The organism is Ectorhizobium quercum, assembly GCF_026552795.1.
Classification (GTDB): Bacteria; Pseudomonadota; Alphaproteobacteria; order Rhizobiales; family Rhizobiaceae; genus Ectorhizobium; species Ectorhizobium quercum.
The window spans coordinates 680,365-737,081 of record NZ_JANFPI010000002.1 but is presented as its reverse complement, the minus strand read 5'-3'; the positions used below and the strand labels follow the sequence as shown (position 1 = coordinate 737,081).

Annotated in this window: 54 protein-coding genes (2 of these 54 only partly in view); 19 read left to right on the top strand and 35 right to left on the bottom strand. The window is 65.0% G+C overall.

Annotation, left to right across the window (positions count from 1 at the left end; all coding sequences use genetic code 11):
• On the bottom strand, positions 1-85 hold the 5' end (the start) of the coding sequence (locus NOF55_RS08095) for a hypothetical protein (RefSeq protein ID WP_306410836.1). 362 nt of this gene lie to the left of the window's left edge; 85 of the gene's 447 nt are visible here — the first part of the coding sequence; it begins with the start codon at positions 83-85; the stop codon falls past the left edge of the window.
• 77 nt (positions 86-162) lie between these two features.
• Entirely contained in the window at positions 163-1,092 is a 930-nt protein-coding gene (locus NOF55_RS08090) for a prohibitin family protein (protein ID WP_306410835.1), read from the bottom strand.
• Positions 1,093-1,195: 103 nt separating this feature from the next.
• On the opposite strand from NOF55_RS08090, the gene NOF55_RS08085 reads away from it, so the two are divergent.
• Positions 1,196-2,428, top strand: a complete 1,233-nt coding sequence (locus NOF55_RS08085; protein WP_306410834.1) for a hypothetical protein — start codon at positions 1,196-1,198, stop codon at positions 2,426-2,428.
• Between the two features lie 69 nt (positions 2,429-2,497).
• On the opposite strand, the gene poxB is transcribed toward NOF55_RS08085, so the two are convergent.
• From poxB to NOF55_RS08045, 8 genes are all read right to left on the bottom strand, one after another.
• Complete coding sequence (poxB, locus tag NOF55_RS08080; RefSeq protein WP_306410833.1) at positions 2,498-4,225, bottom strand: ubiquinone-dependent pyruvate dehydrogenase; 1,728 nt, start codon at positions 4,223-4,225, stop codon at positions 2,498-2,500.
• A 23-nt stretch (positions 4,226-4,248) separates the two neighbouring features.
• Positions 4,249-4,506: a DUF1413 domain-containing protein gene (locus NOF55_RS08075; RefSeq protein ID WP_306410832.1), complete on the bottom strand. Its 258-nt coding sequence runs from the start codon at positions 4,504-4,506 to the stop codon at positions 4,249-4,251.
• On the bottom strand, positions 4,506-5,489 hold the full coding sequence (locus NOF55_RS08070; protein WP_306410831.1) for a zinc-dependent alcohol dehydrogenase family protein: 984 nt from the start codon (positions 5,487-5,489) through the stop codon (positions 4,506-4,508). Before NOF55_RS08070 ends, NOF55_RS08075 begins: the two co-directional genes overlap by 1 nt.
• A 20-nt stretch (positions 5,490-5,509) precedes the next feature.
• Entirely contained in the window at positions 5,510-6,289 is a 780-nt protein-coding gene (locus tag NOF55_RS08065) for an acetoin reductase (RefSeq protein WP_306410830.1), read from the bottom strand.
• Between the two features lie 94 nt (positions 6,290-6,383).
• Positions 6,384-7,775, bottom strand: a complete 1,392-nt coding sequence (locus NOF55_RS08060; RefSeq protein ID WP_306410829.1) for an NAD-dependent succinate-semialdehyde dehydrogenase — start codon at positions 7,773-7,775, stop codon at positions 6,384-6,386.
• A 67-nt stretch (positions 7,776-7,842) separates the two neighbouring features.
• Positions 7,843-9,258 (bottom strand): NAD(P)(+) transhydrogenase (Re/Si-specific) subunit beta, encoded by a 1,416-nt coding sequence (locus tag NOF55_RS08055; RefSeq protein WP_306410828.1) that lies wholly within the window; start codon positions 9,256-9,258, stop codon positions 7,843-7,845.
• A 1-nt stretch (position 9,259) separates the two neighbouring features.
• A complete protein-coding gene (locus NOF55_RS08050; RefSeq protein WP_306410827.1) occupies positions 9,260-9,568 on the bottom strand; it encodes an NAD(P) transhydrogenase subunit alpha part 2 in 309 nt (102 codons plus the stop codon).
• A gap of 12 nt (positions 9,569-9,580) precedes the next feature.
• On the bottom strand, positions 9,581-10,732 hold the full coding sequence (locus NOF55_RS08045; protein WP_306410826.1) for an NAD(P) transhydrogenase subunit alpha: 1,152 nt from the start codon (positions 10,730-10,732) through the stop codon (positions 9,581-9,583).
• Between the two features lie 363 nt (positions 10,733-11,095).
• Here NOF55_RS08045 and NOF55_RS08040 point away from each other — a divergent pair, with 363 nt between their 5' ends.
• Positions 11,096-12,016, top strand: a complete 921-nt coding sequence (locus tag NOF55_RS08040; protein ID WP_306410825.1) for a LysR family transcriptional regulator — start codon at positions 11,096-11,098, stop codon at positions 12,014-12,016.
• Positions 12,017-12,186: 170 nt separating this feature from the next.
• Positions 12,187-13,032 (top strand): aldo/keto reductase, encoded by an 846-nt coding sequence (locus NOF55_RS08035; protein WP_306410824.1) that lies wholly within the window; start codon positions 12,187-12,189, stop codon positions 13,030-13,032.
• Between the two features lie 132 nt (positions 13,033-13,164).
• Here the strand turns inward: NOF55_RS08035 and NOF55_RS08030 are convergent, their stop codons facing one another.
• Both NOF55_RS08030 and NOF55_RS08025 read right to left on the bottom strand, forming a co-directional pair.
• Positions 13,165-14,394, bottom strand: coding sequence for an NAD(P)/FAD-dependent oxidoreductase (locus tag NOF55_RS08030; RefSeq protein ID WP_306410823.1), 1,230 nt, complete (start codon positions 14,392-14,394; stop codon positions 13,165-13,167).
• A 138-nt stretch (positions 14,395-14,532) separates the two neighbouring features.
• On the bottom strand, positions 14,533-15,465 hold the full coding sequence (locus NOF55_RS08025) for a LysR family transcriptional regulator (RefSeq protein ID WP_306410822.1): 933 nt from the start codon (positions 15,463-15,465) through the stop codon (positions 14,533-14,535).
• Positions 15,466-15,562: 97 nt separating this feature from the next.
• Here NOF55_RS08025 and NOF55_RS08020 point away from each other — a divergent pair, with 97 nt between their 5' ends.
• From NOF55_RS08020 to NOF55_RS08010, 3 genes are read left to right on the top strand one after another with little or no spacing between them, the layout of a single operon-like run.
• Positions 15,563-16,285, top strand: coding sequence for an SDR family oxidoreductase (locus NOF55_RS08020; RefSeq protein WP_306410821.1), 723 nt, complete (start codon positions 15,563-15,565; stop codon positions 16,283-16,285).
• A 51-nt stretch (positions 16,286-16,336) separates the two neighbouring features.
• Positions 16,337-16,864 carry a nuclear transport factor 2 family protein gene (locus tag NOF55_RS08015; protein ID WP_306410820.1) on the top strand — a complete coding sequence of 176 codons (528 nt, stop codon included), beginning with the start codon at positions 16,337-16,339 and terminating at the stop codon, positions 16,862-16,864.
• Positions 16,865-16,911: 47 nt separating this feature from the next.
• The gene (locus tag NOF55_RS08010; RefSeq protein ID WP_306410819.1) at positions 16,912-17,223 is read left to right on the top strand and encodes an Atu4866 domain-containing protein; all 312 of its coding nucleotides are present in this window, start codon (positions 16,912-16,914) and stop codon (positions 17,221-17,223) included.
• 110 nt (positions 17,224-17,333) lie between these two features.
• On the opposite strand, the gene NOF55_RS08005 is transcribed toward NOF55_RS08010, so the two are convergent.
• The 3 genes from NOF55_RS08005 to NOF55_RS07995 form a co-directional block, all read right to left on the bottom strand.
• A complete protein-coding gene (locus NOF55_RS08005; protein ID WP_306410818.1) occupies positions 17,334-20,537 on the bottom strand; it encodes an efflux RND transporter permease subunit in 3,204 nt (1,067 codons plus the stop codon).
• Between the two features lie 126 nt (positions 20,538-20,663).
• Positions 20,664-21,845, bottom strand: a complete 1,182-nt coding sequence (locus NOF55_RS08000) for an efflux RND transporter periplasmic adaptor subunit (RefSeq protein ID WP_306410817.1) — start codon at positions 21,843-21,845, stop codon at positions 20,664-20,666.
• 64 nt (positions 21,846-21,909) lie between these two features.
• Positions 21,910-22,707 (bottom strand): alpha/beta hydrolase fold domain-containing protein, encoded by a 798-nt coding sequence (locus NOF55_RS07995; protein ID WP_306410816.1) that lies wholly within the window; start codon positions 22,705-22,707, stop codon positions 21,910-21,912.
• Between the two features lie 146 nt (positions 22,708-22,853).
• Between NOF55_RS07995 and NOF55_RS07990 the strand changes: the two genes are divergently transcribed.
• Positions 22,854-23,798, top strand: a complete 945-nt coding sequence (locus tag NOF55_RS07990) for a LysR family transcriptional regulator (protein ID WP_306410815.1) — start codon at positions 22,854-22,856, stop codon at positions 23,796-23,798.
• A 22-nt stretch (positions 23,799-23,820) separates the two neighbouring features.
• Here NOF55_RS07990 and greA read toward each other — a convergent pair whose 3' ends face one another.
• The 3 genes from greA to NOF55_RS07975 form a co-directional block, all read right to left on the bottom strand.
• Positions 23,821-24,303: a transcription elongation factor GreA gene (gene greA / locus NOF55_RS07985; RefSeq protein ID WP_306410814.1), complete on the bottom strand. Its 483-nt coding sequence runs from the start codon at positions 24,301-24,303 to the stop codon at positions 23,821-23,823.
• Between the two features lie 143 nt (positions 24,304-24,446).
• Positions 24,447-25,595, bottom strand: a complete 1,149-nt coding sequence (corA, locus tag NOF55_RS07980) for a magnesium/cobalt transporter CorA (RefSeq protein ID WP_306410813.1) — start codon at positions 25,593-25,595, stop codon at positions 24,447-24,449.
• Between the two features lie 203 nt (positions 25,596-25,798).
• Entirely contained in the window at positions 25,799-26,347 is a 549-nt protein-coding gene (locus NOF55_RS07975; protein ID WP_306410812.1) for a GNAT family N-acetyltransferase, read from the bottom strand.
• A 127-nt stretch (positions 26,348-26,474) separates the two neighbouring features.
• Here NOF55_RS07975 and NOF55_RS07970 point away from each other — a divergent pair, with 127 nt between their 5' ends.
• From NOF55_RS07970 to NOF55_RS07930, 9 genes are all read left to right on the top strand, one after another.
• The gene (locus tag NOF55_RS07970; RefSeq protein ID WP_306410811.1) at positions 26,475-27,422 is read left to right on the top strand and encodes a LysR family transcriptional regulator; all 948 of its coding nucleotides are present in this window, start codon (positions 26,475-26,477) and stop codon (positions 27,420-27,422) included.
• 46 nt (positions 27,423-27,468) lie between these two features.
• Positions 27,469-29,103 carry an ABC transporter ATP-binding protein gene (locus NOF55_RS07965; RefSeq protein ID WP_306410810.1) on the top strand — a complete coding sequence of 545 codons (1,635 nt, stop codon included), beginning with the start codon at positions 27,469-27,471 and terminating at the stop codon, positions 29,101-29,103.
• A 326-nt stretch (positions 29,104-29,429) separates the two neighbouring features.
• Positions 29,430-29,948, top strand: coding sequence for a MarR family winged helix-turn-helix transcriptional regulator (locus NOF55_RS07960; RefSeq protein WP_306410809.1), 519 nt, complete (start codon positions 29,430-29,432; stop codon positions 29,946-29,948).
• On the top strand, positions 29,945-30,643 hold the full coding sequence (locus NOF55_RS07955; RefSeq protein ID WP_306410808.1) for an SDR family NAD(P)-dependent oxidoreductase: 699 nt from the start codon (positions 29,945-29,947) through the stop codon (positions 30,641-30,643). Before NOF55_RS07960 ends, NOF55_RS07955 begins: the two co-directional genes overlap by 4 nt.
• A gap of 1 nt (position 30,644) precedes the next feature.
• Entirely contained in the window at positions 30,645-31,976 is a 1,332-nt protein-coding gene (locus NOF55_RS07950) for an NAD(P)/FAD-dependent oxidoreductase (RefSeq protein ID WP_306410807.1), read from the top strand.
• A 71-nt stretch (positions 31,977-32,047) separates the two neighbouring features.
• Complete coding sequence (locus NOF55_RS07945) at positions 32,048-33,727, top strand: peptide ABC transporter substrate-binding protein (protein ID WP_306410806.1); 1,680 nt, start codon at positions 32,048-32,050, stop codon at positions 33,725-33,727.
• A gap of 286 nt (positions 33,728-34,013) precedes the next feature.
• Positions 34,014-34,964, top strand: a complete 951-nt coding sequence (locus NOF55_RS07940) for an ABC transporter permease (protein WP_306410805.1) — start codon at positions 34,014-34,016, stop codon at positions 34,962-34,964.
• A gap of 23 nt (positions 34,965-34,987) precedes the next feature.
• The gene (locus NOF55_RS07935; RefSeq protein ID WP_306410804.1) at positions 34,988-35,872 is read left to right on the top strand and encodes an ABC transporter permease; all 885 of its coding nucleotides are present in this window, start codon (positions 34,988-34,990) and stop codon (positions 35,870-35,872) included.
• A gap of 10 nt (positions 35,873-35,882) precedes the next feature.
• Positions 35,883-37,208, top strand: coding sequence for an NAD(P)/FAD-dependent oxidoreductase (locus tag NOF55_RS07930; protein WP_306410803.1), 1,326 nt, complete (start codon positions 35,883-35,885; stop codon positions 37,206-37,208).
• Positions 37,209-37,215: 7 nt separating this feature from the next.
• On the opposite strand, the gene NOF55_RS07925 is transcribed toward NOF55_RS07930, so the two are convergent.
• The 11 genes from NOF55_RS07925 to NOF55_RS07875 form a co-directional block, all read right to left on the bottom strand.
• Complete coding sequence (locus NOF55_RS07925; protein ID WP_306410802.1) at positions 37,216-37,602, bottom strand: tautomerase family protein; 387 nt, start codon at positions 37,600-37,602, stop codon at positions 37,216-37,218.
• 185 nt (positions 37,603-37,787) lie between these two features.
• A complete protein-coding gene (locus NOF55_RS07920) occupies positions 37,788-38,705 on the bottom strand; it encodes a class I SAM-dependent methyltransferase (RefSeq protein ID WP_306410801.1) in 918 nt (305 codons plus the stop codon).
• A 249-nt stretch (positions 38,706-38,954) separates the two neighbouring features.
• Positions 38,955-39,611, bottom strand: a complete 657-nt coding sequence (locus tag NOF55_RS07915) for a response regulator (RefSeq protein WP_306410800.1) — start codon at positions 39,609-39,611, stop codon at positions 38,955-38,957.
• The gene (locus NOF55_RS07910; RefSeq protein ID WP_306410799.1) at positions 39,608-40,996 is read right to left on the bottom strand and encodes a sensor histidine kinase; all 1,389 of its coding nucleotides are present in this window, start codon (positions 40,994-40,996) and stop codon (positions 39,608-39,610) included. Before NOF55_RS07910 ends, NOF55_RS07915 begins: the two co-directional genes overlap by 4 nt.
• Before the next feature lie 147 nt (positions 40,997-41,143).
• The gene (locus NOF55_RS07905; RefSeq protein ID WP_306410798.1) at positions 41,144-41,584 is read right to left on the bottom strand and encodes a MaoC family dehydratase; all 441 of its coding nucleotides are present in this window, start codon (positions 41,582-41,584) and stop codon (positions 41,144-41,146) included.
• 17 nt (positions 41,585-41,601) lie between these two features.
• A complete protein-coding gene (locus NOF55_RS07900) occupies positions 41,602-42,828 on the bottom strand; it encodes a CaiB/BaiF CoA transferase family protein (protein ID WP_306410797.1) in 1,227 nt (408 codons plus the stop codon).
• Between the two features lie 67 nt (positions 42,829-42,895).
• A complete protein-coding gene (locus NOF55_RS07895) occupies positions 42,896-44,032 on the bottom strand; it encodes an acyl-CoA dehydrogenase family protein (RefSeq protein ID WP_306410796.1) in 1,137 nt (378 codons plus the stop codon).
• Between the two features lie 100 nt (positions 44,033-44,132).
• Positions 44,133-45,110 (bottom strand): TRAP transporter substrate-binding protein, encoded by a 978-nt coding sequence (locus NOF55_RS07890; protein ID WP_306410795.1) that lies wholly within the window; start codon positions 45,108-45,110, stop codon positions 44,133-44,135.
• Between the two features lie 22 nt (positions 45,111-45,132).
• Positions 45,133-46,410 (bottom strand): TRAP transporter large permease, encoded by a 1,278-nt coding sequence (locus tag NOF55_RS07885; RefSeq protein WP_306410794.1) that lies wholly within the window; start codon positions 46,408-46,410, stop codon positions 45,133-45,135.
• Positions 46,411-46,413: 3 nt separating this feature from the next.
• Positions 46,414-46,938: a TRAP transporter small permease gene (locus NOF55_RS07880; RefSeq protein WP_306410793.1), complete on the bottom strand. Its 525-nt coding sequence runs from the start codon at positions 46,936-46,938 to the stop codon at positions 46,414-46,416.
• Between the two features lie 32 nt (positions 46,939-46,970).
• On the bottom strand, positions 46,971-47,867 hold the full coding sequence (locus NOF55_RS07875; protein ID WP_306410792.1) for a dihydrodipicolinate synthase family protein: 897 nt from the start codon (positions 47,865-47,867) through the stop codon (positions 46,971-46,973).
• Positions 47,868-48,167: 300 nt separating this feature from the next.
• Here NOF55_RS07875 and NOF55_RS07870 point away from each other — a divergent pair, with 300 nt between their 5' ends.
• Positions 48,168-49,238, top strand: a complete 1,071-nt coding sequence (locus NOF55_RS07870) for a LacI family DNA-binding transcriptional regulator (protein WP_306410791.1) — start codon at positions 48,168-48,170, stop codon at positions 49,236-49,238.
• Here NOF55_RS07870 and NOF55_RS07865 read toward each other — a convergent pair.
• From NOF55_RS07865 to NOF55_RS07840, 6 genes are all read right to left on the bottom strand, one after another.
• Entirely contained in the window at positions 49,222-49,995 is a 774-nt protein-coding gene (locus NOF55_RS07865; RefSeq protein ID WP_306410790.1) for an enoyl-CoA hydratase/isomerase family protein, read from the bottom strand. The genes NOF55_RS07870 and NOF55_RS07865 overlap by 17 nt on opposite strands.
• Complete coding sequence (locus NOF55_RS07860; protein WP_306410789.1) at positions 49,992-51,206, bottom strand: glycoside hydrolase family protein; 1,215 nt, start codon at positions 51,204-51,206, stop codon at positions 49,992-49,994. Before NOF55_RS07860 ends, NOF55_RS07865 begins: the two co-directional genes overlap by 4 nt.
• A gap of 188 nt (positions 51,207-51,394) precedes the next feature.
• Entirely contained in the window at positions 51,395-51,973 is a 579-nt protein-coding gene (locus NOF55_RS07855; protein ID WP_306410788.1) for a MarR family winged helix-turn-helix transcriptional regulator, read from the bottom strand.
• 45 nt (positions 51,974-52,018) lie between these two features.
• A complete protein-coding gene (locus NOF55_RS07850) occupies positions 52,019-52,771 on the bottom strand; it encodes an ABC transporter permease (protein WP_306410787.1) in 753 nt (250 codons plus the stop codon).
• Between the two features lie 3 nt (positions 52,772-52,774).
• Positions 52,775-53,608 carry an ABC transporter ATP-binding protein gene (locus NOF55_RS07845; RefSeq protein WP_306410786.1) on the bottom strand — a complete coding sequence of 278 codons (834 nt, stop codon included), beginning with the start codon at positions 53,606-53,608 and terminating at the stop codon, positions 52,775-52,777.
• Entirely contained in the window at positions 53,605-54,573 is a 969-nt protein-coding gene (locus NOF55_RS07840; protein ID WP_306410785.1) for an ABC transporter substrate-binding protein, read from the bottom strand. Before NOF55_RS07840 ends, NOF55_RS07845 begins: the two co-directional genes overlap by 4 nt.
• Before the next feature lie 378 nt (positions 54,574-54,951).
• On the opposite strand from NOF55_RS07840, the gene NOF55_RS07835 reads away from it, so the two are divergent.
• A complete protein-coding gene (locus tag NOF55_RS07835) occupies positions 54,952-56,082 on the top strand; it encodes an FAD-dependent monooxygenase (protein WP_306410784.1) in 1,131 nt (376 codons plus the stop codon).
• A 23-nt stretch (positions 56,083-56,105) separates the two neighbouring features.
• Positions 56,106-56,717 carry the 5' portion of a polysaccharide deacetylase family protein gene (locus tag NOF55_RS07830; protein WP_306410783.1) on the top strand. The gene runs 312 nt beyond the window's last position, so only the first 612 of its 924 coding nucleotides appear in the window; it begins with the start codon at positions 56,106-56,108; its stop codon lies beyond the right edge, outside the window.

Here is a 56,717-nt window from a genome sequence, read left to right as displayed (position 1 = left end):
GCGGCAGCGAAAGCAGGATGCGTCCCAACTGCAGCGCAATGGTCGTTGCCTTGGGCGCTTCCCGAGGTGCGTTTTCTGTCGGCATGCGCATTCTTTCGGCTGTCGGGTTCGGTTCCTGTCACGCGGCGGGGTGCTGTGCGAAACACCCCGCCGCGATGCTGTTTATTCGATGTCGTCGGAATAGCGGTTGATGGGCGCGCGATCGCGCAGGTCGAGCATGGGCACTGCGCCATTCGGCAGCATGGTCGTCGGCAGTTTGCCGTCCCATTTTTCCGCCTGGGTCAGCGAAACGAGGCCGGGATTGTCCTTGAGCGCATCGCCGCGTGCCTTGATGGCCAGCGCCTCGGCATCGCCGCGAAGCCGGATCGCTTCCGCATCGGCCTGCGCCTGCAAGCGCACGGCGTCGGCTTGCGCCTGCGCGTCGGCACGCCGGGCATCCGCGTCGGCGTTGGCGCGGGTGACGGTGATTTCCGCCTGGACCTTTTCCCGCTCGGCGTTCTGACGCAGTTTCTGGACCTCGACTTCCGCCAGCATGCGCTGTTCGATGCTGGCCTCGTAAGCATCCGAGAAGTCGATATTCTCGATCTGGACGCTATCGACGATGACGGGTCCCTTCACGCTTTCCTGGATTGCCTGCGCGATCTCCAGGTTCAGCCGCCCGCGTTCCTGAATGGCGGTGACGGCGTTGAACCGCCCGAAGACGGTCTTGGTCTCCTCGAAAACCTTGCGCTCGACGAGGCGGCTCAGCAGGCCCTCTTCCGATCCGTATTGCTCGTATACGGAGGCCACCTGATCGACCGGGATGCGATAGTTGACAGACAGCTTGACGACGGCCGGCTGCTGGTCGCGGCTGTAGGCTTCCATATGTTCATAGACCGCGGCTTTGGACTGCACCGAAACGCGAACGATCGAATCGATCAACGGCAGTTTGAATCCGAGGCCCGGTTCCGCCGTTCCGGCTATCGCCCCATATCGCAGAACGACGCCGCGTTCGCCCTGATCGATCGTATACCAGGATCCGAACACGACGCTCAGAATGGCGAGCCCGACGATACCGGCAAGGATGGATGGAATGACAGATGCGATTTTCATTCATGATGCCCTGATTGTTTTCAACGGAAGATGGAATAAAACGGGTTCTGCGAAAAAGCAAAAGCAATGGGCCGTGTCAGGGCCGTTGCGAAACGGTAAACTGGTGAATTACATGATATCTGGACGATCACTCGCACTCCTGCTGGTCCTCGTTTCGGGGTTGGCGAGCCCTGCGTCTGCGGCGACGGAAACCGGCCTTTCGAAAGAAATCGGCCAGAGCGGCATTGTGGCAACGCGCGATCGGCTGCGCGCAGCCGCGACATTGTCCGACGGCGAGACATTCGCCCTTGGCGGGCTGGAAATGCTGGCCGCGGTCGAGGAAGCCTTGCAGGCACGCTGGCGTATCGGCCTGTCCGAGGATCTCGCATGGCTGCCTCTGATGCGCCTGCCGATCCCTGAGAATCCGGTGCCGGAACCGTTCGATCCGGCCGTCGTCGCGGAATCCTTCCGCAAGGCGATTGCCGGGGCCGCATCCGCCGAGGCGAGTCTCGCGCAAATTCCCGACGACAGCAGCTTCAAACTCGAAATCGACACCGCGGATCTGTGGTTCGACGTCAATGCGAATGGTGCGCGCGATCCCGGCGAGAATTTTGCTCAGGTCATGGGGCTCGCCTGGCCTGCCGATATCGGCGGGATGATCGACCCTGAAGAGGAGCCTCCCGTTCCTTCCATCATCATCCGCTTCGATCTGGCCGACGCGCATTGGCTGAAGGCCTATTCCAATCTCATCGCCGGCATCGGCGAAACCATTCTTGCCTACGATCCGACCGAGGCGATCGGCAACGTGGTCCAGTCCCGGTTGAAATTCGCGGAGCTTGGCACGATCCGGCCGGCTGGCATGTTCGATTTCGTCGGCATCGCCGATATGGTGGCAATCCTCAAGAACGCGCTGGCGCAGCAGCCGGATGCAGCGGCCCTTGCCCGGGCGCATCGTCATTTCCTGGCGATGGTGGCGGAAAACCGCACCTTCTGGCGCCTTGCCGAAGCGGAAACCGATAACGATGCCGAGTGGATCCCGAATGACCGCCAGACCTCCGCGCTCGGGCTGGAATTTCCCCAGCAGACGGCTGAGGTGTGGCAGGGCGTGCTTGCCGATGCGGAAGCCGTGCTCGAAGGCAGGCTGCTGGCGCCCTACTGGCAGCTCAACGATTTTGCCGGAATCAATGTCAGGCGCATGTTCCTCGAGCCGCGCGCGATCGATCTCCTGAACTGGGTACAGGGACAGGACGCCCTGCACTACGCGGAGAACGGAAAGGTGATGAGGCCCACGTCCTGGCGTGCCTTCGAGAGCCTGGTCATGGGCGACGCGCTCATGTACGCCATTATCCTCAACTGATGAAGATCGGGGCCCGTCGGCCGGAATGTTTCGGGCTGGTCGTCGCGCGCGGGCGGTGCGACGACCTGATCAACCGCGCAGGTTCGTCCGTGCCAGCTCGATCACCTCGTCGCCCCGGCCGCTGATGATCGCCTTCAGGAGGAACAGGCTGAAGCCCTTGGCCTGTTCGAGCTGGATCTTCGGCGGCATGACGAGTTCCTGCTTGGCGGTGACGACATCGAGCAGAACCGGCCCGTCATGGGCGAGCGCCGCCCTGACGCCCTCCTCGAGTGCGGCCGGGTCCTCGACCCGGATGCCGCGAATGCCGATCGCCTCGGCCATCGCCGCGAAATCCGGATTGTCGAGATCGGTGCCGGTGTCGAGATAGCCGGCCGTCTTCATCTCCATAGCGACGAAGCCGAGCGAGCCGTTGTTGAAGATGACGATCTTCACCGGCAGGTCGAGCTGCTTCAGCGACAACACGTCCCCCATCAGCATGGCGAAGCCGCCGTCGCCCGACAACGAGATCACCTGCCGTCCGGGAAAGGCGGCCTGCGCGCCGATGGCCTGCGGCATGGCGTTCGCCATCGAGCCGTGGTTGAACGAGCCGATCAGGCGGCGCTTGCCGTTGGTCTTCAGATAGCGCGCCGCCCAGACGGTAGGCGTGCCGACATCGGCGGTGAAGACGGCGTCGTCATCGGCCAGTTCGCTGAGAAGACGGGCAAGATGCTGCGCGTGAATGCGCGTATCGCCGGCCTTGGGCTGGGCGAGATCATCCAGCCCGGCGCGGGCATCCGCATAATCGGCCCTGGCGCCGTCGAGAAACGTCCGGTCGGAGCGCCTGCCGAGCCGTGGCAGGACGGCGGCGATGGTCGACTTGACGTCCCCGATGAGCCCGATATCGACCGGCAGGCGCCTGCCGATGGCCTCCGGGCGAATGTCGATCTGCACGATACGGGCCTTTTCGGGGTAGAAATTGCGATAGGGAAAGTCGGTGCCCAGCATGACCAGCGTGTCGCAGTTCAGCATCGCATGGTAGCCCGAGGAGAAGCCGATCAGCCCGGTCATGCCGACATCGAAGGGATTGTCCCATTCGATGTGTTCCTTGCCGCGCAGGGCATGTACCACCGGCGCGCCCAGCGTGTCGGCCAGGGCCACCACCTCGTCATGGGCGTCGGCGCAGCCGCTGCCGCACAGAAGTGTCACGGCGCCGGAGGCGTTGAGCAGCGCGGCCAGCCGGTCGATGTCCCCGGCTGCCGGGGTGACGGTCGGCGGCTTTGGAATGGAGAGGTCGACCCGCGCGCCGTCCGGCACGGATTTCAGCGCGACATCGCCCGGAAGCACGATGACGGAGACGCCCTGCTTGCCGATGGCGGTGCGGATGGCGGTTTCCAGCACGCGGGGGAATTGCTCTGGACTGGAGACGAGTTCGACATAGTGACTGCACTCGCGGAACAGTTCCTGCGGGTGCGTCTCCTGAAAGTAATTCAGGCCGATCTCCGAGGAGGGGATATGGGCGGCGATGGCCAGCACGGGCACGTGGTTGCGGTGGCAATCGTAGAGCCCGTTGATGAGATGGAGATTGCCCGGCCCGCAGCTTCCGGCGCAAACGGCCAGCTTTCCGGTGACGGCCGCCTCGCCGCCGGCGGCGAAGGCGGCGACCTCCTCGTGGCGGGTATGCATCCAGCGGATGCTGTCGAGCCGGCGCAGGCTGTCGTTGAGGCCATTCAGGCTATCGCCCGTCACGCCCCAGATGCGCTCGACGCCGACTTCGGCAAGCGTCGCGGCGAGAAAATCGGCAATCGTTCTGGTTGGCATGGTCGTTGTCCTTTCTTCGCCCTTCACCGGGCTTTGAGATAGACGCGTCCGCCGGCCTTCTTTTTTCCCGTGTCCGTCACTTGCGCAAAATATCCCTTGCGCACGAGGGTCATGAATTCGCGGCCGAGCTTTACCTTGTCACCGACGTAAAGTTCGTTCCAGTCCGGCCCATAGATTTCGGGAAAGTGAAACTCCCCGGGCGCAAGGGCCGAGATCGCCTTTTCCAGGGCCTTCAGTCGTTCTGGCTGCATGGGAACGTCTCCTTGCCATTTGTCGTCCATCAGGGAACGAGCACGGCGGCGCCCTCGAAGCGGCCGGCGCGCAGGTCGTCGAGTGCCCGGTTGGCCTCGCGCAGCGGATAGGGCGTCGTCTGGGTGACGATGCCGATCTTCGGCGCCAGGCCGAGGAAGTCGATGCCGTCCTGCCGCGTGAGGTTGGCGACGGAGACGATCTGGCGCTCCTCCCAGAGCGACGCATAGGGAAAGCTCGGTATATCGCTCATGTGGATGCCGGCGCAGACGACCCGTCCGCCTTTGCGGACGGCTTTCAGCGCTGCCGGGACGAGGCTGCCCACCGGCGCGAAGATGATGGCCGCGTCGAGCGGCTCCGGCGGGGCGTCTTCGGACGCACCGGCCCAGACGGCGCCCAGCTGCCGGGCGAAATCCTGCGTGGCGGTGTCGCCGGCGCGGGTGAAGGCGTAGACGGAACGCCCCTGCCAGCGCGCGACCTGCGCGATGATATGGGCGGCGGCGCCGAAGCCGTAGAGCCCGAGCCGTTTCGCCTCGCCCGCCATGACAAGCGAGCGCCAGCCGATGAGGCCGGCGCACAGCAGCGGCGCCAGGGCGATGTCGTCGCCATCCTCGCCGAGCGGAAAGGCGAAGCGGGCGTCGGCGATCACGGCGGTCGCATAGCCGCCGTCGCGGCTGTAGCCGGTGAACTGCGGCGCGTCGCAAAGGTTTTCGTGGTCGCTGCGGCAATAGGGGCAGACGCCGCAGGTGTGGCCGAGCCAGGGAACGCCGACGCGCTCGCCGAGCCGCAAACCGTCGACGCCTTCGCCCAGCGCATCGACACGGCCGACGATCTCATGGCCGGGGATGATCGGAACCCGGGGATCGGGGAGTTCGCCGTCGACCACATGCAGGTCGGTGCGGCAGACGCCGCAGGCGGAAATCTTCACGCGGATTTCGCCGGGACCGGGCTTCCGGTCGGGAAGCTCGGTCCAGACGAGCGGAGTGCCGATCGCATTGAGAACCATTGCGTGCATCGGAACCTCCGTATCGGCTGTCAGCGGTAGACGATGCCGCCGTCGGTCAGGATGGCCTGGCCGGTGATGTAGTCGGAATCGTCGCTGGCGAGGAAGGCGACGAGGGCCGCCACGTCCTCCGGCGTCTGGGCGCGTCCGAGCGCGATGCCCTCGACATATTTCTTGTAGGTCTCGCCCTTCGGAGCACCGGTGATTTCGGCGAAGCGCTCGTCGATCTCAACCCACATGTCGGTGCCGACGATGCCGGGGCAATAGGCGTTCACGGTAATGCCGTGGCTGGCGTATTCCTTGGCGGCGGCCTGCGTCAGCGCACGCACGGCGAACTTGGTGGCCGAATAGACGCCGAGCAGGGCGAAGCCGTCATGGCCGGCAATCGAGGAGGCATTGATGATCTTGCCCTTCTGCTTGCGGTCCTGAAATTTCTTCGCCGCCGCCTGGATGCCCCAGACCACGCCGTCGACATTGATGCGGAAGATGCGTTCCAGATCCTCCGGCACGACGTCCGCCAGCGGCTTGACCTGGGCGATGCCGGCATTATTGACGATGACGTCGAAACCGCCGAGTTCCCTCTCGGTGTGGTCGATGGCCGCATAGACATCGTCGCGCTTGCTGACGTCGGCCACGAAGGTCGTCGCCTTGCTTCCCAGCGCCTCGACCTCCTTGCGGACGTCCCCCAACTTGTCGGCCTTGACGTCGACGAGCGCGAGTTTCGCCCCGTCCTTCGCCAGCCTGAGCGCAATGCCCCTGCCGATGCCCTGACCGGCACCCGTCACCAATATCGCTTTTCCGTTCACTGACATGATCGTACTCCTTGAAAGTCTGTTTTCGTCCGACCGAAGCCGGACCGATACGGGGTCCTTCGGCGGTTTCCCGCCGAAGGATGTCAGGACGGGCTCAGAAATGCGCGTCGATGTCGACGACGTCGATGAGCTTGTGGTTGACGAACTCCTTGAGGCCGAGCCCGATCAGTTCACGGCCGTAGCCAGAACGGCGGATGCCGCCGAAGGGAAGGTCCGCCTCGACCTTTGTCGGGTGGTTGACGAAGACCATGCCGGTGGAGATCTTCTTCGCGACTTCCGCGCCGTGGGCGGTGTCGGAGGTGAAGACCGATCCGCCGAGCCCGAAGGGCGAATCGTTGGCGATGCGCACCGCGTCGTCCTCGTCCTTCGCCCTGAACAGCATGGAGACCGGGCCGAAGAATTCCCAGTAGCGGGCGGGATTGTCCTCGGCCACGTCCGTGAGGATCGTCGGCTGCACGAAGGCGCCCTGGTTCGGCACCTTCGGTCCGACTTCCTCGGCCTTCGCACCGAGTTTCACAGCCTCGCGGATCTGCTCCTTCACGTCGTCGGCGGCCTGCTGCGACGAAAGGGGCGCGAGCGTCGTCTTCGGATCGAAGGGATCGCCGGCGACAAGGCCCGCAACGCCCTTCCTGTAGCTTTCGAGGAACCGGTCGTAGACTTCATCGACGATGATCATGCGCTTGGATGAGCAGCAGACCTGGCCACCATTCCAATGTCGGCCGAAGACGGCCCATTTCGTCGTCTTTTCGAGGTCGGCGTCGGCGAGGATCACGAAGGCGTCGGCACCGCCGAGTTCCATCGTCGACTTCTTGAGCGCCTTGCCGGCCTGTGCGGCGACGATGGCGCCCGCAGCTTCGGAACCGGTCAGCGCGACGCCGTGGACGCGATCATCGTTGATGATCAGCTCGACCTGCGAGCGCGTGGCGTAAAGGTTCCTGAAGGCGCCTTCCGGCAGCCCGGCTTCCTTCATCAGCTTTTCGAAGGCCGCGGCGCTCTGCGGCACGTTGGAAGCGTGCTTGAGCAGCAGCGTGTTGCCGGCCGAAAGCTGCGGCGCGAGGATGCGGGCGATCTGGTAGTAGGGGAAGTTCCACGGCTCGATGGCCAGCAGCACGCCGAGCGGTTCATGGACGAGGATGGCCTCGCCCTCGGCCGGATCTAGGACCGGCAGTTTTTCGGGCTTGAGCAATTCCTCGGCGTTGCGCACGTAATATTCGAAGATCTTTGCCGAAAGCTCGACCTCGGCCTTCGCCTCGGCGAAGATCTTGCCCATTTCCAGCGTCAGCAGCTTGGCATAGGCATCGCTGTCGCGGCGCAGGATATCGGCCGCCTTCTGGAGGATGCCGGCGCGCATCGCGAAGGAGGTTTCCTTCCATGCCACAAAGGCGTTGTGCGCCTTGTCGATTGCGTCACGCACCTCCGCGTCCGTGGCGTCCGGGAAGGTCTTGATGGTTTCGCCCGTGTAGGGATTGATGGTTGCGTAAGCCATTTTATTCTCTTTTCGTCGGTTGTGTGTCTTAAATCTATATGGGTCAGTTTCAGCGAATTTCCCGTCTTCAGGCCCCAAGATCTTTCACGGCCTGAACCATCCGGGTCAGCACGGCCTGGGCGTCGCCATAGACCATGTTGCAGTTCTCCTCGTAGAAGAGGAGGTTCTCGACTCCTGAATACCCCTTTCCCTGTCCACGTTTTATGACATAGACCTGATGCGCCTGGTCGGCGTTGAGGATCGGCATGCCGTAGATGGGGGAGGTCTTGTCGGTGCGCGCCGCCGGGTTGACGACGTCGTTCGCCCCGATCACGAGTGCGACATCGGTATTGGCGAAGTCTGCGTTGATATCCTCCATGTCGTAGATGATGTCGTAGGGAACGCCTGCCTCTGCGAGCAGCACGTTCATGTGGCCCGGCATGCGGCCCGCGACCGGATGGATCGCGAACTTGACGTCGACGCCGGCCGCCTGGAGCAGCTTGACGAACTCGTAGAGCTTCTGCTGCGCCTGGGCGACGGCGAGGCCGTAGCCGGGAATGATGATGACGCTCGAGGCATAGCGCATGGCGATGCCCGCATCGCTCGCATCGGCGGCCTTCATCTGCCCCTGCACCTCGCCGGCACCGCCGGCGGCGGCATCACCGAAGTTCGAGAACAGCACGTTCGCCAGCGAGCGGTTCATCGCCTTCGCCATCAGGACCGTCAGCAGCGTGCCGGCCGAGCCGACCACCATGCCGGCGATCATCAGGGCCGGGTTCTGGAGCGCATAGCCTTCGAGGCCGACGGCAAGGCCGGTGAAGGCGTTGTAGAGCGAGATCACCACCGGCATGTCGGCGCCGCCGATCGGCAGCGTCATCATGATGCCGAAAGCGAGCGCGCCGAGGAAGAACAGCACGGCCAGGACCGGCAGAAGCGGGCCGTCGAAGAAGACGATGACGGCGATGCCGAGCACGACCGTCGCCGCGAAGACGAGGCCGTTGACGATCCGCTGTCCGCCAAAGCGCCACGGCTTGTCGATCTTGCCGTCGAGCTTCGCCCAGGCGATGATCGAACCGGTGAGCGAGATCGAGCCGATCAGGGCGCCGGCCACGGTCACGGCGAGGATCAGGGCGCCCGGTGCGCCGCGCGCCGACAGTTCCACCGCCGCGACGGCCGCCGCCGCGCCGCCGCCCATGCCGTTATAGAGTGCGACCATTTGCGGCATCGCGGTCATTTCCACCTTGCGGCCGCGCAGCCAGGCCCAGCCGCCGCCGATGACCAGCGCCACCGCGGCGAGCGTCAGGTTGGTGGTGAGATAGGGGCGGGCGGTTTCGGGCAGGTCGAAGATGGTCAGGAAGCTGGCCGCAACCGCGACCACCATGCCGATGCCGGCCAGGACGATGCCGATGAGCGCGGTTGCCGGCGAGGACATGCGTTTCAGGCCGAGGATGAAGAGGGCGGCGGCGAGAAGGCCGCTGAGCCCCATGATGTGTTGCGCGAACATGTCAGTCCTTCTTTCCGCCGCTGGACTTGAACATGGCGAGCATGCGGTCCGTGACCACATATCCGCCGGCGGCATTGGCGGCCCCGAGCGCGACGCCGAGGAAGCCGACGACCTGCGCGAAGAGTGAAGTGGCGTTGATGAGCGCGTGCAGCGCGCCGACCACGACGATGCCGTGGATGAAGTTCGACCCCGACATGAGAGGCGTATGGAGGATCGAGGGGACCCGGCTGATCACTTCGTAGCCGGTGAAGGCCGCGAGCATGAAGATATAGAGGGCGACGAGCCAGGTCATGGATGTGTCGATTGCCATGTGCGGTTCTCCTTATGCGTCCTTGGCCGAGGGGGCCTTTGCGGCCTCGATGCTCTCGCGGACGGTTTTGTTCCTGATCTCTCCGGCATGGGTGAGCGTGGCGCCGGCGATCACCTCGTCCTCGAAATCGAGGGCGAGCGCGCCGTCCTTGACGATCAGCCCGATGAGGTTGAGCAGGTTCTTGGCATAGAGTTCGCTCGCATGCTGGGCGAGCGCGGACGGCACGTTCAGCGGGCCGACGATGGTGGCCGGCCCGACCGTCACCGTCTCGCCGGGCTTCGTGCCCTCGCAGTTGCCGCCGCTCTCGGCGCCGAGGTCGATGATCACGGAGCCGGGTTTCATCGCGGCGATCTGCGCCGCGCCGATCAGCTTCGGCGCCGGGCGTCCCGGCACGGAGGCGGTGGTGACGATCATGTCGGCCTCGGCGATGTGCTGGCTCAGCGCCTGTTCGACGCGCGCCTTTTCCTCGGCCGTCAGTTCGCGAGCATAGCCGCCTTCGCCGCGGGCATCGACGCCGGTATCGACGAACTTGGCGCCGAGCGACTGGGCCTGTTCCCGGGTCTCCGGCCGCACGTCGTAGCCCTCGGTGATGGCGCCGAGGCGGTGGGCGGTGGCGAGCGCCGAGAGGCCGGCGACGCCGAGGCCCATGACCAGAACCTTCGCGGCCCTGAGCGAGCCGACGGCGGTGGTCATCATCGGCAGGATGCGCGGCATGTGGACGGCGCCGAGCAGCGGCGCGTAGTAGCCGGCAAGTGCTGCCTGGCTCGACAGCGCGTCCATCGACTGGGCGCGGCTGATGCGCGGGATCAGCTCCATCGCAAGCGTCGTCACCTTGCGCTCCTGAAGCGCTGCGACCAGTTCGGGGTTATTGGCGCCGTAGACGAAGGAGATCAGCACCGCGCCGGGCTTCATCGCCTTGGCCACGGCAACCGGCGGCGGCTGGACGGCGAGCACGATGTCGGCATCGGCCACCAGCTTCGTCGCTTTCGGCTCGAAGCGCGTGTCGGCATAGGTCGTGTCGGCGAAGGTCGAGGCGAGGCCCGCTCCGGACTCCATTGCAAGCACGGCGCCGAGCCGCGTCAGCCGGGAGGCCACCGCCGGAACGATCGCCACGCGCTTTTCGCCCTGACTGCTTTCCTTGAGGATGGCTATGGTGATGCTCATGGGCTTGACTACCTTTCATGACTGCCACTGCCGGCGGACCGCCGTCGCGGACCTGTCGGCCTCGTGGCGTTGAGCTTCGATCGGAGTGGCCACCGCGGGCGGCGGGGATGGCCAGGCGGCGTCATGGCGCCGGCCGATTCGGGAACAGAGAGCGGGAAAGCAATGTCGGGACGCTGCGACAGCATCTCGCCAGCCGCCCTGGGCGCCGGAACGGGACCGGCCTGCGGCAAGGCGATGTGGCGGACGATCCTGAAGTGTGCGTAGATGCTCATCGAGGAAATCCCTTCGGACTTAACCTACGCCGCCGCCTTCTATGGTAGAAATGAATTGATCGACTACTCTTCATTCTGATATGGACTTGAAATGGAATTCCGACCACTCCGCGCCTTCGTCGAAGTCGTGCGCCAGGGGGGCTTCTCCCGGGCAGCGAAGACCGTGTTCGCGACCCAGTCCACGGTCAGCAAGGCGGTGAAGCAGCTCGAGGACGAGATCGGCGTGCCGCTTCTCGACCGCATCGGGCATCGCAGCGTTCTCACCGCTGCCGGCGAGATCGTCTACCGGCGTGGCGTGAAGCTGCTTGCCGACCGGGACGATCTTCTGGCCGAACTCGACGAAATCCGCGGCCTGAAGCGCGGCGTCCTGCGCCTCGGCCTTCCGCCCGTCGGCAGTAGCACCCTGTTCGCGCCGCTTTTCGCCGTCTACCGCCAGCGTTACCCCGGCATCGAGGTCCGGCTCGACGAGCATGGCAGCGAAGAGCTGGAGGAAATGCTGCGCAACGGCGATCTCGACTTTGCCGGCGCGCTTTTGTCGCAGTCACGGGAGTTCGACTGGGAGCCCGTCCGCCGCGAGCCGCTGGTCGCGCTTCTGCCGCGCAACAATCCGCTTTGTGCAAGGCCTTCGGTGTCGCTGACGGATGTCCGGGACATTCCCTTCATCATCTTCGACAGCGGCTTCTCGCTGCACCGGATCATCCTCGACGCCAGCCGGCGGGCGGGGTTCGAGCCGACTATTGCCGCGCGCAGCAGCCAGATCGATTTCATGATCGAACTCGTCGGCGCGGGGCTCGGCACCGCCTTTCTGCCGCGCATGATCGCGGCGCAACGGCGCCATCCCGCGGTGCGCCACGTCCTGCTCGACGAGCCGGATACGGAATGGATCATGGCGATGGCCTGGAGGCGGGGCGCCTATCTTTCGGGCGCCGCCAGGGCATGGCTCGATCTGGTGCGGGAGATTCATGTCGACGATCAGGGACGACAGGATCGCAGCATTCCTTCTATCACTTGATCGAAGTCATATAATTCATTTCCATCATGCTATCGCCGTGGCGTAGGTTGAGCCCTATTTCTAGGACATCGTCGTGTGGCGCGCGATCAGATCGGCGCGCGGGGAGATTCGCCCTGTTGCCGGTGGAGACGGCCAAGCGCGCCGTCCGCAAAAGGAGGCAGGAAACCATCATGACATCCGTTACAGTTCCTTCGCTCACGCTGAACGATGGCGTCGCCATTCCCGCGATCGGTTTCGGCACATACAAGCTCAACGGTGCCGAGGGCGTCGAAGCCATCGCCGCGGCGATCAGGAATGGCTACCGCCTGCTCGATTCCGCCTTCAACTACGAGAATGAAGGCTGTCTCGGCGCTGGCATCCGGGCGGCGGGCGTGCCGCGGGAGACGCTGCGCGTCACCTCCAAGCTGCCGGGCCGGCACCACCGTTTCGCGGAGGCCATCGCCACGATCGAGGAATCGCTCTACCGGGCGCAGCTGGATTACTACGATATCTACCTCATCCACTGGCCCAATCCGGCTCAGGGTCTCTATGTCGAAGCCTGGCAGGCGCTGATCGAGGCGCGAAAGCGCGGTCTGGTCCGCTCCATCGGCGTGTGCAATTTCCTGCCGGCCCATCTCGAAAGGATCATGCGCGAGACCGGAACGGTGCCGGCGATCAATCAGGTGGAACTGCATCCCTATTTCCCGCAGGCGGAGCAATACGCCTTCGACAAGGCCCACGGCATCGTCACCGAATCCTGGAGCCCCCTCGGACGCGCCAACCAGCTTCTTCAGGAACCCGTCATCAAGGCCATAGCGGACCGCCTCGGTCGTTCGCTCGCTCAGGTGATCCTGCGCTGGCATGTCCAGGTCGGCGCGGTTCCGCTGCCGAAGGCGGCCGGCAGCGCGCGGCAGATCGAGAACCTGTCGATCTTCGATTTCGAGCTTTCGCCGGCCGACATGGCCTCGATCGCCACGCTCGCCCGCCCGGACGGACGCACCTTCGATCAGGATCCGGCCCGCTACGAAGAATTCTGATCCGGCCGGAAGCCGGGTTGCGGATCGGGATCGCCGGCCCTCATGCGGGGCGGTCGCTTGACGGTCCTGGGTTTCGCGCCGAGATCATTCTCCATGCCCTGCGGATCATCTCTTCGTGGACCATCTTCTCCGTCATCGGTAGCGGAAAAGTGCGGCGTCGGGGTCGGGCTTGCCCGTGACCCAGGCGGTGATGATCTGGGCGGCGATCATCGAGAAGGTGATGCCGTTGCCGCCGAAGCCCATGACCGCGAAGGTGCGTTCGCATCCCGGCACGCGGTCGATGATCGGCAGTCCGTCGTCGGTGACGCTGAACGGCGCCGACCACGTATAGGCGGGCCGGCCGATGCGGATGCCGGTGAGGGCGTGCAGCTTTTCCGAGATGATCGCGACCTTTCGCTTCAGTTTCGCCGGGTCGGAATTGGTGCCGGCGGCCTCCTCGTCCTCGCCGCCCGCGACGATGCGGCCCGCCTCGTCGGTGCGGAAATAGAGATAGGGGTCCGAGGCTTCCCAGACGATGGTCTCTTTCAGCCAGCCGGGAAGACCCGGAAGCGGCCTGGAGGCCAGCGCCCATGTCGAGGTGACGTGATGCGATTTCGTCTTCATCTGCGGCAGGTATTCGTAGCCGGTGCAGAAGACTGCGTGTTCCGCGACCAGAACCTCGCCCGCCCGCGTAGCCAGCGCCACGCCGCCGGGAAGCTCGGCCATGTCGCTGACTTCGACCGGCGAGACGAGCCGCGCCTTGCGCGACAGGGCCGCCTGCAGAAGGCCCGCCGCCAGTTGCGCCGGATTGGCGGAGGCGGAATCCTGCGACAGGATCGCCGCCGGGCGGTCGAGGCCGAAGCGCTCGACCAGCGCGGCACGCCTGAGATATTCGGCGCGGATGCCGATTTCTTCGCGCGCTTCGGCCTCGGCGGCCAGAGCCCGAGGGCCCATGTCGTCGCCGGCAAGGTAGATCGCGGGTTTCGGGCGCATCTGGCAGTCGAGCTTCAGTTTCCGCGTCAGATCGATGAGATCGTTCACCGCCCGCGCCGAGCGCAGCCATGCTGCATCGGCCTTCGCCTTGCCGATCTTGCGGCGCAGCCGGGTCAGTTGCATGTCGATCTCGTGCTGGATCATGGCGGTGGAAGCAGGGGTGGAACCGCGCACCGCCGGCCGGCGGTCGAGGATCAGCACCGATTTTCCCGCCCGCGTCAGCGCCTCGGCCACCAGTGCGCCGCTGATCCCGGCCCCGACGACGATCACGTCGAAACGGTCCCGCGTCAGCGTCGGGTCGGCCTTCACCGTGGAATGCGGAGTTTTCACCCAGAAGGGCGTGCCGGTGCGCAGGTCGTCCTTGCGGGTGGCGGCGTCGTGGTCGGGCATCGTTCCTGCCTTCTGTCGAGAGTCGAAATCCGGCGCAGGCCGCGCGGTATGGTTGCGACCAGCCGGCACTCAAACGCCAGCCTTCTCCCTTTGGTTCCATGCCGGAAGCCCATCGTCCGCCGTCATCCCGAGCGGCCGTCAGAAGGGACTGGACTTCCGAGCCGTTCGGGATGACGGCGGAAGGGATCGGAAATCTCGCACGTGATCGATCAGGGCCCGCATCTTGGGCGCCATGTTGCGGCGTTGGGGGAAATAGAGGAAGAAGCCGGGGAAGGGCGGCAGGAAGCCTTGCAGAAGCGGCACGAGTTCGCCGGTTTCCACGAACGGCCGGAAGGTTTCCTCCGGTGCGAAGGTGATGCCGCCGCCGGCAAGTGCGGTGCGCAGCATCAGGCGCAGGTCGTTGGTGGTGATCTGCGGCTCGACCGCCACATCGAAGGGGACGCCGTTCTCCTCGAACTCCCAGCGGTAGGGCGCGACGTTCGGCGCGGGGCGCCAGCCGATGCAGCGATGACGGACGAGATCGCGCGGATGCGCCGGCGCGCCGTGGGCCGCGAGATAGGCGGGGGCCGCGACGACCGTTTCGCGCTGGTCGCCGGTCAGGGGGATCGCGATCATGTCCTGTTCGATCACCTCGCCCAGCCGCACGCCCGCGTCGTAGCCGGCGGCGACGATGTCGAACTCTTCGTCCGTGACCGTGACATCGATGGTGATGCCGGGGTGAGCCGCCGCGAAGGATGCGATGAGCGGGCCCGACAGAAACCGCTCCGCGATCGAGGTGGCGGCGATCCGCAGGAGCCCGCGCGGCGCATTCTCGGCGGCCACGCCCTCAAGCGCCGTGCCGATATCCGCAAGCGGCCGGGAGAGGGCCTCGTGCAGACGCTCGCCCGCTTCCGTGAGACGCACCGAGCGCGTCGTGCGCATGACCAGCGCCGTGCCGAAGGCATCTTCAAGCCGCCGGATTCCCTGGCTGACGGCCGAGCGGGTCACGCCGAGGCGGTCGGCGGCGGCGCGGAAATTGTGTTCTTCCGCAACGGCCAGGAAAAGCGGCAGCAGGTTCAGGTCCATCTTCATTGTTCAGCCGAGCTAACCATCCAGTCAAGCAGATGACGGATACCAGCAACAGTCGCGAGCGTCCATCTTCTCCCTGAAATCGAACAGGGAGTCTGACATGGACAAGATCATTCTGATCACCGGCGCCTCCAGCGGCATCGGCGAGGGCATCGCCAGGGAACTTGGCGCCGCCGGCGCGAAGGTGCTTTTGGGCGCGCGCCGGCTGGACCGCATCGAAACCATCGCCGCCGAGATCCGGGAGGCGGGCGGAACCGCCGAGGCCCGGCCGCTGGACGTGACCGACCGCCGGTCGATGGCCGCCTTTGCGCAGGCCGCGGTGGAGATATGGGGACGCATCGACGTTCTGGTCAACAATGCCGGTGTGATGCCGCTCTCGCCGCTCTCCGCCGGCAAGCAGGACGAGTGGGAGCGCATGGTGGACGTGAACATCAAGGGCGTGCTCTGGGGCATCGGCGCCGTGCTGCCGGCGATGGAGGCGCAGGGCAGCGGCCAGATCATCAATATCGGCTCCATCGGCGCGCTGTCGGTGGTGCCGACGGCGGCCGTCTACTGTGCGACGAAATTCGCGGTGCGGGCCATCTCGGACGGGCTGCGGCAGGAAAGCACGAAGATCCGTGTCACCTGCGTCAATCCCGGCGTCGTGGAAAGCGAACTCGCCTCGACCATCACCCATGAAGAGACGATGGCGGTGATGGATGCCTATCGCGCCGTTGCGCTCCAGCCTGCCGATATCGCCCGCGCGGTCCGGCATGTGATCGAGGCGCCGCCGGGCGTCGACACCAGCGAAATCACCATCCGGCCGACCGCATCGGGCAATTGATGCGGCGCGCGCCGATCCTGTCAGTAACCTTGAAAGAATGGAGCGAACCCAATGACCTTTGCCTTACCGACCGGAAACAGTGCGGCCGCCGGCCGCAATCTGCTGCTCGCACTCGTCTTCGTTGCGGCGATCACGCCGGCGCAGGCCGAGACCGCCCCCGGGGGCGGTGTCGAGGCCCGCAACGAAGCCATCGTGCGCGAAGCCTTCGAGGGATGGGCGACCCGCGGCGGCAATGTCTTCGATCTCCTGTCGCCCGATGTACGCTGGACGATCCACGGTTCGGGCCCGGTGGCCGATACCTATCACGGCGTCGAGGATTTCGTACAACGGGGATCGCGTCCCCTCGTCAGCCGTCTTGCGACGCCGCTGACGCCGGAATTGCACCATGTCTGGGCCGTGGGAGACAGGGTCATCATCCGCTTCGACGCCTCGGCCACCACGACCTCGGGCGCACCCTACAACAACCGGTTCGTCTGGATCTTCCGGATGGAGGACGGTTCCGTGGTCGAGGCCGAGGCCTTCCTCGATCTCGTCGCCTATCAGGAGGTCGTCGACAACAACGAGCCGCGCCAGCAATGACGAACCCGGCCCGAGGTGAGCATATACACGAAACGAGGAACTCGACCATGCAGCATACCCTTGCCGCGGTGATCACGGCCGCGCTTCTGGCCCAGCCGGTGCAGGCCGGGGAAGCCGGTTTGCAGGCCGATCACCCCTATGCCGGCCTCTGGGTCACGCAGGATGGCCGCATCCGTCACGAACTCCTGCCCAACGGCCGTTATGTCGAGGCGCGCGGGACGCGCGAGCGCGCCTACGAGGGACGCTACGAAGTGACCGGCACGCATATCGAATACTGGGACGATACCGGCTTCACCGCCGATGGCGACTTCATCGACGGTGTCCTGCATCACGCCGGCATGATCCTCTATCGCCGGTAGCGAAGGCGATCCCCGGCGGGTTCGATGCTCGACGCCGCAGGTGGGGCCTGCGGCGTCGAAGGGGCTGGATGCCATTCCATCCGGTGCGTCCGCCGCCTCCGTCCTTGCGATCAGCGCTCCTGGACGGCGGGGGCGGGGGAGGGGGCCGGCGCTGTCTCTTCGGCGTGGCCGTGGCGGGCGAGCGGACGGTTGCCGGCGATCCGCCTGACCAGCACATAGAAGACCGGCGTCATGAAGATGCCGAAGAACGTCACCCCGATCATGCCGGAAAACACCGCGACACCCATCGCCGCACGCATTTCCGCGCCTGCGCCGGTGGAGACGATCAGCGGCACGACGCCCATGATGAAGGCCATCGACGTCATCAGGATCGGGCGAAGGCGCAGCCGGCTGGCCTCGATGGCCGCCTGAACCGGGCTGCGTCCCTCGAATTCCAGCTCGCGGGCGAATTCCACGATCAGGATGGCGTTCTTCGCCGAAAGCCCGACGAGAACGACGAGGCCGATCTGGGTGAAGATGTTGTTGTCGCCGCCCGTCAGCCACACGCCGAAGAGCGCGGCTAGCACGCTCATCGGCACGATCAGGATGATCGCCACCGGAAGCGCGAGGCTTTCATACTGTGCGGCCAGCACGAGGAAGACGAGAAGCAGGGCCAGCGGAAAGACGATGAGGCTGGAATCGCCGGCGATGATCTGCTGGTAGGTCAGGTCCGTCCATTCGAAATCGATGCCGGCGGGCAGCGTCTCGGCCGCGATGCGCTCGACGGCGGCCTGCGCCTGGCCGGAGGAGAAGCCGGGTGCTGGCGTGCCGTTGATATCGGCGGAGAGGAAGCCGTTGTAGCGCGTCGTGCGTTCAGGGCCGGTCGTGGCGTCGACCTTGAGAAGCGCGGACAGCGGAACCATCTCGCCATTTGTCGAACGCACCTTGAGCTGGCCGATGTCCTCCGGCTTGGCGCGGTAGGCGGCGTCGGCCTGGGCGCGGACGCTGTAGGTCCGCCCGAAGGCGTTGAAGTCGTTGACGTAGAGCGAGCCGAGATAGATCTGCAACGTTTCGAACACATCCGTCACCGCCACGCCGAGCTGTTCGGCGCGGGTGCGGTCGAGGTCGGCGTAAAGCTGCGGCACGTTGATCTGGTAGGACGAGAAGATGCCGGCCAGTTCCGGCGTTTCGTAGGCCCGGGCGATGAAAGCCTTCGTCGTTTCGTCCAGCATCTCGTCGCCGAAACCGGCGCGATCCTCGATCTGGAGCTTGAAGCCGCCCGTGGAGCCGAGGCCGTTGACCGGCGGCGGCGGGAACATGGCGATGAAGGCGTCCTGTATCTCTGCATAGCGCTGGTTGAGCTGCATGGCGATGGCACCGCTGGACAGGTCCGGCGTCTTGCGGTCCTCGAAGTCGTCGAGAACGGCGAAGATGACGCCGGCATTGGAGCCGATGGTGAAGCCGTTGATGTTGAGGCCGGGGAAGGCCAGCGCGTGCTTGACGCCCGGCTGCGTCAGGGTGATCTCGCTCATCCGCTTGATCACGTCTTCCGTGCGGTCGAGCGTCGCGCCGTCCGGAAGCTGGGCGAAGCCGATCAGGTATTGCTTGTCCTGCGCGGGCACGAAACCGCCCGGCACGGCGTTGAAAGCCGCATAGGTCGCGCCGATGAGGACGAGATAGACGCCCATGACCACGCTCTTGCGCGAGACGAGCCTGCCGACGCCGCGGCCGTAGGCGCCCGAAACGGAGCCGAAGCCGCGGTTGAACAGCCGGAAGAAGCCGCCGAGCACCCTGTCCATGCCGCGCGTAAGCCAGTCCTTCGGCGCGTGGTGGTCCTTGAGCAGAAGGGCCGCGAGCGCCGGAGAGAGCGTCAGCGAATTGATGGCCGAAATCACCGTGGAGATGGCGATGGTCAGGGCGAACTGCCGGTAGAACTGGCCGGACAGGCCGGTGATGAAGGCGAGCGGCACGAAGACCGCGACGAGCACCAGCGCGATGGCGATGATCGGGCCCGACACTTCCCGCATGGCGCGGTAGGTCGCCTCGCGCGGCGAAAGCCCGTTCTCGATATTGCGCTCGACGTTCTCGACCACGACGATGGCGTCGTCCACCACGATGCCGATGGCCAGCACGAGGCCGAACAGGGTGAGTGCGTTGATCGAGAAGCCGAAGGCATACATGACGGCGAAGGTGCCGATGACCGAAACGGGAACGGCGATCAGCGGAATGATCGAGGCCCGCCAGGTCTGGAGGAAGAGAATGACGACGAGCACCACCAGCGCGACGGCTTCCAGCAGCGTGTCGATCACCTTGTCGATGGAGGCGCGCACGAAATTCGTCGTGTCGTAGACGATGTCGTAGCGCACGCCTTCCGGCATGGCCACCTGGAGATCGGCCATCGCCGCCTGCACGGAATCCGAAATGGCGATGGCGTTCGAGCCGGGCGCCTGGAACACCGGGATGGCGACGGCCGGATCGCCGTCGAGCAGAGAGCGCAGCGTATAGTCGGCCGCACCAAGCTCGATGCGCGCCACGTCCCTAAGCCGGGTGATCGCGCCGTCCGCCCCGGTCCTGACGATGATCTCGCCGAACTCCTCCGGCGTTTCCAGCCGCCCTTGAGCATTGACGTTGAGTTGCAGGTCGACGCCCGGCACGGACGGCGACGCGCCGATGATGCCGGCGGCGGCCTGAACGTTCTGCTGGCGGATGGCGCTGGTGATGTCGCCGGCGGCAAGCCCGTGCTCGGCGGCCTTCTGCGGATCGATCCACACGCGCATGGAATAGTCGCCGGCGCCGAACACCTGCACCTGGCCGACACCCTCGATGCGGGCGAGCCGGTCCTTGACGTTGAGCGTGGCGTAGTTGCGCAGATAGGTCAGGTCGTAGCGGCCGCCTTCGGAAACGAGATGCACGACCATCATCAGGTCGGGCGAACTCTTGACGGTGGTCAGGCCCAGCGCCCGCACTTCCGCGGGCAGGCGCGGTTCGGCCTGCGCCACGCGGTTCTGCACGAGCTGCTGCGCCTTGTCCGGGTCGGTGCCGAGCCTGAAGGTGACGGTCAGCGTCAGCACCCCGTCCGAGGTCGCCTGGCTCGACATGTAAAGCATGCCCTCGACGCCGTTGATCTGTTCCTCCAGCGGGGTTGCGACGGTTTCGGCGATCACCGATGGGTTCGCGCCGGGATAGGAGGCGCGCACGACGATGGAGGGAGGCACGACGTCTGGGTATTCGGCGATCGGCAGGGCGCGCAGGCCGATCAGCCCGGCGACCATGATGAGGACCGACAGCACGGCGGCAAAGACCGGCCTGTCGATGAAGAAGCGGGAGATGTTCATTTGCGAAGCCCTCCGGGCTTTGAACGATGGACGAGGCCGGACGCGTCCGGCCGAGGGAGCCGGACCGGGTGTCATGACCGGCAATGGCTGGGAACGGGGCCGGCGGGATGTCCCGCCGGCAGGCCCTTACTGGCGGGCGACTTCGCCGTCTTCGGTGGGGGTGACGGCCGCGCCGGGGCGTATGCGCTGCAAACCGTTGACGACGATGCGTTCGCCGGCGTTCAGGCCTTTTTCCACGATGCGCTTGCCTTCGACCTTCGCGCCGAGTTCGATCTGGCGATAGGAGGCGACATTGTCCGTGCCGACCACCAGAACGAATTTCTTGTCCTGATCGGTGCCGATGGCGCGTTCGCTGACGGCCAGCCGGTCTTCCGCCTTCGGTTCGCCCAGGCGGATGCGCACGAACTGGCCGGGAATGAGCCGCCCTTCCGGATTGGCGAAGACGGCGCGCAGGCGGACCGTGCCGCTGGTCCTGTCCACCTCGTTGTCCACGAACTGGAGGCTGCCGCGCACCGGAACCTTGCCGTCGCCGAGCACGGTGATCTCGACCGGCACCTGCTCGATGGCCGGCATGCCTTCTTTCGCGGGCAGGGCCTCCAGCATGCGGGCGGCCATGTCTTCCGATACGTTGAAGCTCGCATAGACCGGATCGACGGAAACCAGCGTCATCAGCACGGGAGAGGCCGCGCCGGCGGCGATCAGGTTGCCGGGCGTGATTTCGAGTTTGCCGGCCCGGCCCGCGATCGGCGCGCGGATTTCGGTATAGCCGAGATCGAGTTTTGCAATGCGCAGCGTCGCCTCGGCGGAGCGCAATGCGGCATCGGCCTGCGCCCTTGCGCTTTCGCGCTGGGAAAACTCGCTGCGCGAAATCGTGTTGCCGGTCGAAAGCACCTTGCCGCGTTCAAGCTCGATATCCGCGAGATCGAGACGCGCCCGCGCCGCCGTCACCTGTGCATCGGCCTGCGCCACCGCCGCCTCGAAGGGGGCGGGGTCGACGGAAATCAGCGGATCGCCGGTCTTCACCAGACCGCCTTCGCGGAAATGGACGGAGCGGATCTCGCCGGCGACGCGCGAGCGGATCTCCACCCGGTCGACAGCCTCCAGACGGCCGGAAAACTCCTGCCAGGTGGTGATGTTTTCCGGCCGCAGCGTCGCGACGGTGACGGGAACGGCGGGCGGTGCCGCCGCTTCCTCCGTCGCGGCGCGCGCGTCGGAGGGGAGGTCGAAGTGGACGGCCACGCCAACGGAGGACAAAAGGATGGCGGTGCCGGTGCCCCACAGGGCCCAGCGGTTTCTTCTGGCGGTCATGTTTTTCTCTCCTTGGGCTCCTCGCGGGAAAAGGAGCCGTCAGTTGGTTCTAAACGTCATGCGGTCAATGCTTCAAAGTATCGACGAAGGACGAGAATGCGTCTGCCACGGCGTCGAGCCACGGCCCTTCTTCATTTCTGTAAAGGCCCGTCCAGCCGGAGCCGGCGGGCAGCACCTGCCGCCGCACGGCGACACCGGCGGCGGCGAGGCGGTCGGCATAACCCAGCGTCTCGTCGCGCAGCGGATCGTCATCCGCCGTCATGACCAGCGCCGGGGCCACCCTTGCCAGCCGCGTGCATTGGCACGGGGCCGCATAGGGGTGGAACAGGCCGCAGGCGGCGCGCAGGTAGCGGCTCCACCCGTCCGACCAGCGGCGCAGCATGCCGATCTCGTCGGCCCGGCGGATCGACCCGGAGACCATCAGCGGATCGAGCATCGGCGACAGCAAAATCTGCCCGCGCAGCTCGCCCGGCATCTGGTCGCGCGCCTTGAGCGCCACGCCCGCCGCGATGTTGCCGCCGGCCTCCTCGCCGGCGATCAGCAGCGGCGATTTCGTGCCGCCGAACGTCTTGCGGCAGGCGTTGAGGCTCGCCAGAAGCCCGAAGGTCCGTTCCAGCGCCTCCGGAAAGATGTTCGACGAAGCGCCGGTGCAATCGGCCTCCATCACGAAGGCGCCGCATTCGGCAAGCCGCCGCGCCACGGGCGTTTCCGTCTCTGGCCGCTCGGCGCGCTGGAAAGCGCCGCCGCCGAGATAGAGCACCACCGGTGCCGTCCTGGCGTGGGCGCCGCCATCGTAGATCCGTACGAAAGCCGGCTCCGTCGCCGCCGGTCCGATCCGCATCTCCTGCCACTCAGCTTTCATGGAACGCTCGCCCGTTGCCGGAACCCACTTGCCGCCCCGTTGCTTTCCATATTATTGTTCCGTCGAGATATGAGAAGCATGAAAATTTGGGCAACACTATTCCAAAATCAGGAACAATGTTGCGGTGCACAAGGAGCGGCACGTTCATGGATCAGCTTTCGGCAATGCGGGTTTTCGTGCGTGTGGTGGAACTGGGCAATTTCACCCGGGCGGCGGCGGCGCTGAACATGCCGAAGACGACCGTGACCAATATGGTCCGGTCGCTGGAGACGCATCTGAGAACCCGGCTGCTCAACCGCACGACCCGCCGCGTGATGGTGACGACGGACGGGGCGCTCTACTACGAGCGCGCCACGCAGATCCTCGCCGAACTGGACGAACTCGACGGCAGCCTCTCGCTCGCACAGGCGCAGCCCAGCGGCCGGCTGCGGGTGGAAATGGCAGGCGCCTTCGCCGACACGATCGTGCTGCCCGGCATTTGCGACTTCCATGCCCGTTACCCGCAGATCCAGCTCGATATCGGCATCGGCGACCGACTGGTGGATTACATCGCCGAGAACGTCGACTGCGCGCTGCGCGGCGGCACGCCCGCGGACCAGTCGCTGGTGGCCCGCAAGGTCGGCGAATTGAAGCTTCGCTGCTATGCGGCGCCGTTCTATCTGGAGAATTTCGGCACGCCAACGCATCCGCAGGAGCTTGCGACGACACATCATTGCGTCGGCTATCTCAATGCGCCGACAGGCCGCGTCTGGCAGATGGACTTCCGGCGCGGCGACGAGTTTCACGAGATCGACCCGCGCTATGTGATCTCGGTCAACGATCACCGAACCTATGTGAATGCCGGCCTGGCCGGCATCGGCGTCATCCAGTCGGTGCCCTTCTTCATTGGCGAGGCGCTGGCGAAGGGCGAACTCGTGCCGGTGCTGACGGATTGGGAATGCGAGAGCATACCGCTCTATATCGTCTATCCGGGCACGCGGCACGTTTCCAACAAGGTCCGCGTCTTCGTCGACTGGATCGCGAAACGGCTCCAGCAGATCGATGCGCCTGCCGGCGCTGTCGCGACGGGCCAGCCCCTTTGCCTGTCCTGAAGACAGGCCGGGTCCTCGCGCTCTATGCGATGGCGGTGATTTCCAGTTCCCGGTCGCCGAGGCTGACGACATCGCCGACCGCCTTGCCCATGAGAGCCCTCGCCACCGGCGAAACGTAGGAGATCGTGCCGGCTTTCGGGTCGGCTTCGTCCTCTCCCACGATGCGGTAGGTCTGCACCGGCCCGTCGTCGCGGCTGAAGCTGACCGTGCTGCCGAAGGCGACAACGTCGCGGGACGCCGGAGCGGGCATGAGCTGAGCCGTGCGCACCCGTTCCGCAAAATAGCGCAGGTCGCGCAAGGGGGCTGCCGTCTGCCGCCGGCGCTCGTTTATGTCCTCGATCGTGGCAGCGGCCTCGCAGGCCTCGCGCGCCTGCTTCAACTGCCATTGCAGCGCCTTCAATCCCTCTTCCGTCACGAGGTTCGGATGCGGCGAAACCGGTCGGTCGGGCAGCAGCGTTTCTGATGCCGTTTCGGCACTTTCTTCCTTGGTGAAGGCGACGCTCATCCCGAACTCCCTTTCTTCGTCTCGCGGGCTGGCCGCAGGGATCTGTCGAACAGCCCGATTTTTCGGGTGTCGTCAACCTGTGGCGGCGATGGCGCGCGGCTCATCCCGGCCGGCGGAACACACAGCCTGATTGACTACGGACCCTAACGCCTGCCGTCCTTGCCGATCCATCCCCGTCGCCAGAACGACCATACCAGTCCGCCCGCAATCGTCATCATGAAGAGCAGGACGGCCGGGTAGCCGTAACGCCAGCCCAGTTCCGGCATGTTCCACGGGCTGACTTCCGGATCGAAGTTCATGCCGTAGACGCCGACGATGAAGGACAGCGGGATGAAGATCGTGGAGATGATCGTCAGCACCTTCATCACCTCGTTCATCCGGTTGCTGACGCTGGACAGATGGATGTCGATCAGGCCGGAGGCGATTTCGCGATAGGTTTCGATCATGTCGATGAGCTGGATCGTGTGGTCATAGCAGTCCCGCAGATAGACCCGGGTCTGGGCGCGGAAGAACGGCGATTCGTCGCGCACCAGCGCATTCAGCATCTCGCGCTGGGGCCAGACGGCACGCCGCGCCGTCAGGAGATTGCGTTTCAGGTCGTGAATGCGGCCGATCTGGCTGATTTCGGGCTGTTCGACGACCTGGTTCTCGAGGTCCTCGACCTGTTCGCCATAGACTTCCAGCAGGGGAAAGAAGACGTCTGTCGCGGCGTCGATCAGCGCATAGGCGAGATAATCCGCCCCGCGGGCGCGAAACTGGCCGTCGGCCGCGCGCAGTCGCCGCCGGACGGGATCGAAGGCATCTCCGGGCTGTTCCTGGAAGGTGACGACGAAATCGCGGCCGAGGCATATGGCCACCTGCTCCGTTTCCAGTTTTGCGCCGGCTGTGTCGCCATTGCCGTCGACCGGGTGGCCGACAGGCATCCGCGCTATGATGAGAAGATGTTCCTCGTAGATATCGACCTTCGGCCGCTGGTGAGCGTCGACAATATCTTCCAGCGCCAGCGGATGCAGCCCGAAGGCCCGGCCGATCTTCTGGACCGTGCCTGTGTCGCTGACGCCATCCACGTTGATCCAGCGGACCGTCTGGCCATCCGCCAGGGCAGGCACGTCATCGGCGGAGGCGACGTCCGTTTCCGTCAGGCCGCCGGGGCCGAAGGCGATGCACTGGATTTTCGGATGAGGCGCGTCAGGGTTCTCAATCAGCGTGCCGGGCGGTGCGCCCGGCGGCGTCAACCGCCGTCGCCGTCGCAGGGCCTGCAAGCGGCGCGTCGGCCGGTTCTGGTCTTTCATTCGTCTCGCACCTCTCGGATTCGCAGGGCATGGCCGGAAGATTATATACATGCTCGCGCCGGTTCGCTCCCGCTAAAGAGCAGGGTCGGCGTGGCGATACGACCTTCCCGCCGTCTCGCCCGTAACACGGTCCGGTTTGCCGGGCGGCAGGCAGGGCTGCGGGCCGCCCGGGCAGGGGGGGTGGAACGGGAAGTGGCCGGATTTCACGGCGTTACGGCCGGGCCGAGAGGCTTGCTCATGATCACGCTGCGATAGTTGGTGTGGCTCCATCGCACATGCTCGATCAACCTGTAGCCGCACCGCCCGTACCATTGAACGAGATGCGTGGCGGGCTCAGCCGTGTCGAGCGCGATCTCCCGGGCTCCGGTTTGGCGCGCGCGTCCTTCCACGAAATCCAGCAGACGCCTGCCCAGACCCTGCGCTTGCAGGCCCGGATCGACGGCGAACTGGCCGAGGCTTGCGATTTCCGGTCGATCCAGCCAGGGAGAGCCGGCCGTGCGTGCCGCTTCCTTGAAAACGATCGTGCCGACGAGACGTCCCTCCGCCACGGCCACATAGCATTCGCCCTGATCGATCCGCTCCAGCGTTACGGTCTCGGACTGGTGCGTCGCCATGTAGCGCAGGCCCATCGCCGCCAGCCGCGCATAGGCCCGGTGAAGGAGGTCCGTCAGTTCCGTAATGGAGTCCGATGCTGCCAGACGTCTCAACTCGACGGTCTTGCCTGTGGAAATCGAGGGCGCGGGACTGGTCATCTGGTCGTCGTTCCTTGTCGCTGGGCCGGGTCGGCGCTGGGGCGTGAATGGGCCGGAGCGTAAGACAAAACCGCCATCGGGCAGAAGAAAAACTTTTCAATACGCCGCATTGGTATAATATTTCGGTATGCGGCATCCGACCCTTCGCCAGCTTCGCACCTTTCTTGCTATCGTCGAGACGGCCAGCGTTTCACTGGCCGCCCGGGCGGTCGGGCTGACGCAGCCGGCGGCAAGCCAGCAACTGCGCGAGCTTGAGCGCGTTCTGGACGTCAGGCTGTTCGACCGTGCGGCGGGCCGGTTCATCCTGACCCCTGCCGGCCGATCGCTTCTGGAGCCGGCGCAGCGGGCGCTGGCGGCGGCCGACGACGCGGTGGCCAGCATGCTGGAGCATCGGTCGGGCGAGACCGGCCGGGTGCGGGTCGGGACCGGAGCGACGGCGTGCATATACATCCTGCCGGGCGTGCTTCACGGATCGAAGCAGGCCATGCCCGGGCTGAATATTTCGGTTTCCATCGGGAATACCGCCGATCTTTTGCAGCGCCTCGAAGCGGGCGATCTCGATATCGCGCTGGTGACGATGCCGCGATCGGTCGGGCCGTCGCTCAGCGCCACTCACCTTGCATTCGATCCGCTGGTCGCCCTTCTTCCCGAAGCGGCACGCAGCCATCGCCGCGCCATCGCGCCGGAAGAACTGGGAACTCTCCCCCTTATCCTCTACGAGACCGGCGGCCAGAGCCGCGCCATCACGGACGGCTGGTTCCAGAGGGCGGGCGTCGAGCCCAAACCCATCATGGAACTGGGCAGCGTGGAAGCCATCAAGGTCCTGGTCGCCGCCGGCCTGGGAAGCACGGTGCTGCCCGGATCGGCGTTGGGCGTCACGCCTGCCGGCACCGTCGTCGTGGAATTACAGCCGCCCGTCGACCGAGAACTCGGTTATGTCATGCGCCGTGAAAAAATCCGCGATCGTGGATTGCGCATATTCATTTCCGAACTGGAGCGTGCGGCTCCCCGTATCGGGGAAGCGTTCGATCTCGTCCGATCGGCTCCGGCCGCAAACGGCATCGTTCTTGCATGAGGACAATCGACCGGAACTGCGCATAACGATCCAGAAGGGGAACCGCATGACCGAGACTGCCGCACCCGAAGCCCCCGCGCTTCTTTCCGTCAGGAACCTGACCGTCAGCCTGCCGCCCAACATGGACCGTCCCTATGCGGCGGAAGATATTTCCTTCGATCTGAAGGCGGGGGAAATCCTCTGCATCATCGGCGAGTCCGGCTCGGGCAAGTCGGTGACGGCCAATGCCGTCATGGGGCTGCTTTCCCCTGCCCTGAAGGTTTCGGGCGGCAGCATCCGCTTCGACGGAACGGACCTTCTGGCCGCCGACAGGGAAAAGCTGCGCTCGCTGCGCGGCCGGGCCGTGTCGATGATCTTTCAGGACCCGCTCTCGGCGCTCAATCCGCTGATGACGGTGGGCGACCAGATCGCCGAGGTGATGACGGCCCACGGGATCGGCACGCCGGAGGAGCGCGAGAAGCGCGTGCTGGAACTGATCACCGAGGTCGGCCTGCCGGACCCCTTGCTCATGCGGCACCAGTATCCCTTCCGTCTTTCCGGCGGCCAGCGCCAGCGCGTGATGATCGCGATGGCGCTGGCGCTCGAGCCGCAGGTGCTGATCGCCGACGAGCCGACGACCGCGCTCGATGTCACCACGCAGGCCCAGATCCTGGAACTCGTCGCGAAGATCCAGCGCAAGAAGCAGATGAGCGTGATGTTCATCACTCACGATTTCGGCGTCGTGGCCGAGATCGCCGACCGGGTGATCGTCATGGAGAAAGGGCGTCTGGTGGAGCAGGGGCCGGCGGAAAAGGTGCTCAGGGCGCCGGAACATCCCTATACCAGGCGCCTGATCGCCGCCGTGCCGCGCATGCGCGCCGCCGATCGCGAGAACGAGAGCGACACGCCCGTGGTGCTGGAGGTCCGCAACCTGTGCAAGACCTACCGGCTGGGCGGCGGCTTCTTTTCGAAGGAGCGCGTCGTCAACGCCGTCAACGACGTATCCTTCACCATCGCCCGGGGACGGACGCTCGGCGTGGTCGGGGAGAGCGGCTCGGGCAAATCCTCGCTGGGGCGACTGCTTCTCAAGCTGATGCCGAGCGATTCCGGCGAGATCCTCTTCAATGGCCGCGATATCGCGCCGCTGCCGGAAGACGAGTTCCGTTCCATGCGGCCGTATGTCCAGATGATCTTCCAGGACCCGTTCGCCTCGCTCAATCCGCGCCAGACGATCGGCCGCATCCTGACCGTCGGGCCGGTGGCCCATGCCACACCCATCCACGAGGCGCGGGCCCGGGCCATGCGGCTTTTGGAGCGCGTCGGCCTCGACGCCGGGGCCTATAACCGCTATCCGCACGAATTTTCCGGCGGCCAGCGCCAGCGCATCGGGATCGCCCGCGCCCTGATGTTCGATCCGATGCTGATCGTCGCCGACGAGGCGGTTTCCGCCCTCGACGTGTCGATCCAGGCGCAGATTCTCCAGCTTCTTTCGGAAATCCAGACGGAAATGAAGCTGGCGATGGTGTTCATCACCCACGACCTCAGGGTCGCCAGCCAGATCTGCGACGACGTGGCGGTGATGTACCGGGGCAATATCGTCGAATACGGTCCGCCGTCGCAGATCTTCCGTGCGCCCGAAAGCGATTATACCCGCCAGCTCGTCGCCGCCATTCCCGGCAGCGAGTGGGAGCCGGCGGCCTGACCGGGCCGGCTCCGGCGTGTCCCGGAGGCGGTGTTTTCCGGGGTGCAATCTGCCCGTTTGATGGGCAGTTTTCGGAACGCAAGAAAATGTGGCAGTCCGTTAAAAAAATAGTTGCAAAAGTCCACTAACGGGCGTTGAATACGATTGCAGAAGCAATGAAGTGACGCCTTGCCGCATAGGGCGGGGGCGCATTTGCAGTTCCAACGGTCTGATAATCTTGTGATTTCGGTGATGAATCGGAATGGAGTTAACGCGTGCCTTGACACGCGCATGATGCCCGGCGAGCGGCGTTCGCCGCGGATGGCTTTACGTTCCCGCGAGGTGTGATGGCGGATGAAATGAAGATGCAGCGCAATCCGATGGCCGATATCGGTCTTGATGTGCTGGAGGATACGCTGAGTTTCTACATCCGGTCGATCAACATGGCGATCTCGCGCGATCTCGATGCCAGTCTCGATGGGCTGGAGGTGGCGCGCGGCACCGGCAAGATCACCACGCTGCTTCTGGTGGACCGCCACCCCGGTATCCGGCCCTCGGTGATCGCGACGCTGATCCAGCGGGACCGGTCGGCAATGGTGCGGCTGGTCGACCAGATGGAGGAAAGCGGCCTTCTGACGCGTGAGGTCGCACCCGACGACAATCGTGCCCAGGGGCTTTTCATAACCGGCCGCGGGCGGGCTCTCGCTGCGGAAATCAGGCCGAGGGTGGTCAGGCAGTCGCGGGAGTTCTTTCCCGATATCACGGACGAGGAGCATGCGGTGCTGATCCGGGTTCTGGGGCGCACCTACCGGCGCATCGTTGGCCTTCCACCGGCCGGAAAAAACAAGACGAGCGGAGAACCATGACGGACAGGAAAGTGGTGCTGATTTCGGGTGCGGGCCGGGGCATCGGCGCAAGCGCGGCGAAGGTCTTCGCGCAGCAGGGCTGGAGCGTTTCCCTTGGCATGCGCCGGCCGGCGCTGCCGGAATGGGCGCTGGACGATGTTCATCAGGCCGTCGCCTACGACGCCACGGATGGCCGCAGTGCCGGCGCCTGGGTCGATGAGGCCATGTCCCGGTTCGGCCGGATCGACGCGGTCGTCGCCAATGCCGGCATCATGATCCCGAAGACGGTGATCGAGGCCGACGACGAGGATTTCGACGCCCTGCTGACGGTGAACGTCAAGGCGCCGCGCCAGCTCGTGAAGGCTGCTTGGGAGCCGCTTGCCGCCAGCGGACGGGGCCGGGTCGTCATCGTCGGCTCGCTGTCCGGAAAGCGGGTGAAATCCGCCCGCTCCGGCAGCTATTCCGTTTCCAAGTTCGCCGCCGTCGCACTCGCTCACGCCATCCGCCACGCGGGCTTCGAGCGGGGCATCCGCGCCACCGCCGTCTGCCCCGGTTTCGTCGCGACCGACATGGCGCGCGGCCTCACAGACCGCGGCGACGCGGCGATGACCAGCCCGGACGATCTCGCCCGCATCATCGCCATGCTCGTTTCCCTGCCGAACGAGGCGTCCGTCGCCGAATTCGCCGTCAATTGCCAGCTCGAGGAGTCCTTCTGACATGCCCGGTCCCTATGTCGTTCCCGTCCACGGCGATGCGGAACTGCCGAAACAGGTCGATGTGGTCGTCATCGGCGGCGGCATCATCGGAACGTCCACGGCGCTGGAACTGGCGGAACGGGGCCTGAAGGTGGCGCTGTGCGAGAAAGGCGGCATCGGCCACGAGCAGTCGAGCCGTAACTGGGGCTGGGTGCGCATTTCGCGGCGCGACCCGCGCGAGGTACCGCTGATGGCGGAAGCCCTGCGCATCTGGGCCGATCTCGACCGCCGAACCGGCCGCGACACCGGCTACAAGCGGGCCGGCATCGTCTTCACCTGCGCCGACCAGAAGGAATATGACGATCACGAGCGCTGGAACCGCAATCTCGAAGGCTACCAGCTCGAAACGCGCATGCTCAGCCGTGCCGAGTTCAAGGCGAAATATCCCGATTCCAACATGAATGTCGAAGGCGCGCTCTATACCGCCGCCGACGGCCGCGCCGAGCCGCAGAAGGCTGCTCCGGCGATTGCGGAAGCCGCGCGCGACAAGGGCGCCCATATCCTCACCGAATGCGCGGTGCGCGGCCTTCAGCTTTCCGGCGGCGCGGTGTCCGGCGTCGTCACCGAGCGCGGCGAGATCGCCTGCTCCGCCGTGGTGCTGGCGGGCGGGGCGTGGTCCAGCCTCTTCCTCGGCAATAACGGCCTCGACCTGCCGCAGTTGAAGGTGATGAATTCGGTGCTGCGCACGAAGCCGCTCGAAGGCGGACCGGAGGAGGCGATGTGGTCGAGCGGCTTCGCCATCCGCAAGCGCCAGGACGGCGGCTACACCATCGCCTCCGGCCATGAGAACATCGTCGATATCGTGCCCGCCTCCTTCCGCTACGCCACGAAATTCCTGCCCGCGCTGGTGAAGGAGTGGCGCTCGCTGAAATTCCGCGTCGGAAGCCGCTTCTTCGATGAGGCGCGCATTCCGCGCCGCTGGGCACTCGATGAGGCGAGCCCGTTCGAATATCACCGCGTGCTCGATCCGGTGCCCTCGAAGAAGCTCACCACCGTTGCGCTCGCCAACCTGAAGAAGGCCTTCCCGGTGTTCGAGAAGGCCGAGATCGCGCAGCGCTGGGCGGGCATGATCGACGTGACGCCGGATGCCGTGCCGGTGATCGACGCCGTCGCCGCCATTCCGGGCCTGCACGTCGCCACAGGCTTTTCCGGCCACGGCTTCGGCATCGGCCCGGCGGCAGGCAAGCTGATGGCCGACATCGTCACCGGGCGGGAGCCGGTGGTGGAGCGCACGGCGTTCCGTTTCTCACGCTTTTCCGATGGCTCGAAGATCGAGCTGATCAGCGGCTTCTGAACGGATCGGAGGCCGCTTCCGCACACAGTCAGCAACCAACGATAAAAGGGGTAATAGCCATGCAAGAGAAAATGCCGAAAGTCCTCGAGGGCCGTAGCGCCCTCATGCATCCCACCCGGCGCCAGACGCTGTCGCTGATGCTGGCGGGCGCAGCCGCCGGCCTCGTCATGCCCAGCATGCTCGGGCAGGGAACGGCCCGCGCCGCGCCGCCGGAAACGCCGACCGGCCAGATCATCGTCGGCTTCTCGCAGGAGCCGACCGTCTTCAATCCGCATCTCCTGCATATCGAGGTCGACGACGGCGTCTACTTCTCGCTTTACGATCCGCTGTTCGGCATCAGCCCGGACGGTACCTTCGCCCCGGCGCTGGCCAAGGAGGTTCCGACCGTCGAGAACGGTGGCATTTCGGAGGACGGCCTGACATGGAAGGTGATCCTGCGCGACGACGTGAAGTGGCACGACGGTACGCCGTTCACCGCCGAGGACGTGAAGTTCACGCTGGAACTGCTGGTCGATCCCGATTTCATGAGCTGGCGCAAGACCGGCCATTCGCTGGTGCGTGACATCACCGTGGTCTCGCCGACCGAGATCACCTGGAAGATGGAGGCGCCGTTCGCGCCCTATGCCTCGATCCTCGCCGACACCTTCATCGTGCCGAAGCACGCCTTCGAAGGGGTGGACGACAAGAACAACGCGCCCTTCAACAACGCCCCGATCGGCACGGGCCCGTTCAAGTGGCAGAACCGCGTGGCGGGCGACCATCTCGAACTCGTTGCCAACCCGGATTACTGGGGCGAGGGACCGTATATCGAGCGCGTCATCTACAAGTACATCCCGGACCTGACGGTGCTCTACACCCAGTTCAAGACCGGCGACATCGACGTCATCGGCCTGCAATACATCACGCCGGACCATTACGACGAGGCCAAGGACCTGCCCGGCAAGACGGTTACGGTCGTGCCGACCGCTTCGGTGGAATCCTTCTCCCTCAACTTCGACAAGCCGCAGTTCAAGGATCCCGCCGTGCGTCAGGCGCTCTATGCCGCCATCGACAAGGAAACGATCATCGACGCGCTCTATTACGGCCTGCCCGCGCCGACCGAGTCCTTCGTGCCGCAGCAGTCCTACTACTACAATGCAGACCTGCCTAAGCACGCGTTCAGCATCGAGGAGGCCAACAAGCTGCTCGACGACGCCGGCTGGGCGCCGGGGCCGGACGGCATCCGCGCCAAGGACGGGGTGAAGCTTTCCTTCACCAACTCCACCACGGCGGGCAACCACATCCGCGAGCAGGTGCAGCAATATCTCCAGCAGTCCTTCAAGGAGATCGGCGTCGAGATGACCATCTCCAACCTGCCGCCCGCCGTCATGTGGGGCGATTACTGGATGAAATCGGAGTTCGACTCGGTCGTCGTCGGCATCAACTTCCTGACCGGTGCCGACCCGGACGTGTCCGACCGCTTCAAGTCGACCTCCTCGCCGGCCAAGGGCGGCAACGGCCAGAACACCTGGCTTTACGTCAACGAGGAAGTGGACGGCCTGCTGGACGAGGGCGGCAGGGTCTTCGTGCCCGAGGAACGCAAGCGGATCTACGGCCGCATCCAGGAGATCATCCGCGAGGAACTGCCGCTCCTGCCGCTGTTCCAGTATGCCAATGTGCGCGGCCACAGGGAGGGCGTGCAAGGCATCGATCCGAACATCAACGTGCGTATCGACACCTGGAACGTCAAGGACTGGTACTGGGAGACGTAAGAAGGGCGCGGCTCGGGTTTCTCCCTTGCCGCCAACCCCCTCTGCCCTGCCGGGCATCTCCCCCACAAGGGGGGAGACGTTTCGCGGTGGCCTCTTCCCTCCATCGACCTTTCGAGAGGCGGCGAGGCGGATTTTGGCGAAGCCGGTCCCTCCGGGGTTCTCCCCCGTTGTGGGGGAGATGGCGGCAGCCAGAGGGGCAGCCGGGTGCTTCTTGCGCCTCCCCGCAAACACGAGGCCGCGGCGGACTCGCCGCCCGGCCGTTCCATAACCAACGGAGACCGTCGCCATGCTGCGTTACCTCCTCGGCAGGCTCTGGCAGAGCCTCATCCTGCTCGTGATCGTGTCGATGATCGGCTTTGCCGTGCTGAACCTCACCCCGGGCGGCCCGCTGTCGCAATTCGCGCTGACGCCGGGCATGACCCAGGAGGCGATGGACCGCATCGCCGCGCAGATGGGCCTCGACCGGCCATTGCCGGTGCAATATCTCGACTGGCTGTGGCGTCTCGTGCAGGGCGACTGGGGTCGTTCCTACCGTGACAACCAGCCGGTTCTCACGGTCATCAACCGCCATCTCTTCGCCACCCTGCTGCTGATGGGCACGTCCACGGTGATTTCCATCATCATCGGCACATGGATCGGCATCAAGGGTGCCACGAAACGCTATTCGATCTTCGATTATTCGGCGACCATCGGGGCTATGGTGGCGCTGTCGATCCCGACGTTCTGGTTCGGCCTCGTCGCCATCTATGTCTTCTCGCTGTGGCTGAAATGGCTGCCGGCCGGCAACATGTACACGATCGGCGACGGCTCGATCGGCGATTACGCCATCCACCTGATCATGCCGAGCCTCGTGCTGGCCCTCGTCAACGTCGCCATCTGGAGCCGCTATATGCGCACGGCGACGCTGGAGGTCATCAACCAGGACTTCATCCGCACCGCCAAGGCCAAGGGGCTGACGGAGCGCCGCGTGCTGATGAAGCATGTGGTCGGCAATGCGCTGTTGCCGATGATCACGCTCGCCGGCCTTCAACTCCCGAGCATCCTCGGTGGCGCTCTGGTCACGGAAACGGTGTTCACCTGGCCGGGCATGGGCCGCCTGTTCCTCGACAGTCTCGGCTACAACGACTATCCGGTGGTGATGGGCCTCCTGATGTTTTCCGCCATCCTCGTGCTGGCCGGCAATCTCGTCGCCGACCTGCTCGTCGCCTTCGTCGATCCCCGCATCCGGCTCGGTTGATTCCGGTCAACAAGGAGAAGCCCATGTCCGCTGTCGTTTCCCTCGGTCCCGAAGCCAAGAGCCGCTGGTGGCAGAACCGCACGCTGAGGCGTTTCGCCCGCCATCGCCTCGCCATCGTTGGCGTCGTCATGATCACGGTGCTGACCTTCGCCTGCGTCGTCGGGCCGTATCTCCTGCCTTATGACGAGCTTTACATCGACCTTCGCGCCCGCTTCGCCCCGCCGATGACCGGCGCGCACATCTTCGGCACCGATCCGCTCGGGCGCGACATCGCCGCCCGGCTGTTCATGGCGGGTCGCATCTCGCTGCTGGTCGGCTTCTTCGCCATGCTGATCTCTACCGTCATCGGCACGGTGATCGGCGTTACCGCCGGTTATTACGGCGGGCGGATCGGCGCGGCGCTGATGCGCTTCGTCGATGCCTTCCTGTCGTTTCCGTCGATCTTCCTGCTTCTGGCGCTCGCCGCCTTCATCAAGCCCAGCCCGTTCATGATCACCGTCATCATCGCGGTGACGAGCTGGATGGAGATCGCCCGCATCGTCGAGGCCGAGGTACGCTCGCTGCGCGAGCGCGATTTCGTCATGGCGGCGCGCATGCTGGGCCTCAGGAACAGCCACATCATGTTCCGCGAGCTTCTGCCCAACGTCATCGGCCCGATCATCGTCGCGGCGACGCTGACAGTCGCCCGCGCCATCCTGCTCGAAGCCTATGTCAGCTTCCTCGGCTACGGCATCCAGCCGCCGCTGCCGAGCTGGGGCAACATGCTGAACGGCGCGCAGCAATATCTCGACCGCGCGCCGTGGCTCGCCATCGTGCCGGGGGTGGCGATCACGCTTGCCGTCACCAGCTTCAACTTCATCGGTGACGGGTTGCGCGACGCGCTCGACGCCCGTAGCGACCTGAACTGAGGCGGTGGCGATGACCCGCTTTTCGCCCTTCGACACCTCGCTGTGGTACGCGACCGCCGCTCCCGCGCCGGAGACGCCGGCGCTGGAAGGCGAGGTAAAGGCCGATGTCTGCGTGGTCGGCGGCGGCTATACCGGGCTGACCACGGCGCTGGAGCTTGCCCGTGCCGGGGTGAAGGTGGTGCTTCTCGAAGCGCAGGAAACCGGCTTCGGGGGTTCCGGCCGCAATGCCGGGCACTGCACTCCGACATTTACCCATTACAGCCTGCCCGAATTGCGCACCATGCTGGGAGAGCCGTGGGCAGAACGGCTGATCGAACGCCAGACGCGGGCGAACGACCGCGTTTCGAAAATGATCCGCGATTACCAGATCGACTGCGAATGGGTGCAGAACGGCTATGTCATGGCCGCCCACAATCCGAAGGCGCTTTCGAAGCTTCAGGCCAAGGTCGACACTTATAACGCCGCTGGCGCCCGAACGCGGCTCCTGTCGAAACAGGAAGCCGAGGAAATGACCGGCAGCCCGCGCTTCTTCGGCGGCTGGTTCCATGCCGAAGGCGGGCATCTCAATCCGCTCGGCTACGCGCGCGGGCTGACGCGGGCGGTGATCTCCGAGGGCGGGCAGGTCTTCACGCGCTCCCCGGTCACGGCTTGCGAGCGCCATGCCGGCGGCGGCTGGTCGGTGAAGACGCCGAAAGGTACGGTGATCGCCGACAAGGTGATCTTTTCGACCGGCGCCTATACGGTCGGCGGATGGCCGAAGCTCGACCGGACCTTCAGGATCATGCGTGTCTTCGTCGCTGCCACGCAGCCGCTTTCAGACGAGGAGCGTCGCTCGGTTCTGCCGCAGAACACCACGATCCACGACGGGCGCGGCGACATTTACGTCTACAAATACAATCGCGAGGGCCGCATCGTCGCCTCGATGTTCCCGATGGGTCGCCGCGGCAGCGACATGGACTACACACGGCAGGTGATGACCGACCGGCTGAAATGGCTGCACCCGCAGATCAAAACGGATATCCGCTGGGAGTATTTCTGGTTCGGCGAACTCGACATGCAATACCGCACGGTGCCGCGCTTCTATGATCTGGCACCCGGTGTCGTGGCGCTCACCGGGCTTTCCGGGCGCGGCGTGCCGACCGGCTCGATGCTGGGCTCGATCCTGTCGGAATGGGCGCTCGGCGTGCCGGAAAACGAACTGGCGCTGAAGCTCGAACCGCTGTCGGCCGCACCCTTCACCATGAGCTTCGGCCCGGCGCTGACGCTGCGCTATTACCGGGTGCGCGACTACATTGCGACGAAACTTTCGGGCGTGCCGTTGCCGCCACACGCCTGACCAACGGTCAGACGTCGACCTTGAAGCCGAGGTCGATGTCGCTGGCGGGCAGGCCGCGCAGCCCCCAGTTTTCCGGGGCGGTCTCCACCAGCACCGTCTTGATGTCCGATGCCGGCACCCCGAAGGCGCTGAGTTCCTCGGCCAGGGCGGCATAGAGCCTGCGCTTGGCGTCGAGCGAACGGCCGGAAAACAGCGTGATCTCGATGACGAGATAGGACGGGCCCTTGCCGGGCGGGACGATCATGGCATCGGCGTCATATTCCGCCAGACGGATGCAGCGGTCGTGTTCCGGTATCTTCAGGCCGGCGAGAAGGGCGCGCTGCACCGCCTCGATGATGTCGAGGCGGCGGTCGCCGATCCAGCCCCGGCGGGTTTCGATGCGGGTTGCGGGCATCTTTCTCTCCTGCGTCGGATTTCACACGGCGTCATGGCCGAGGCCCGAGACTGGCGGATCGCGGCGGCCGGCGCAATGCGGCGGCCGTGCGCATCAAGAAAATCCATCGGTTCCATGCACGGCCTTCATGGTTCGCTTGCGGCGCGGCGAGGCGGCGGCGATTTCTCTCCTCATGATCGAGCCGGCTATCTGGCGGCCAGCGGCCGGGAGACGACGGTTCGAAGCCGTTTGCCGAACCTGAAGAAACTGTGCTGAAGAAAGGTTCGCCCCGGGCTGACAAGATCGAGCATTCTGCGCGTTTCGGCGCTGCCGAGCGCTCCGAGCGCTTCCCGGTCGGTATCGTGCGGCGCCTTGGAGAAGATGACGCCGGTGCCGGCGATCACCTTCACCGGGTGCAGTCCGGCCTCGGCCGCGGCCAGGCAGAGGTTGTAGTGGTTGAAGCCGACCAGATGGGCGAAATGAAACGCGCCGAACGCCTTCCTCGTATAGGACGCCACCATGTCGGGCACTTCGATATAGAACAGCCCATCCGGCTTGAGCCAGCCGGCGGCCTTGCGGATGGCGGCGACCGGATCGGCAAGATGCTCCAGCACATGGAACGCGCTGATCATGTCGAACGGCTCGGAATATTCCATCTTCTGCCATGTCGCTATGGATATGCGGTCTCCGTGCAGGCCGCGGGCATAGCCGCCGTAATCCTCGCCGGGCTCGAAGCCGTGCGCATCGAATCCTGCATCGAGCATGGCCGAGACGAATTCGCCCGAGCCGGCGCCGAAATCGAGCGTGCGCGCGCCGGCCGGCAAGAGGCCGAGGACATGTGCGCTGCGCGTGTCTGCTTCCTTCCTGCGCTTGCGGCGGCGACGTTCGTTCGGGCCGGAAACGGACCATTGATAGTCGAAGCGATAGTAGTCGCGGTAGTAGCGCTCCAGTTCCGCGCTCGTCGGCATCGGATTGGTGTAGAAGAGGCCGCAGCCGCGGCAGGCCATCGTCTTCAGCCGTTTCAGCCGCCGGTCGAGGCCGGACACGGGCGTGGCGTCTGCGCTGCGGCAGACCGGACACGTGCAAACCTCGCCCCGGTAGGGGTAGCGGGTCAGCGGCAACATGTTCTGTACGATTGGAAGAAACAGGTTCAATTGCAATGCGGGCCTCAATCATCTCGCCATGACAAGGCGACGAGATAGGCCCCCGGGAAGGGCATTGAAACGGACCCGGGACCATTGCGCCGGCGGGACGGACCTTGATCCGACGGACCTTGCCCGACCGGTCCCCGGACCGCTTTGTTCCATTGTTCTTGCGCGTTTCCGGGCGCGAAATCCGCAACGCAGAATGCACCAGTTTAACAGGTCCTGCTCCTAGTTCGCTTTCAGAAGAAGCGCTGCTTCCGTCCGGTTGCGCACGTTCAGCTTGTGCAGGATGCGGGTCATGTGGTGCTTGACCGTCTTTTCCTGCAAGGCCGCCTGCCGGGCGATTTCCTTGTTGGACAAGCCGGCTGCGACCAGATCGAGTATTTCCGTCTCCCGCGGGGTGAGCTGAGACAGCAGGGCTTCCCGGTTCGCCGTGGCTTTGACATCGACGCCGGTCGCCGTTCCTTCGCCCACGCGCAACTGGGACAGCACGCGGGCCGCGAGGCCGGGAGAGACGTATCCCTCGCCATTCGCGACATTGCGGATGACGTCGATGAGCACCTTGCCGCCGACCCCCTTGAGCAGATAGCCCTGCGCGCCCGTTTGCAGCGCCTGGCGGACATCCTCCCCGTCCTCCGAGGCGGTCAGGACGATCACTCTGGTCGCCGGATTTCTCGCCAGGATGTCGACAAGCGCGGCGAGGCCGCCGCCCGGCATGGACAGATCGAGAAGAAGCACATCGGGGTTGTGACGCTCCACGAGGTCGACCGCTTCCTGCGCGGTCGCGCCTTCGCCGCAGATCACGAAATTCTCGGCTTCGCTCAGGGTCAGCGAAAGCCCCTTGCGAAAGATGGGATGGTCATCGACGATCACGATCCGTGTCACGGTTCATCGTCCTCCGATTGCTGCGGCACCCACATTGCGACCCGCGTGCCCGTGCCCTTGCGAGAGAGAATGTCAAGCCGCCCTTTCAGGCTGGCCACCCGTTCCCGCATGCCGGCCAGACCTAGGCCGGTCGCGGGGGCCTGCATGTCGAAGCCTCTGCCGGAATCCTCGACGACGATCTCCACGCCGCCTTCGCCCGATGCAATCCTGACAACCGGCGAGACGTCGCCGGCATGCTTGGCGACATTATTCAGCGCTTCCTGTATGAAACGGTAAACGCCGACCTTCGCGGTTGTCGAAAGTTCGGGCAATCCCTCTTCCACATCGAGTTCGACCGCCTTTTCCGTGCGGCTCTCATGCACGGTGGCCAGTCTTGCCGCGATTGTTGCCAGCGACCAGTTTTCGAGTTCGGGCAGCGACAGGCCCAGGCATATCTGGCGTATCTCCTTCACCGCCTCATCCACCGCCAGCCGGACCGATTCCAGCGCCTGTCCGTCTCCGGTCCTGGCGCTGTCGAGCCTCAACGCGGCGAAGGCGAGGTGCTGTGTGGGGCCGTCATGCAGTTCGGACGAGATCCGCCGCAGGACCCGCTCGTTGATGGCGCTGATCCGCCTGTTGGCCTGATCCAGACGGCGCGTCAGCGTCTCGTTCTGCGAAAGGAGGCGGGAAAGCTCATCGAGCCTTGCGCCGAGCGCGGCGCGCTGCGTTTTGATCGTCGTATCCGCCCGCGAGATCAACAGGTAGAACGCCGAGAGCATGAGCAGCGTGACGCCGCCGACGACGAGCCAGGTTTGCCGGCGGGCTTCGAACAGGTTGGCTTGCAGGTTCTCCGCCACCGCATAGAATTCGGCAACGGCCACCACTTCGCCCGTCGCCGACGAACGAACGGGACTGTAGATTTCGAGGAGCGGGCCCCGCTGGCTGTTGTCCGAAACGTTTTCCTCGCTGTCGAGCCTGTCGAACTCCGCGTGCAGCCGGCCACCGATCGCCGCAGACAATCCTTCAGTCAGCTCGAATGTCCGGCCCACGAGAGCCCGGTCGCTGCTGTAGAGAATTTCGCCTTTCGGGCTCCAGAGCTTGAAGACGGCGATCTCGCGGCTGAGGGCGCCCTGGGTGAGAATGAAATCGAGGGCCTCGCTCGTGCGTTCGTCCACGCCGCCCTGTTCGAGACCCTGCGTGACCGGCGCGACGATGCCGTCGACATAGAGCGCCGTCATCGCGGCGGCGTTATCCGTGACGCCTTCCTCGATTTCCAGTGTCACCCAGAACCCGATCGCCGCCATGCCCAGCGTAAGAACGGTGGCCGACATGGCCAGAAATTGCTTGAGAAGGCTGAACCGCGTGATGCCGGCCGTCTCCGCTGTGATCTGTTCCGTTGGCGTCATGAATGTTTCTGTTGTGAGAGATACGAACTTGAGACATACGCCGCCAGGTCACGTCCGGCAAATGCCCGGGCATGACAGGCACGGGAAATGCCACAGAAATATGGCTTGCGCATTCGCCATCACGGCTTTCGATGCCGCCGCCCGGGTTTACCGGACACGCGGCACCCATTTGAGGATGTGCTCGCCGACCGTGACGAGTTCGCCGCGCTGGTTGACGACCTCGATCTTTGCGCGCGTGCGCAGCCGCTCGTGGTCGACTTCCGCGACCGTGTAGGTCACGGTGATCGTGTCACCGAGGAATACCGGGCCGAGCATGCGGATGCGGTCGTAGCCGAGCGAGACGGGCGTCGAGTCGATGCCCTTGGCCAGGCTGCGTTCGATCAGCATCGTCGAGGTGGTCGACATGAAGCCGATGATCAGCGCGCCATGCGCGATCCGCCTGCCGTATTTCGAGGTGCGCATGAACTCCTCGTCGACGTGGTTGCCGCTGAGGTCGCCGGTGATGCCGGCAAAGAGATAGACGTCGCTTTCCGAAACGGTTTTCGAGAAGCGGACCTGATCGGAGATTTCAACATTCATATAGGTCATCGGGTTCTTCCAGTTGGCTATGAGGGTCGATTGCTGGGAGCGGGCGCCACGGCGCCGGCCTCGACGAGGGCGTCGATTTCCGACTGGTCGAAGCCGAGCGAGGCGAGGATCTCCTCGCCGTGCTCGCCGATCTCGGGCGGCATGCGGCGAAGGTCCGGCACGGCGCCGTCATATTTCAGCGGATGGTTGACGATGGTGGCCTCGCCGCCGCGCACCGGGATCGTGCTGAAGATGCCGTTATGGATGGCCTGCGGATCGACCAGAAGGTCGTCGTAGTCGTTCACCCGCTCGTACCAGACGCCGGCGATCTCGAAGGCTTCCGAAAGCGCGGAAAAACGCCACGTCAGGAGGATATTGGCGAGTGTCGAGGCGATGAGGTCGCGTTCGGCATAGGCGTCCTTGCCGGCAAGGGCGCGCAGCGGGTCGCTGTCGAGCGCTTCGGCGATCTTCCCGATCGCGTTCAGCGAGATGGCGACGAAAGCGTCCTCCAGCTGGTAGACGCCGTAGGGGGCCTCGTGGAACCACGTTCCCAGATGCGGGTCGCGCCGGAAGCGCTCGCGGGTCTGCTTGCCGGAATAGTAGAGGGTCAGCGATTCCGCCTGAAGGTCGATGCCCGCATTGAACAGGCTGCCCTCGATCCGCGTGCCCTTTCCGGTTACGAGCTTCGAGGCGTAGGCGGCCGCGATCCCCATTGCGAGAAGCGCCGCACCGTGCTGGTCGACCGCGGCGCAGCCCGTCACCGTCGGGGTTGCGCCGCTTGCGCCGATCAGCCCCGCGCGGGCCTGGATCAGAAGGTCCTGGCCCGGCCTGTCCTTCAGCGGGCCGTCGGCGCCGAAGCCTGTCGCCGAAGCGTAGATGATGTCCGGCTTGATCCGGCGCACGGCGTCGTAGCCGAGTTGCAGCCGATCCATGACGCCCGGGCGGTAGTTCTCGACGATCACGTCCGCGCTTTCGATGAGACGGTGCAGCACGGCCGCGCAATCGGGGTGCTTGATATCCAGCGCGATGCTTCGCTTGTTGCGGTTGGCGCACAGGAAGAAGACGCTGACATCCTCGATGAAGGTCGAGGCGCCCGCCCAGTGCCGTTCGAAGGCGCCGTTGCGCGGCTCCACCTTGATGACGTCCGCCCCGAGATCGGCGAGGTACTGGGCAGCGGCGGGGCCTTGCAGATAATGACAGAAGCTCAGGACCCGCATGCCGTCGAGCAGGCGCGGCGCTTGTGGTGGGCTCGATGTCTTAGTCACGTTCGGATGTCCTTTCATTTGACGGCGGAACGATGCCCGGCGTTGTCCGCGGCGGCGAGGCGGCGGATCAGGCTGCAAGCAACTGGCGTGCGATGACGATGCGCTGGATCTGGCTCGTGCCCTCCCAGATCCGGTAGACGCGGCTGTCACGGTAGAGGCGTTCTATGGTGGCGTCCCGGGAGTAGCCGTGGGCGCCGTGAATTTGCAGCGCGTCGTCGACCACCTTGGCGGCGAGTTCGGAGGCGAAGAGCTTGGCCTCCGATACTGCGCGGATCAGGGGGCCGCCGGTGTCGCGCATCCATGCGGCGCGATGCGTCATCAGGCGGCCCGCCTCTATCTGCACCGACATGTCCGCCAGCATGAACCGGATAGCCTGAAGGTCGGCGATCGGCGCTCCGAACGCCTTGCGGTTACGGGCGAAATCCAGCGCCAGGTCGAACGCGGCCTGGGCGATGCCGATCGACTGCGCCGCCATTCCGATCCGGCCGGAATTGAGCGATGCCAGGGCCCGCTTCATGCCTTTTCCGGGCGGCGCGAGCATGCGGCTTTCCGGCACGAAGCAATCCTCGAAGACGAGTTCGCCGGTGGCCAGTCCCCGCACGCCCATGATCCTGCTCGCCGCCCCGCGCCGGAATCCCGGGGTGGACGCCTCGACGAGGAACAGCCCTATTCCGTCCCGGCCCAGACTGCGGTCGGTGGTTGCCACCACGATGGCGAGATCGCAGATGCCGGCGAAGGTGATGAACTGCTTGGCGCCATTGAGCAGGAAGCCGCCGTCGACAGGCTTTGCGAGGGTCCGGATGGCGGCGACGTCGGAACCGGCGTCGGCCTCCGTCTGGGCGATGGCGCAAATGATTTCCCCGCGTCCCATCCGGGGCAGGAACGTCGTACGGTCCTCCGTGCCGGCATTGCTCAGCAGGATGTCGCACATGAGCTTGTTGACCATGTGGGCGTCGGCGACTGCGGCGGAGCCGCGGGCCAGTTCCTCCTGCACGACCGCCCAGGCCAGCGTATTCGTCTCCGCGCCGCCATATTCGGCCGGCAGCGTCATCGCCAGAAGGCCGAGTTCCCCCATCCGGCGGTAGATATCGGCGGGGAACGCGTCGGTTTCGTCGATCGATGCCGCGTCCGGCCGGACCACGCCGGAAACGAACGCGCGCACCGTGTCGCGAATGATCCGTGTCTCTTCATCGAGTTCGAACATGCCAGTGCCCTGTCCTGAAGCGAGGCCGTACGCGCCGGCCGTCATGCGAATGGGGAGAGTGGCCGGTGGGGCGGCAAAGCCGTCGCCACCGGCCCGGTGCCTATTCCTGGCCGATCGCGTCCTGGATGAGCTTCAGGTTTTCCTCGCCCTGCGGCACGCTTGCGAGCAGATTGGGCCAAAGGCCCTTGGCCACCGTCTGGAATTCCGCAAGATCGGGTTCGTTGATCGCCACATTGGCTTCACGCAGCGTGACGAGCGCTTCCTCGTAGGTGCGGTTGTAGGCTTCGAGGGATGCGTCCTTCGCCTGCCTTGCCGCATCGCGGACCAGTTCCTGCTGCTCGGGCGTCATGCGGTCGAAGATCGGCTTCGACATGACGAGCAGCGACGGCATGTAGTGGATCTTGGTCAGGCTGAAATCCTTGATGACCTCGATGAACTTGTCCTGGACGACCTGTTCGGGAGAGGCCTCCGCCCCGTCCACCACGCCGTTCTGCAATGCGACGAACACCTCGCTGTAGGCCATCGGGGTCGCCTGCGCGCCGAGCGCGTCGTAGGTCTGCACGAAGCCCGGCCCTTGCAGGACCCGCAGCTTCAGGCCGCGCATGTCTGCAAGGCTGTTGATCGGCTTGTTGCCGAAGACGCTGCGCTCGAAGACGGAAAAGAAGTTCAGGCCGACGAGGCCCGCATCCGGCAGGAGCGCCAGGAACCGGTCGCCCACCTCGCCCTGGAGGAGACCGTTCGCCTCGTCCACCGAGCTGAAGAGATAGGGTAGCGAGAACACGGCATATTGCGGGATGCTGTTTTCGAGCGGTGGGCCGGCGGTGATGAAGGCGCCGATCGCGCCGGTGCGCGCCGACTGGATCATCCTGACCTCGCCGCCGAGCTGGCTCTGGGGAAAGATCGAGACGGTGATCTCGCCGTTGCTTCCGGCCTCCACCACTTCCTTGAACTTCTCCGAGGCCACCTGATAGTGGCTGTCGAGCGCCAGCGTGTGGCCGAGGGTGATCTCGAGGGCGCTGGACATGGTCGGCAGCGCCGCGAACAGGCTGCCCAATGTGACGATGTTGACGAGTTTCATGTGTATTCCTCCCAGGTTGCAGCTAACGTATGAAGAAGAGTGAAATCGCCGGCACATAGGCCACGATCAGGATGTTGACGACCAGAACGGCCAGGAACAGCAGCAGCGGCCGGATGATCTGGTCGAGCCTGATGCCCGCCACTTCGCATGCGATGAAGAGGTTGACGCCGACCGGCGGCGTGACCATGCCGACGGCCAGGTTCACGACCATCACCATGCCGAAATGGATCGGGTCTATGCCGTACTGGTAGGCGATCGGGCCGAGGATCGGCGCGAGGATGATGATGGCCGCAAGGGTCTCCATGAACATGCCCACCACGAAGAGCAGGATGTTGACGATCAGCAGGAAGACGATCGGCGAATCCGTCAATGCGCCGAGCCATGCGCCGATCTGCTGCGGAATCTGGCTGATCGTCAGGAAGAAGCCGAGGGCGGACGCGAAGGCGACGATCAGCAGGATGCCGGCCGAGATGAGCGCCGACCTGACGAAGACCTCGCCGAGATAGCGCCAGCGCAGCTCGCGATAGATCACGAGGCTGACCACGAGGCCGTAGGCCACGGCGACGACGGCCGCCTCCGTCGGCGTGAAGGCGCCCGAATAGATGCCGCCGAGAATGATGATGGGCATCAGCAGGGCAAGGATCGCATCCCAGGCCGCCTTCGCCACGCCCGAGGCCCATTCGTAAAGGCCCACGGAGGTGACGTCGTCGAAACCGCGAACATAGGCCGTGACGATCGACGTGAGGATCAGGGATATGCCGATCATGATGCCGGGGAGAATCCCCGCGATGAAAAGCGTGGCGATCGACTGGTTCATGACCAGCCCGTAGATGATGATCGGCAGCGACGGGGGAATGATCACCCCGAGTTCGCCGGAAGAGGCGACGAGCGCGGCGGCGTAGTTGCGCGGATACCCCTTCTTCACCATTGCGGGAATGGTGGTCGAGCCGACGGCGGCGGTCGTTGCCGAGGACGAGCCGGAAATGGTGGAGAACAGCATGCTTGTCAGCACGGCCGCGCCGCCGAGGCCGCCCCTGAGCCAGCCGATCAGCGCGTTGGCGAGGTTGACGAGCCGCTGGGAGATGCCGCCGGCCTGCATGATGCTGCCGGCCAGGATATAGAACGGCACCGCCATCAGGGAAAAGCTGTCAAGGCTCTCGAACACCGTCTGCGAGGCCGAGATCAGCGGCAGGCCGCGGGCCCACAGGCCGACGAAAGACAGGGTGCCGATAGCGACGCCGACCGGCACGGTGATCGCAAGGAGGACGAGGAGCCCGATGATGATTTGTGCGAGGAGCATGACTCAATCCAGTACTTCTTCGTTACCTTCGAGAAGATTCCTCTCTCCGGTAAGGGTTTCCGCGACGACCACGAGCAGGTTGAAAATGGCGATGAGCGCGCCGACCGGCATGGCGATGTAGACCCAGTTCATCGGCAGCCGCAGGACGGGGGAGAGTTCGATGGAACTCATTGTCGTCCACCGGAAGCCGATATTGACGATGACGGCGAAGAAGCCGATGCAGATCGCGACGGAAAGAAGCTTGAGCGCGATGCCGACGGGGCGGGGAACCAGCAGCGCCAGGATTTCCACCGCGATCATGCGGAAGTTCCGGCACAGCACGGCCACGCCGATGAAGACGACCCAGACCATCAGGTATCGGGAAATCTCCTCCGTCCACGGCGCCGCGATGATGACGTTGAAGAGCGGCAGGACGAACCGGATGACGATCTGGATGAAGACGGCGGCGCTGGACGCGGCCAGAAAGATGCCGACGACCCAGCCGAGAACGCGATTCAGGCCGTCGGTGAAACGGGTAATGGGTTGCACGAAATCCTCCCTTTCGAGCGATGAAACTGCTGTCACGCGCGCGCGGCGAGTGCGGCGCTGGCTGCCTCCACGACTGCGGTGACGTGTTCGCGCTCGACGCCCGAAAGCGGCAGGCGCGGCGCACGCGTCCATTCGGGCGCGCCGTATACGAGATGCTCGGCGAGCTTGATGTACTGGACGAGCTTTACATGCGTATCGAGATGGAATGCCGGTGTGAGAATGCGGTAAAGGTCGCGCGCCTGCGAAAAGCGCCCTTCGCTGCAAAGGTCGAACAGGGCCACGCATTCGCGCGGCCAGGCATTCGTCATGCCCGACACCCAGCCGGTGGCACCGAGCGCCACGCTCTCCAGTACCTGGTCGTCCACGCCGCAGAAGACCGCGAAGCGCTCGCCCAGTGCGTTGAAGATGTCGGTGACGCGGCGCACATCGCCGCTCTCCTCCTTGATGCAGACGATTTCCGGCACGTCGGCCAGTTGCTCGAGCACGTCCGGGGTCACGTCCACGCCGTAGGCGATCGGATTGTTGTAGATCATCAGCGGAAGATCGGTCGCGCCGGCGATGGCGCGATACCACGCGACCGTCTCGCGCGCATCCGTCTTGTAGCCAAGGCTCGGAAAGGCCATGAACCCTTCCGCGCCCCAGCTTTTCATGCTTCTGGCCAGGCTTTGCGCCTGCTCGGTGGTGATGGCCGCCAGACCCGACAGCATCGGCACGCGGCCGGCGATGGCCTCGGCCGCACCGCGCAGCACATGCTCGCGCTCGGTATCGTTCAGGGATGCGTTCTCGCCCAGCATGGGCAGCATCACGATGCCGTTCACGCCCGCATCGACGAGGCGCTCCACGCTTTTCCGGGTCGCTTCCATATCGACCCTGCCGTCAGGCGACATCTTCGTCGTAACGGCGGGGAAAACCCCGTTCCAGTTCGTCATCCGCCCCTCCCAAGGCTTCCTCCGCTTCAGATCGAAAGTCCGGCGCCACGATTGCGTTGCCTCCCGCAACGCATCGGGATCGGAGGCCGACTTCATGCCAGACAATCCTGAAAGCGCTTTCAGACTAAGAGAGCATTTCGCAGATGTCAAACGGCTTTTATGAATCCGCAAGTGGCACGTTCATGCCGCATGCCGTTCCATGATGTGCGAAACCGATGTTTGCACTCGTTTGGGTGCGCGGCTTGTGCTAATCAGTCGATGTGGAATTTTAAGAGCGTTTTCAGAGCAGGAGCCACAAGCGTGAACAAGAAGACCTCGCTTGCCGATGTTGCGGCCATCGCCGGCGTGTCGGTTGCAACCGTCTCTCGCGTTCTGAACAATCCCAAGATCGTCAAGGCGGATCTGCGCGAGCGTGTCCTCAAGGCCTCGCGTGACCTCGGCTATGTTCCGCATGGCGCGGCGCGGGCGCTCGCCTCGAACCGGACGCGCTCCATCGGCGTCGTCGTGCCGACCCTCGGCATCTCCGTCTTCGCCCGGGGCGTGGAGGCGCTTCAGGACCGTCTCGGCGAGGACGGATACCGCCTTCTGGTCGCGAACTCGCAATATGATCTGGCCAAGGAATTCCAGGAAACGCAGTCGCTGCTGGCGCATGGCGTCGACGGGCTGATCCTGGTCGGTAACGAACGCCTGCCCGAAACCCGCAAGCTGCTTCGGAAATACGCCTGCCCGGTGGTGGTCACGTTCGTCCACGAGGCTGCCGAGGACTATCCGGCGGTTGGCTTCAACAATTTCTCTTCCTCCTACGACATGACGAGCTATTTGATCGGCCTCGGCCACCGGCACTTTTCCGTGCTGACCAGCCCAGCCGGCAACAACGACCGCATTCGTGGCCGCTGCGACGGCGTTTTGCGCTGCCTTGAGGATTCGGGGCCGGAAACCACGCTCGAACACCTGCTCGAAGTGCCGTACATGATGGAGGCGGGCCGCGAGGGGCTGCGTGAAATCGTCGAGCGCGCGCCGCGCACGACCTGCCTCATCTGCACGACGGACGTCATCGCGGTCGGCGCGATGGCGGAGGCGCGGCAGCTCGGGATTGCCGTGCCGGACGACCTCTCGATCGCCGGATATGACGGCCTCGACTTCGCCAGCTACCTGACGCCGGCCCTGACGACCGTCACCGTTCCCGCGCCGGAAATCGGCGCCCGTGCCGCCGAGCGGATGCTGGACATTCTCGCCGGCCGCCCGTCGCAGCCGACGACCGTGATCGATGCGGCGCTGACCGTTCGCGGCTCGACCGCCGCTCCCCGGCCGGCGGAGCGGCCGCTGTTGAAGCGGGCCGCCCACGATGCTGCGGTCACGCCGGACGATTGAACGAGGGTGGCCGCTTGGCCAGAAAGGCCGAAAGCCCTTCGGCGAGATCGGTGCCCCGGAACAGCGCGCCGAAGGCTTCCGCTTCGACGGTGTCGATCCCGCCGGCCGGGTCGGCGGCGGCGATGGTGCGTTTGGCGAGAACGAGCGCCTGTCCGGGCAGGGCGGCAAGATCGTTGGCGAGTTGCAGAACCGAGCCATCGAGCTCGGCCGGTGGAACCACCCTGTTCACGAGGCCCAGTTCTGCGGCGCGCGCCGCCTCGATCGGCTGGCCGAGCATCACCAGTTCGCGGGCACGTAGAGGCCCGATCTCGTGGACGAGCCGCTTCATGCCGCCGGCGGCGGGCAACGCCCCCAGCCTGATTTCCGGAAAGCCGATCTTCGCGTCGCTTGCCGCGATGCGGAAGTCGCAGGCCAGCATCAGTTCGGCCCCGCCGCCCAGCGCCAGACCGGCGACCTTGGCGATGGTGACGGCCGGCAGGGCTGCCAGCCTGTCGAGAAGATATTGCTCGAAGCGAATCTTGGCGACGCCGCCAAGCTCGTCCGCCGGGAACTCACCGATATCCGAGCCCACCGAGAAGGCCCGGTCGCCGGCAGCCTCCAGCACCACGACGCGAATCTCCGGCCGGCCTTCGATCTTCGCGAGGCGCGCGAACAATGTTTCGCGCAGCGCGACGGTCAGGATGTTCAGCGGCGGGTTTTCGATCCGCAGCGTCGCAATCGGCCCGTCGACATGCAGTCCGATGCCGGTTCCCGTCATGGCGTGGCGCTTCCGGCCGGGTCGAGCCGTGCGGGCGTGGCGCGCAGTGCGCCGGGCTTGAGAACCATCAGCAGCGCCTCGGCGAAATAATATTCGCCGAACAGCACCGCCGCGTCCGGACCGATGTTGTGCGGCCTGGAGTAACAGCCGTGGCGGAGAAGGCCGCGCTCGGCATCGTCACGCGAAAGATGCTCGCGGCACAGGTCGCGGAGGATCCCGATCGCCTGCGAACGCCGCTCTTCGGCAAGCTCGGCGTCGGGCTCGAGATCCGCCACCTGAAGAAGCGCGTTTGCCATGATCGCGGAGGCCGCCGTGTCGAGCGTTGCGTCCGGTCCCGCCGGATCGTCGAAGTCCCACGGCGCCGCGGTGGCGTCGCCCAGCGCCTCGAGGAACCTGTCGGCAAGCCGGTGGGCGAGCGCCAGATAGGCGAGCGAACCGGTGGCACGCGCGGTTTCGGCAAAGCCGAGAACGGCCCAGCCTTGTCCGCGCGACCAGAAGGACTCGTCGCCATAGCCCTGGAACGTATAGCCCCGGCGCCTCTCGCCGGAGGGCAGGTCGTACTCGACCGCATGGTAGGTGGACAGATCGGGGCGGATGAAGGCGCGCTCGGTCGCCTGCGCATGCAACTCGCCGGCCACGAGGAAACTGTCGTCGCGTGCCTGTCCGGCGGCCCAGTAGAGGAGCGGCAGGTTCGCCATCGTGTCGATCGCCGAACTGCGCCGGCCGCGAATATCGTCGTGCGGCCCCCAGGAGGAAACGTAGGCTCCCCTGTCGGTGCGCACGAGCCGGGCGCGAAGCTGGCGTGCAGCGTTCAGGCCAATCTCGGCATAGGTCTCGTCGCCGGTGATATGAAAGGCGGGCAGGGCGCTGGACAGGAAGATGAAGCCGATATCGTGGGTGTTGGGGTCGCCGGAGCGGTCGGCGACCATGCGCATGCGTTCGCGCGCCAGTTCCAAGGCTTCGGCCTTGCCGGTGTGGAGGTGCGATATGAGGAGCAGGCCGACCCAGAAGCCGCAGAACCAGTTGCCGTGGCTCCAGGCCTCGCCGTCATATCCTGCCGAGCGCGACGCATACATCGTGTCCCAGCTGCCGTCGGGACGGGTGACATAGGGAAAGCCCACCCCCAGCGTCTTCTCGTCCTCCAGCGTCTTGCGGGCAAGCAGATCCAGCGCTTCGGTGAAGGCCGCGCGCGTTTCCCTGTCGACAATCATGATTTCTCCTCCCTCATGATTTCCTGACGATCGTTCAGCGATCAGGTCATGGAATATTATGAAAGCGCTTTCAGATCAATGGTCATCTTGATCACCCCGTGCGAGGGGTTGGCGGAACGCCCTGTCGCAGGGCGTCCGGCGTGCCGGTTTCGGGAGAAAACGAGGTTGTCTGCGGCGGGAGCCGGCGATCACTTCGTCTCGGGAGGCGCGGTGTCGTGTCCGTTGGTGGAATCGAGGATATCCGCGAACTGGAGCAATCCATCGATCAACCGGTGCTGCGCATCCTTGTCGAGTTTGTTCAGGCGGGCCCATTGGGCGTTGAAGACGTCGGGAATGGCCCTGTCGATGACCGCCTCGCCGGAGGCGGTGAGCTGGATGCGGATGGTGCGCCTGTCGGTCGGCTGGGGCAGGCGGGCGATGTAGTGCTGTGCCTCCAGCTTGTTGAGGCGGCTGTTGAGGCCGGCGCCGCTCAGGAGAAGCGATTGCGTCAGTTCCTTGGGCGTCAGGTTGTAGGGCGCGCCGGCACGCCGGAGCGCTGTGAGAACGTCGAATGTGCCGCGCACCAGCCCGTAGGGTTCGAGCACATCATCGATAAACGCGGTGGACTGGATATGAAGGCGGCCGATCAGGCCGTAGATCTGCACGGGAACCGGGTCGATATCCGGCCGCTCGGTCTGCCATTGGCGAAAGATCTCGTCGACGCGCTGGCGCGCGGCATTGTCGGCGGAAATCCGGCGCTTCTTTTTCTTCGGGCCGTCCTGATCCATTCCATCCATTCCGTTGCTGTGGGCATGACGTTTGCGCCTGCCGCCTCATGCCGTCCAGGTGATCACACGCTTTTCGAGATAGTCCAAGATATAGAAAAGCGCCACGCTTAACACGGTCAGCAGCAGGATGGCGGCAAAGGCGACCGCGGTCTGCGACTGGGATGTGGATATCACGATCAGGTAGCCGAGCCCGCTCTGGGCGGAAACGAATTCGGCGATGACCGCGCCGATGACGGCGAAGGTGATGGCCACCTTGCAGCCGGTGAACAGCGAGGGCAGGGCGGAGGGAAGCCGCAGCCGGCGCAGGATCGTGTGCTGCGAGGCCCCCAGCGAGCGCATCAGGTCGAGCATGGATTTCGGCACGTTTTCGAGGCCGGCCACGACATTGACGAGGATCGGGAAGAAGCAGACCAGAACGACGATGACGATCTTGGGCCATTCGGAAAAGCCGAACCACAGCGTGACGAGCGGCGCGAGCGCGACTTTCGGTATGGACTGGAGGCCGAGCAGGATCGGATAGACGATCCGCCGGGCGATCGGGTTGAACGCGATGAGTGCTGCCAGCGGCAGCGAAAGGGCAAGTGCCAGCAGAAAGCCGAACACGGTTTCGCGCAGCGTCACCAGCGCGTTGGCCATGAGTTCAGGGCCCCACTCCACGAAGGCGCGGGCGATGTCGGTCGGCGGCGGCAGGATCCAGCCCGGCACCTCGAAACTCTTCACCAGAACCTCCCACAGGACGAGGCAGGCGGCATAGACGGCGGGCGTCAGCAGACGGCTGGCGATGGAGGAAATATTCATGCGTCAGACTTTCTTGCGGGCGAAGATGAGCTCCCGGATCTCCTGCTTGATCTCCTGAAAGCGCGGGTGCGCCGCCGTTTCGACGGAACGGGGGCGGGGCAGGTCGACCGCGATATCGGCCTCGATCCGTCCCGGGCGCGGCGACATGACGAGAACGCGGTCGCCGAGCAGGATCGCTTCGTCGATGTCGTGGGTGATCATGAAGGCCGTGCGGCCCAGTTCTCCCCACAGGCGGGAAAGCTCCAGCGAAAGCTCCTCGCGGGTCAGCGCATCGAGCGCGCCGAAGGGCTCGTCGAGCAGCAGGAAGCGCGGATCGGCCAGCATGGCGCGGCAGAACGCGGCGCGCTGCTTCATGCCGCCGGACAGCATTTGCGGACGCAGATGGGCGAAATCCTTGAGGCCGGTCATCTCCAGCAGCCGCCAGGCGCGCTTTTCGGCGGCCCCGCGCGGCAGGTTGAGAATGTCGGCGGGCAGCATCACGTTTTGCAGGATGGTCGCCCAGGGGAAGAGCACATGTTCCTGAAAGATGATGCCGACTTCGTAGGAAGGGCTGTCGAGCGGCGTTCCGTAGCGCAGAAGCGTGCCTTCGCTTGCCTCGTCCAGCCCGGCGATCAGCCGCAGAAGGGTGGATTTGCCGCAGCCGGAAGGGCCGACCACGGAAACGAACTCGCCGGAGCGGATCCTGAGGTCGACGGGACCGAGCGCATGGACCTCGCGCCCGCCCTTGTCGCGGAAGCGCTTGGTGACACCGGTAATCTCGATGACAGGGACGGCCGCCGCCCCTGTCACCGTGTCCTTTGCGGCTTCGGGTGAAGCCGCGACGGGAGCATGCGTCATTCCACAAATCCTTCCACCGCAACGTCGGCCGGGTCGACCGGGGTGTTGAGCGTGAAATATTTGCTGACGACGTCAACCGTTTCCTTCACGCGGGCCGGGTCGATCTTGCCCAGCGGCTGGCCTTCGACGGTGGCCAGTTCTCCCACCAGCCGGGTTTCGCCCTCGATGACCGCCGGTTCGATCTGCTTCTGGTACTTGTGCATGATTTCGGCGGCTTCGGCCGGATCGGCGAAGGCGTCTGTCATACCCTTGATCGTGGCGCGAACGAAGGCGCGCAGCATGTCGGGGTTCTTGGTGATCATATCCTCGCTGGCGATGATGCCGTTGGAATAGTAGCTCAGCCCGACGTCCTTGTAGACGAAGGCCTTGACGGCCGCCGGTGCGGTGGCCTTGGCCACGAGCGGCTCGCCGACGCTGAACTGGCCGATGCCGTCGGCGCGCCTGGTCGCCAGAACGGAGGAGAGGGCGGAGGAATCGGCCGTCACCCAGTTCACCTTATCTGCATCGATGCCGGCGGCCTCGGCAAAGGCGGGGAAGAGCAGGCGCACCGAGCTGGACGCCGTATCCGCCAGCGTCTTGCCTTCCAGGTCCCTGGGCGTCTCGATGCCGCTGTCGGCCAGCGTGAAGATCGCCTGCGGCGGCGTCGCATAGACGATGGAGATCATCTTCACCGGCACCTTGTCGTTGCCGCGGGCGAGAACGAGCGACCCGGCATCGGCAAAGCCGATATCCGCCGCGCCCGAGGCGACCTTCTTCACCGCGTCGGCGGAACCCTGGCCGCGCAGGATGTTCACGTCCAGACCTTCCTGCTTGTAGTACCCTTTGTCGAGGGCGACATAGTAATAGGCGTGACGGCCGTTGAAGCCGAAATCGGTGATGAAATTCACCTCCGCCGCCTGCGCGGCCGAGGCAAGCGGCGAAATCAGGGCGGCCAGGGCGAGAAGGGCGACCAGACGTTTTTTCATTGGGATCGTCTCCATGAAGCTGACGGAATTTTCAGAGCGGTGAGGCATGGCGTCAACGGGAACGGGGCTTCGGTTAAAATCGTTCCATATCGAATGAAAATACCTTAATTGGCGACTTGATTGCCGTCAATTCCCTGCTGTGATCAAAATTTAATCATTGCCTTGAAAGTAGCGCTCAATGGAGAGGCAGGCCGCCGATAATCTGTCCAAATGTCGAAAATAGGTGAATTTCGAGGTCGGTGAGAGCCGGGTGAATTCGGTCTCGGCTCGCGATGGAAGGAGATGCGATGCTGATGTGGCTGGCTTGACAGCGTTCCAAACTTGACCTTAAACAAGATTATCATTCGATAGCGAATTAAATATTCTTGAGGTCATGTCATGGATAAGTCGGCCAGAATTGCCGTCATCGGTGCGGGAATTGCCGGTCTCACCGTCGCGGGTCTCTTGCAGAAGCAGGGATACCGGGTCGCCGTCTACGAGCAGGCGGAAAGCTTCTGGCGCATCGGTGCGGGCATCATTCTCGGCGCCAGCACCGCCAAGGTCATGCGCCGGCTCGGCCTGGAGGAGGGCATGGTCAGGACGGGGATCTGCCCGGATGCCTTCGTCAGCCGCGACGTCGAGACCGGTGCGGTGCTCAACGAACTCGTCTTCGACGAAGCGGCTGAGGCGCGCTTCGGCGGTCCCTTCGTCAATATCCATCGTGCGGATCTGCACACGCTTCTGGTTTCGGCGCTGGCGCCCGGGACGATCCGCTTCTCGCATCATCTGGCCGATATCCGCCCTGCTAGCGACCATGTCGCCCTGCGCTTCCATAACGGCCATGCGGCGGACGCCGATATCGTCATCGGCGCGGACGGCATCCGTTCGGTGGTGCGCGAGGCGATCCAGGGGCCTGCCACGCCGCGCTACATCGGCAAGATCGCCCTGCGTGCGGTTTTCCCGCGGGCGCGCGCCGCCGGCGTTCCCATGCGCGACTGCACGAAATGGTGGGGAGACGACCGCCACCTGCTTTCCTATTTCATGACGGACCGCCGCGACGAATGCTATGTCATGGCCGCCGTGCCGAGCGATGACTGGAACGCAGAAAGCGTCCCGGCCGAAGGCAGCAGCGACGATTTTCTGGCCGCCTTCCCGAATGCGCATCCCGATCTCAAGGGGCTTCTGGAGGCGACCGACAATGTTTCGATCCTGCCGATCTGCGACCGGGTGCGCAACGACGCGTGGAGCGAAGGGCGCATCGTCCTGATGGGCGACGCCTGCCATGCGGTGCGCCCGTTCATGGCCGCCGGCGGCTCGATGGCCATCGAGGACGCCGCCCTTCTTTCCCGGGCGATCGAGCTTTGCGATACGCCGGAAGCGGCCTTCGCGCTCTACGAGGCCAAGCGCATTCCGCGCGTCGGCGACGTGCAGCGCATTTCCGTCGAGAATTCCTGGCTGAAGCTGCCGGGCGATACGGCCTGGTTCTTCGGCTACGATCCGTTTGCCGACAGTCTCGATCTGGCCGCCTGATACCGCTGTCGAAGGAGCGTTCCATGTCCGCATATGAACCCGATCCCATGATCAAGCGCGACCTCGTCGGCTACGGCGAGACGATGCCGGATCCGAAATGGCCCGGCGGCGCCGTCATCGCGGTGAATTTCAACCTCAATGTCGAAGGCGGCGGTGAAGCGACGCTTGCCAACGGCGACGCGGTTTCCGAGGGCATGCTCAACGATATCGGCGTCGGGACGAAGATCGGCAAACGGGTGCCGCTGGTCGAATCCGTCTTCGAGTTCGGCAGCCGCCGCGGTTCCTGGCGTGTTCTCGAAGCGTTCGACCGGCATGGCATCAAGGCCAGCATCCTGGGCGTGGCGCGCAGCCTCGAACAGAACCCGGATCTTGCCCGCGCCTTCTTGGCGCGGGGCCATGAACTGGTCAGCCACGGCTATCGCTGGATCGACTACGTCGAGGTGGACGCGGAGACCGAGCGCGAGCACATGCGCAAGGCGATCGATATCCTGACCGGTCTTGCCGGCGAGCGTCCGCTCGGCTGGATGACCGGGCGGCCCAGTCCGAACACGCGCACGCTGATCATGGAGGAGGGCGGTTTTCTCTACGACCGGGATTCGCTGGCCGACGAGCTGCCCTACTGGATCGAGGGGCCG

Coding starts and splice junctions, on each gene's coding strand:
- NOF55_RS08090 (WP_306410835.1), bottom strand. CDS start 1,092: ATGAAAATCGCATCTGTCATTCCATCCATCCTTGCCGGTATCGTCGGG.
- poxB (WP_306410833.1), bottom strand. CDS start 4,225: ATGCCAACCAGAACGATTGCCGATTTTCTCGCCGCGACGCTTGCCGAA.
- NOF55_RS08075 (WP_306410832.1), bottom strand. CDS start 4,506: ATGGACGACAAATGGCAAGGAGACGTTCCCATGCAGCCAGAACGACTG.
- NOF55_RS08070 (WP_306410831.1), bottom strand. CDS start 5,489: ATGCACGCAATGGTTCTCAATGCGATCGGCACTCCGCTCGTCTGGACC.
- NOF55_RS08065 (WP_306410830.1), bottom strand. CDS start 6,289: ATGTCAGTGAACGGAAAAGCGATATTGGTGACGGGTGCCGGTCAGGGC.
- NOF55_RS08060 (WP_306410829.1), bottom strand. CDS start 7,775: ATGGCTTACGCAACCATCAATCCCTACACGGGCGAAACCATCAAGACC.
- NOF55_RS08055 (WP_306410828.1), bottom strand. CDS start 9,258: ATGTTCGCGCAACACATCATGGGGCTCAGCGGCCTTCTCGCCGCCGCC.
- NOF55_RS08050 (WP_306410827.1), bottom strand. CDS start 9,568: ATGGCAATCGACACATCCATGACCTGGCTCGTCGCCCTCTATATCTTC.
- NOF55_RS08045 (WP_306410826.1), bottom strand. CDS start 10,732: ATGAGCATCACCATAGCCATCCTCAAGGAAAGCAGTCAGGGCGAAAAG.
- NOF55_RS08040 (WP_306410825.1), top strand. CDS start 11,096: ATGGAATTCCGACCACTCCGCGCCTTCGTCGAAGTCGTGCGCCAGGGG.
- NOF55_RS08035 (WP_306410824.1), top strand. CDS start 12,187: ATGACATCCGTTACAGTTCCTTCGCTCACGCTGAACGATGGCGTCGCC.
- NOF55_RS08030 (WP_306410823.1), bottom strand. CDS start 14,394: ATGCCCGACCACGACGCCGCCACCCGCAAGGACGACCTGCGCACCGGC.
- NOF55_RS08025 (WP_306410822.1), bottom strand. CDS start 15,465: ATGAAGATGGACCTGAACCTGCTGCCGCTTTTCCTGGCCGTTGCGGAA.
- NOF55_RS08020 (WP_306410821.1), top strand. CDS start 15,563: ATGGACAAGATCATTCTGATCACCGGCGCCTCCAGCGGCATCGGCGAG.
- NOF55_RS08015 (WP_306410820.1), top strand. CDS start 16,337: ATGACCTTTGCCTTACCGACCGGAAACAGTGCGGCCGCCGGCCGCAAT.
- NOF55_RS08010 (WP_306410819.1), top strand. CDS start 16,912: ATGCAGCATACCCTTGCCGCGGTGATCACGGCCGCGCTTCTGGCCCAG.
- NOF55_RS08005 (WP_306410818.1), bottom strand. CDS start 20,537: ATGAACATCTCCCGCTTCTTCATCGACAGGCCGGTCTTTGCCGCCGTG.
- NOF55_RS08000 (WP_306410817.1), bottom strand. CDS start 21,845: ATGACCGCCAGAAGAAACCGCTGGGCCCTGTGGGGCACCGGCACCGCC.
- NOF55_RS07995 (WP_306410816.1), bottom strand. CDS start 22,707: ATGAAAGCTGAGTGGCAGGAGATGCGGATCGGACCGGCGGCGACGGAG.
- NOF55_RS07990 (WP_306410815.1), top strand. CDS start 22,854: ATGGATCAGCTTTCGGCAATGCGGGTTTTCGTGCGTGTGGTGGAACTG.
- greA (WP_306410814.1), bottom strand. CDS start 24,303: ATGAGCGTCGCCTTCACCAAGGAAGAAAGTGCCGAAACGGCATCAGAA.
- corA (WP_306410813.1), bottom strand. CDS start 25,595: ATGAAAGACCAGAACCGGCCGACGCGCCGCTTGCAGGCCCTGCGACGG.
- NOF55_RS07975 (WP_306410812.1), bottom strand. CDS start 26,347: ATGACCAGTCCCGCGCCCTCGATTTCCACAGGCAAGACCGTCGAGTTG.
- NOF55_RS07970 (WP_306410811.1), top strand. CDS start 26,475: ATGCGGCATCCGACCCTTCGCCAGCTTCGCACCTTTCTTGCTATCGTC.
- NOF55_RS07965 (WP_306410810.1), top strand. CDS start 27,469: ATGACCGAGACTGCCGCACCCGAAGCCCCCGCGCTTCTTTCCGTCAGG.
- NOF55_RS07960 (WP_306410809.1), top strand. CDS start 29,430: ATGGCGGATGAAATGAAGATGCAGCGCAATCCGATGGCCGATATCGGT.
- NOF55_RS07955 (WP_306410808.1), top strand. CDS start 29,945: ATGACGGACAGGAAAGTGGTGCTGATTTCGGGTGCGGGCCGGGGCATC.
- NOF55_RS07950 (WP_306410807.1), top strand. CDS start 30,645: ATGCCCGGTCCCTATGTCGTTCCCGTCCACGGCGATGCGGAACTGCCG.
- NOF55_RS07945 (WP_306410806.1), top strand. CDS start 32,048: ATGCCGAAAGTCCTCGAGGGCCGTAGCGCCCTCATGCATCCCACCCGG.
- NOF55_RS07940 (WP_306410805.1), top strand. CDS start 34,014: ATGCTGCGTTACCTCCTCGGCAGGCTCTGGCAGAGCCTCATCCTGCTC.
- NOF55_RS07935 (WP_306410804.1), top strand. CDS start 34,988: ATGTCCGCTGTCGTTTCCCTCGGTCCCGAAGCCAAGAGCCGCTGGTGG.
- NOF55_RS07930 (WP_306410803.1), top strand. CDS start 35,883: ATGACCCGCTTTTCGCCCTTCGACACCTCGCTGTGGTACGCGACCGCC.
- NOF55_RS07925 (WP_306410802.1), bottom strand. CDS start 37,602: ATGCCCGCAACCCGCATCGAAACCCGCCGGGGCTGGATCGGCGACCGC.
- NOF55_RS07920 (WP_306410801.1), bottom strand. CDS start 38,705: ATGTTGCCGCTGACCCGCTACCCCTACCGGGGCGAGGTTTGCACGTGT.
- NOF55_RS07910 (WP_306410799.1), bottom strand. CDS start 40,996: ATGACGCCAACGGAACAGATCACAGCGGAGACGGCCGGCATCACGCGG.
- NOF55_RS07905 (WP_306410798.1), bottom strand. CDS start 41,584: ATGACCTATATGAATGTTGAAATCTCCGATCAGGTCCGCTTCTCGAAA.
- NOF55_RS07895 (WP_306410796.1), bottom strand. CDS start 44,032: ATGTTCGAACTCGATGAAGAGACACGGATCATTCGCGACACGGTGCGC.
- NOF55_RS07890 (WP_306410795.1), bottom strand. CDS start 45,110: ATGAAACTCGTCAACATCGTCACATTGGGCAGCCTGTTCGCGGCGCTG.
- NOF55_RS07885 (WP_306410794.1), bottom strand. CDS start 46,410: ATGCTCCTCGCACAAATCATCATCGGGCTCCTCGTCCTCCTTGCGATC.
- NOF55_RS07875 (WP_306410792.1), bottom strand. CDS start 47,867: ATGACGAACTGGAACGGGGTTTTCCCCGCCGTTACGACGAAGATGTCG.
- NOF55_RS07865 (WP_306410790.1), bottom strand. CDS start 49,995: ATGACGGGAACCGGCATCGGACTGCATGTCGACGGGCCGATTGCGACG.
- NOF55_RS07860 (WP_306410789.1), bottom strand. CDS start 51,206: ATGATTGTCGACAGGGAAACGCGCGCGGCCTTCACCGAAGCGCTGGAT.
- NOF55_RS07855 (WP_306410788.1), bottom strand. CDS start 51,973: ATGGATCAGGACGGCCCGAAGAAAAAGAAGCGCCGGATTTCCGCCGAC.
- NOF55_RS07850 (WP_306410787.1), bottom strand. CDS start 52,771: ATGAATATTTCCTCCATCGCCAGCCGTCTGCTGACGCCCGCCGTCTAT.
- NOF55_RS07845 (WP_306410786.1), bottom strand. CDS start 53,608: ATGACGCATGCTCCCGTCGCGGCTTCACCCGAAGCCGCAAAGGACACG.
- NOF55_RS07840 (WP_306410785.1), bottom strand. CDS start 54,573: ATGAAAAAACGTCTGGTCGCCCTTCTCGCCCTGGCCGCCCTGATTTCG.
- NOF55_RS07835 (WP_306410784.1), top strand. CDS start 54,952: ATGGATAAGTCGGCCAGAATTGCCGTCATCGGTGCGGGAATTGCCGGT.